The 56289-nt window shown below is 68.2% G+C and carries 54 protein-coding genes and 2 tRNA genes (2 of these 56 running past the window's edge); 45 read left to right on the top strand and 11 right to left on the bottom strand.

What is annotated here, in order from left to right; all coding sequences use genetic code 11:
• Nucleotides 1-327, top strand: partial view of a PHP domain-containing protein gene (locus tag ACTJKK_RS13890; protein WP_440748430.1) — the 3' end only. 660 nt of this gene lie to the left of the window's left edge; only the last 327 of its 987 coding nucleotides appear in the window; its start codon lies beyond the left edge, outside the window; the stop codon is at nt 325-327.
• A 3-nt stretch (nt 328-330) separates the two neighbouring features.
• On the opposite strand, the gene ACTJKK_RS13885 is transcribed toward ACTJKK_RS13890, so the two are convergent.
• Nucleotides 331-1266, bottom strand: a complete 936-nt coding sequence (locus tag ACTJKK_RS13885) for a 5'-3' exonuclease (RefSeq protein ID WP_247956394.1) — start codon at nt 1264-1266, stop codon at nt 331-333.
• A gap of 198 nt (nt 1267-1464) precedes the next feature.
• Between ACTJKK_RS13885 and rpsA the strand changes: the two genes are divergently transcribed.
• From rpsA to ACTJKK_RS13860, 5 genes are all read left to right on the top strand, one after another.
• Nucleotides 1465-2919 carry a 30S ribosomal protein S1 gene (gene rpsA, locus ACTJKK_RS13880; RefSeq protein ID WP_247622117.1) on the top strand — a complete coding sequence of 485 codons (1455 nt, stop codon included), beginning with the start codon at nt 1465-1467 and terminating at the stop codon, nt 2917-2919.
• A 79-nt stretch (nt 2920-2998) separates the two neighbouring features.
• Entirely contained in the window at nt 2999-3598 is a 600-nt protein-coding gene (gene coaE, locus ACTJKK_RS13875) for a dephospho-CoA kinase (protein ID WP_440748429.1), read from the top strand.
• Nucleotides 3595-4806: an MFS transporter gene (locus ACTJKK_RS13870; RefSeq protein WP_440748428.1), complete on the top strand. Its 1212-nt coding sequence runs from the start codon at nt 3595-3597 to the stop codon at nt 4804-4806. Before coaE ends, ACTJKK_RS13870 begins: the two co-directional genes overlap by 4 nt.
• A 61-nt stretch (nt 4807-4867) precedes the next feature.
• Nucleotides 4868-6940: an excinuclease ABC subunit UvrB gene (gene uvrB / locus ACTJKK_RS13865; RefSeq protein ID WP_247622120.1), complete on the top strand. Its 2073-nt coding sequence runs from the start codon at nt 4868-4870 to the stop codon at nt 6938-6940.
• Nucleotides 6941-6968: 28 nt separating this feature from the next.
• On the top strand, nt 6969-7292 hold the full coding sequence (locus ACTJKK_RS13860; RefSeq protein ID WP_247622121.1) for a TfoX/Sxy family protein: 324 nt from the start codon (nt 6969-6971) through the stop codon (nt 7290-7292).
• A 43-nt stretch (nt 7293-7335) separates the two neighbouring features.
• On the opposite strand, the gene ACTJKK_RS13855 is transcribed toward ACTJKK_RS13860, so the two are convergent.
• Nucleotides 7336-7578, bottom strand: a complete 243-nt coding sequence (locus ACTJKK_RS13855; protein ID WP_247622122.1) for a hypothetical protein — start codon at nt 7576-7578, stop codon at nt 7336-7338.
• Between the two features lie 45 nt (nt 7579-7623).
• On the opposite strand from ACTJKK_RS13855, the gene ACTJKK_RS13850 reads away from it, so the two are divergent.
• From ACTJKK_RS13850 to ACTJKK_RS13800, 11 genes are all read left to right on the top strand, one after another.
• Nucleotides 7624-8067, top strand: a complete 444-nt coding sequence (locus tag ACTJKK_RS13850) for a MarR family winged helix-turn-helix transcriptional regulator (RefSeq protein ID WP_440748427.1) — start codon at nt 7624-7626, stop codon at nt 8065-8067.
• Between the two features lie 51 nt (nt 8068-8118).
• The gene (gene uvrA / locus ACTJKK_RS13845) at nt 8119-11007 is read left to right on the top strand and encodes an excinuclease ABC subunit UvrA (RefSeq protein ID WP_440748426.1); all 2889 of its coding nucleotides are present in this window, start codon (nt 8119-8121) and stop codon (nt 11005-11007) included.
• Nucleotides 11007-12908: an excinuclease ABC subunit UvrC gene (gene uvrC, locus ACTJKK_RS13840; RefSeq protein WP_336640129.1), complete on the top strand. Its 1902-nt coding sequence runs from the start codon at nt 11007-11009 to the stop codon at nt 12906-12908. The genes uvrA and uvrC overlap by 1 nt, the downstream gene beginning before the upstream one ends.
• Nucleotides 12909-12941: 33 nt before the next feature.
• The gene (gene rapZ / locus ACTJKK_RS13835; protein WP_440748425.1) at nt 12942-13814 is read left to right on the top strand and encodes an RNase adapter RapZ; all 873 of its coding nucleotides are present in this window, start codon (nt 12942-12944) and stop codon (nt 13812-13814) included.
• 67 nt (nt 13815-13881) lie between these two features.
• Complete coding sequence (gene whiA, locus ACTJKK_RS13830) at nt 13882-14859, top strand: DNA-binding protein WhiA (RefSeq protein ID WP_247622127.1); 978 nt, start codon at nt 13882-13884, stop codon at nt 14857-14859.
• A 186-nt stretch (nt 14860-15045) separates the two neighbouring features.
• Nucleotides 15046-15672 carry a superoxide dismutase gene (locus ACTJKK_RS13825; RefSeq protein WP_247622128.1) on the top strand — a complete coding sequence of 209 codons (627 nt, stop codon included), beginning with the start codon at nt 15046-15048 and terminating at the stop codon, nt 15670-15672.
• A gap of 103 nt (nt 15673-15775) precedes the next feature.
• On the top strand, nt 15776-16780 hold the full coding sequence (gene gap, locus ACTJKK_RS13820) for a type I glyceraldehyde-3-phosphate dehydrogenase (protein ID WP_247622129.1): 1005 nt from the start codon (nt 15776-15778) through the stop codon (nt 16778-16780).
• A gap of 10 nt (nt 16781-16790) precedes the next feature.
• On the top strand, nt 16791-18005 hold the full coding sequence (locus ACTJKK_RS13815) for a phosphoglycerate kinase (RefSeq protein WP_440748424.1): 1215 nt from the start codon (nt 16791-16793) through the stop codon (nt 18003-18005).
• The gene (gene tpiA / locus ACTJKK_RS13810; RefSeq protein WP_247622131.1) at nt 17996-18787 is read left to right on the top strand and encodes a triose-phosphate isomerase; all 792 of its coding nucleotides are present in this window, start codon (nt 17996-17998) and stop codon (nt 18785-18787) included. Before ACTJKK_RS13815 ends, tpiA begins: the two co-directional genes overlap by 10 nt.
• Nucleotides 18788-18868: 81 nt before the next feature.
• Complete coding sequence (secG, locus tag ACTJKK_RS13805; protein WP_247622132.1) at nt 18869-19117, top strand: preprotein translocase subunit SecG; 249 nt, start codon at nt 18869-18871, stop codon at nt 19115-19117.
• Nucleotides 19117-19470, top strand: coding sequence for an RNA polymerase-binding protein RbpA (locus ACTJKK_RS13800; protein ID WP_247622133.1), 354 nt, complete (start codon nt 19117-19119; stop codon nt 19468-19470). Before secG ends, ACTJKK_RS13800 begins: the two co-directional genes overlap by 1 nt.
• Before the next feature lie 76 nt (nt 19471-19546).
• Here the strand turns inward: ACTJKK_RS13800 and ACTJKK_RS13795 are convergent, their stop codons facing one another.
• Nucleotides 19547-20764, bottom strand: coding sequence for a hypothetical protein (locus tag ACTJKK_RS13795; RefSeq protein WP_440748423.1), 1218 nt, complete (start codon nt 20762-20764; stop codon nt 19547-19549).
• Between the two features lie 100 nt (nt 20765-20864).
• Nucleotides 20865-20938: transfer RNA gene (locus tag ACTJKK_RS13790), tRNA-Gly, on the bottom strand.
• A 107-nt stretch (nt 20939-21045) separates the two neighbouring features.
• Here ACTJKK_RS13790 and ACTJKK_RS13785 point away from each other — a divergent pair.
• From ACTJKK_RS13785 to clpX, 10 genes are all read left to right on the top strand, one after another.
• Nucleotides 21046-21119: transfer RNA gene (locus ACTJKK_RS13785), tRNA-Pro, on the top strand.
• Nucleotides 21120-21179: 60 nt separating this feature from the next.
• A complete protein-coding gene (gene tig, locus ACTJKK_RS13780) occupies nt 21180-22646 on the top strand; it encodes a trigger factor (RefSeq protein WP_440748422.1) in 1467 nt (488 codons plus the stop codon).
• 70 nt (nt 22647-22716) lie between these two features.
• Nucleotides 22717-23199, top strand: a complete 483-nt coding sequence (locus tag ACTJKK_RS13775; RefSeq protein WP_440748421.1) for a tetratricopeptide repeat protein — start codon at nt 22717-22719, stop codon at nt 23197-23199.
• Between the two features lie 80 nt (nt 23200-23279).
• Complete coding sequence (locus tag ACTJKK_RS13770) at nt 23280-23876, top strand: ATP-dependent Clp protease proteolytic subunit (protein ID WP_247622137.1); 597 nt, start codon at nt 23280-23282, stop codon at nt 23874-23876.
• A 20-nt stretch (nt 23877-23896) separates the two neighbouring features.
• Nucleotides 23897-24538 (top strand): ATP-dependent Clp protease proteolytic subunit, encoded by a 642-nt coding sequence (locus ACTJKK_RS13765; protein WP_247622138.1) that lies wholly within the window; start codon nt 23897-23899, stop codon nt 24536-24538.
• Nucleotides 24539-24690: 152 nt separating this feature from the next.
• A complete protein-coding gene (locus ACTJKK_RS13760; protein WP_247956387.1) occupies nt 24691-25626 on the top strand; it encodes a sugar-binding transcriptional regulator in 936 nt (311 codons plus the stop codon).
• The gene (deoC, locus tag ACTJKK_RS13755) at nt 25623-26624 is read left to right on the top strand and encodes a deoxyribose-phosphate aldolase (RefSeq protein ID WP_247631984.1); all 1002 of its coding nucleotides are present in this window, start codon (nt 25623-25625) and stop codon (nt 26622-26624) included. The genes ACTJKK_RS13760 and deoC overlap by 4 nt, the downstream gene beginning before the upstream one ends.
• A gap of 14 nt (nt 26625-26638) precedes the next feature.
• Nucleotides 26639-28081, top strand: coding sequence for an aldehyde dehydrogenase family protein (locus ACTJKK_RS13750; RefSeq protein WP_440748420.1), 1443 nt, complete (start codon nt 26639-26641; stop codon nt 28079-28081).
• Entirely contained in the window at nt 28078-28929 is an 852-nt protein-coding gene (locus tag ACTJKK_RS13745; RefSeq protein ID WP_247631986.1) for an aldehyde dehydrogenase family protein, read from the top strand. The genes ACTJKK_RS13750 and ACTJKK_RS13745 overlap by 4 nt, the downstream gene beginning before the upstream one ends.
• Nucleotides 28930-29112: 183 nt before the next feature.
• Nucleotides 29113-30381 carry an ATP-dependent Clp protease ATP-binding subunit ClpX gene (gene clpX, locus ACTJKK_RS13740; RefSeq protein WP_440748419.1) on the top strand — a complete coding sequence of 423 codons (1269 nt, stop codon included), beginning with the start codon at nt 29113-29115 and terminating at the stop codon, nt 30379-30381.
• 18 nt (nt 30382-30399) lie between these two features.
• Here clpX and ACTJKK_RS13735 read toward each other — a convergent pair whose 3' ends face one another.
• From ACTJKK_RS13735 to valS, 3 genes are all read right to left on the bottom strand, one after another.
• Entirely contained in the window at nt 30400-30897 is a 498-nt protein-coding gene (locus ACTJKK_RS13735; protein ID WP_440748418.1) for a GyrI-like domain-containing protein, read from the bottom strand.
• 86 nt (nt 30898-30983) lie between these two features.
• Nucleotides 30984-31199, bottom strand: a complete 216-nt coding sequence (locus tag ACTJKK_RS13730) for a hypothetical protein (RefSeq protein WP_247622146.1) — start codon at nt 31197-31199, stop codon at nt 30984-30986.
• Nucleotides 31199-33814 carry a valine--tRNA ligase gene (valS, locus tag ACTJKK_RS13725; protein ID WP_440748417.1) on the bottom strand — a complete coding sequence of 872 codons (2616 nt, stop codon included), beginning with the start codon at nt 33812-33814 and terminating at the stop codon, nt 31199-31201. The genes ACTJKK_RS13730 and valS overlap by 1 nt, the downstream gene beginning before the upstream one ends.
• Before the next feature lie 168 nt (nt 33815-33982).
• Here valS and ACTJKK_RS13720 point away from each other — a divergent pair, with 168 nt between their 5' ends.
• From ACTJKK_RS13720 to ACTJKK_RS13705, 4 genes are read left to right on the top strand one after another with little or no spacing between them, the layout of a single operon-like run.
• Nucleotides 33983-35593 carry an ABC transporter substrate-binding protein gene (locus ACTJKK_RS13720; protein ID WP_440748416.1) on the top strand — a complete coding sequence of 537 codons (1611 nt, stop codon included), beginning with the start codon at nt 33983-33985 and terminating at the stop codon, nt 35591-35593.
• A 33-nt stretch (nt 35594-35626) separates the two neighbouring features.
• Nucleotides 35627-36571, top strand: coding sequence for an ABC transporter permease (locus tag ACTJKK_RS13715; RefSeq protein WP_440748415.1), 945 nt, complete (start codon nt 35627-35629; stop codon nt 36569-36571).
• Entirely contained in the window at nt 36568-37380 is an 813-nt protein-coding gene (locus ACTJKK_RS13710; RefSeq protein ID WP_440748414.1) for an ABC transporter permease, read from the top strand. The genes ACTJKK_RS13715 and ACTJKK_RS13710 overlap by 4 nt, the downstream gene beginning before the upstream one ends.
• A complete protein-coding gene (locus ACTJKK_RS13705) occupies nt 37377-38891 on the top strand; it encodes an ATP-binding cassette domain-containing protein (protein ID WP_440748413.1) in 1515 nt (504 codons plus the stop codon). Before ACTJKK_RS13710 ends, ACTJKK_RS13705 begins: the two co-directional genes overlap by 4 nt.
• A 9-nt stretch (nt 38892-38900) precedes the next feature.
• Here the strand turns inward: ACTJKK_RS13705 and ACTJKK_RS13700 are convergent, their stop codons facing one another.
• Nucleotides 38901-39551, bottom strand: a complete 651-nt coding sequence (locus ACTJKK_RS13700) for a pentapeptide repeat-containing protein (protein ID WP_440748412.1) — start codon at nt 39549-39551, stop codon at nt 38901-38903.
• Between the two features lie 280 nt (nt 39552-39831).
• Here ACTJKK_RS13700 and ileS point away from each other — a divergent pair, with 280 nt between their 5' ends.
• The 4 genes from ileS to ndk are packed head-to-tail and all read left to right on the top strand — an operon-like array spanning nt 39832 to nt 45368.
• On the top strand, nt 39832-43182 hold the full coding sequence (gene ileS / locus ACTJKK_RS13695) for an isoleucine--tRNA ligase (RefSeq protein ID WP_440748411.1): 3351 nt from the start codon (nt 39832-39834) through the stop codon (nt 43180-43182).
• Nucleotides 43179-44531: a bifunctional folylpolyglutamate synthase/dihydrofolate synthase gene (locus ACTJKK_RS13690; RefSeq protein WP_440748410.1), complete on the top strand. Its 1353-nt coding sequence runs from the start codon at nt 43179-43181 to the stop codon at nt 44529-44531. Before ileS ends, ACTJKK_RS13690 begins: the two co-directional genes overlap by 4 nt.
• A gap of 56 nt (nt 44532-44587) precedes the next feature.
• Nucleotides 44588-44950: a DUF4233 domain-containing protein gene (locus ACTJKK_RS13685; protein ID WP_440748409.1), complete on the top strand. Its 363-nt coding sequence runs from the start codon at nt 44588-44590 to the stop codon at nt 44948-44950.
• 1 nt (nt 44951) lies between these two features.
• Entirely contained in the window at nt 44952-45368 is a 417-nt protein-coding gene (ndk, locus tag ACTJKK_RS13680; RefSeq protein ID WP_067120383.1) for a nucleoside-diphosphate kinase, read from the top strand.
• A gap of 63 nt (nt 45369-45431) precedes the next feature.
• Here the strand turns inward: ndk and ACTJKK_RS13675 are convergent, their stop codons facing one another.
• Nucleotides 45432-46049: a vitamin K epoxide reductase family protein gene (locus ACTJKK_RS13675; RefSeq protein ID WP_247631995.1), complete on the bottom strand. Its 618-nt coding sequence runs from the start codon at nt 46047-46049 to the stop codon at nt 45432-45434.
• 281 nt (nt 46050-46330) lie between these two features.
• Here ACTJKK_RS13675 and ACTJKK_RS13670 point away from each other — a divergent pair, with 281 nt between their 5' ends.
• Entirely contained in the window at nt 46331-48760 is a 2430-nt protein-coding gene (locus ACTJKK_RS13670) for an Rne/Rng family ribonuclease (RefSeq protein ID WP_440748408.1), read from the top strand.
• On the opposite strand, the gene ACTJKK_RS13665 is transcribed toward ACTJKK_RS13670, so the two are convergent.
• Complete coding sequence (locus ACTJKK_RS13665; protein ID WP_247622158.1) at nt 48725-48991, bottom strand: DUF4031 domain-containing protein; 267 nt, start codon at nt 48989-48991, stop codon at nt 48725-48727. The genes ACTJKK_RS13670 and ACTJKK_RS13665 overlap by 36 nt on opposite strands.
• 212 nt (nt 48992-49203) lie before the next feature.
• Between ACTJKK_RS13665 and rplU the strand changes: the two genes are divergently transcribed.
• The 9 genes from rplU (at nt 49204) to rsfS (ending at nt 55966) form a co-directional block, all read left to right on the top strand.
• A complete protein-coding gene (rplU, locus tag ACTJKK_RS13660) occupies nt 49204-49512 on the top strand; it encodes a 50S ribosomal protein L21 (protein WP_247622159.1) in 309 nt (102 codons plus the stop codon).
• A gap of 18 nt (nt 49513-49530) precedes the next feature.
• Nucleotides 49531-49788 carry a 50S ribosomal protein L27 gene (rpmA, locus tag ACTJKK_RS13655; RefSeq protein WP_247622160.1) on the top strand — a complete coding sequence of 86 codons (258 nt, stop codon included), beginning with the start codon at nt 49531-49533 and terminating at the stop codon, nt 49786-49788.
• Between the two features lie 110 nt (nt 49789-49898).
• Nucleotides 49899-51401, top strand: coding sequence for a GTPase ObgE (obgE, locus tag ACTJKK_RS13650; RefSeq protein ID WP_247622161.1), 1503 nt, complete (start codon nt 49899-49901; stop codon nt 51399-51401).
• Nucleotides 51398-52180 (top strand): glutamate 5-kinase, encoded by a 783-nt coding sequence (proB, locus tag ACTJKK_RS13645; RefSeq protein WP_247631998.1) that lies wholly within the window; start codon nt 51398-51400, stop codon nt 52178-52180. The genes obgE and proB overlap by 4 nt, the downstream gene beginning before the upstream one ends.
• A gap of 29 nt (nt 52181-52209) precedes the next feature.
• Complete coding sequence (locus ACTJKK_RS13640; protein ID WP_440748407.1) at nt 52210-53463, top strand: glutamate-5-semialdehyde dehydrogenase; 1254 nt, start codon at nt 52210-52212, stop codon at nt 53461-53463.
• 51 nt (nt 53464-53514) lie between these two features.
• On the top strand, nt 53515-53739 hold the full coding sequence (locus tag ACTJKK_RS13635; RefSeq protein WP_247632000.1) for a hypothetical protein: 225 nt from the start codon (nt 53515-53517) through the stop codon (nt 53737-53739).
• 6 nt (nt 53740-53745) lie between these two features.
• Nucleotides 53746-54348, top strand: coding sequence for a nicotinate-nucleotide adenylyltransferase (gene nadD, locus ACTJKK_RS13630; RefSeq protein WP_247622165.1), 603 nt, complete (start codon nt 53746-53748; stop codon nt 54346-54348).
• Nucleotides 54345-55589 carry a hypothetical protein gene (locus ACTJKK_RS13625; protein WP_440748406.1) on the top strand — a complete coding sequence of 415 codons (1245 nt, stop codon included), beginning with the start codon at nt 54345-54347 and terminating at the stop codon, nt 55587-55589. The genes nadD and ACTJKK_RS13625 overlap by 4 nt, the downstream gene beginning before the upstream one ends.
• A complete protein-coding gene (gene rsfS, locus ACTJKK_RS13620; protein WP_336640150.1) occupies nt 55589-55966 on the top strand; it encodes a ribosome silencing factor in 378 nt (125 codons plus the stop codon). The genes ACTJKK_RS13625 and rsfS overlap by 1 nt, the downstream gene beginning before the upstream one ends.
• Before the next feature lie 24 nt (nt 55967-55990).
• On the opposite strand, the gene ACTJKK_RS13615 is transcribed toward rsfS, so the two are convergent.
• Nucleotides 55991-56289, bottom strand: the 3' end of a protein-coding gene (locus ACTJKK_RS13615; protein WP_440748405.1) for a dipeptide ABC transporter ATP-binding protein. The gene runs 1357 nt beyond the window's last position; 299 of the gene's 1656 nt are visible here — the last part of the coding sequence; its start codon lies beyond the right edge, outside the window — the gene reads right to left on this strand; the stop codon is at nt 55991-55993.

Genomic DNA, 56289 nt, shown 5'->3' with positions numbered 1-56289 from the left:
GGCCACTGCACGGGACGCCTGGTGCAGGGTGAGCGCGGCACGCGCCCGCCGTCGGAGTTCGACGCGGCCGCCGTGTTCGCGGCCTGCGCCGAGAACGGCGTCGCCGTCGAGATCAACTCCCGCCCGGAGCGTCAGGATCCTCCGGACGAGCTGATCGCGCTCGCTCTCGAAGCCGGATGCCTCTTCTCGATCGACTCGGATGCGCACGCCCCCGGTCAGCTGTCGCTTCTCGACCACGGCGCCGAGCGAGCGGAGCGCGCGGGGGTGCCGGCATCCCGGATCGTGACGACCTGGGGGCTCGAGCGTCTGCTCGCGTGGGCGGAATGAGGGTCAGGCGGAACCGGTGACCTTCTCGATCGCGGCGATCGCGCGGTTCATCGAGGAGGTCAGATTCCACTTCGCGGCGAGAGAATCGGCCGCGTCGCGGGCGACGTCGTCGAGCGGGTGCAGCGGCGTGCCCGGCGCGGATATGTCGAGTCCGGTGGCCACCGCGACGACCGTGGGGGCGACATCGAGGTAATCGCTCGCCGCGAGGATCTTCGCGCGGACGCCGGCGCTCATCCCCTCGCCCGCGGCGGCCGCCGCACGGATGCCGTCGAGATCGGCATGGGTCTGGAGGAGCGTCGCCGCGGTCTTCTCGCCGACGCCGGCGACGCCGGGAAGGCCGTCCGAGGCGTCGCCGCGCATCGTCGCGAAGTCGGCGTACTGGCTGGGGAGTACTCCGTACTTGGCGACGACGGTCGCGTCGGTCACGATCTCGAGGTTGCTCATGCCGCGGGCGGTGTAGATCACGCGGACGTCGCTCGCGTCGTCGACGAGTTGGAAGAGGTCGCGATCCCCGGTGACGATGTCGACCGGAAGCGCGGATGCCGTGGCGAGCGTGCCGATCACGTCATCGGCCTCGTGCGCCGCGACGCCGATGATGGGGATGTCGAGAGCCGCGAGCGTCTGACGGATGAGAGGGATCTGCGCCTCGAGCGGATCGGGCACCTCTTCGACGTCCGGGGCGTCCGCGACGACCTCGACGACGCGGTGGCCCTTGTAGCTGGGAATGAGGTCGACGCGCCACTGCGGACGCCAGTCGTCGTCCCAGCAGGCGATGACCTGGGTGGGCTCGTACAGCGTGACGAGCTTCGCGACGATGTCGAGCAACCCACGGGCGGCGTTGATGGGGGAGCCGTCCGGTGCGGTGACCTTGTCGGGCACCCCGTAGAACGCGCGGAAGTAGAGGCTGGCGGTATCGAGCAGCATCAGGCGATCGGTCACGGGGACAGTCTCGCACGGGCATCCCGCACCCGAGCCCCCGCAGCATCCCGAGATCTGGTAATCTGAAGCGTCACTCGTGGCGTGCATACGCATGCTCTCGTGACGATCAATCCAATCCAATCGCTGTGAAGCAGGATATCGGCCGTGCGCGGTCGCTGTTCACGGCCTGAGTTTCCATTCACAAGGACAACCCACTACATGACTACCGCAACGACCGCCCCGGCCACCAAGCAGGTCGCCATCAACGACATCGGATCTGCTGAGGACTTCCTGGCCGCGGTCGAGAAGACCCTGAAGTTCTTCAACGATGGCGACATCATCGAGGGCACGATCGTCAAGATCGACCGCGACGAGGTCCTCCTCGATGTGGGCTACAAGACCGAGGGTGTCATCCCCTCGCGCGAGCTCTCCATCAAGCACGACGTCGACCCCAACGAGGTCGTCGCCGTCGGCGACCTGGTCGAGGCCCTCGTCCTCCAGAAGGAGGACAAGGAAGGCCGTCTGATCCTCTCCAAGAAGCGTGCGCAGTACGAGCGCGCCTGGGGAGACGTCGAGAAGATCAAGGAGAACGACGGCGTCGTCACCGGCACCGTCATCGAGGTCGTCAAGGGTGGCCTCATCGTCGACATCGGCCTCCGTGGCTTCCTCCCGGCTTCGCTCATCGAGCTCCGCCGCGTCCGCGACCTCACGCCGTACCTCGGCCAGGAGATCGAGGCCAAGATCCTCGAGCTCGACAAGAACCGCAACAACGTCGTGCTCAGCCGCCGCGCGCTGCTCGAGCAGACGCAGTCGGAGTCGCGCACCACGTTCCTGAACAACCTCCACAAGGGCCAGGTCCGCAAGGGTGTCGTCTCGTCGATCGTCAACTTCGGTGCGTTCGTCGACCTGGGCGGCGTGGACGGCCTCGTGCACGTCTCCGAGCTGTCCTGGAAGCACATCGAGCACGCCTCCGAGGTCGTCGAGGTCGGCCAGGAGGTCACCGTCGAGATCCTCGAGGTCGACCTCGACCGCGAGCGCGTCTCCCTGTCGCTGAAGGCGACGCAGGAGGACCCGTGGCAGGTCTTCGCCCGTACCCACGCGATCGGTCAGGTCACCCCGGGTAAGGTCACGAAGCTCGTTCCGTTCGGTGCGTTCGTTCGCGTCGCAGACGGCATCGAGGGCCTCGTCCACATCTCCGAGCTCTCCAGCAAGCACGTCGAGCTGGCCGAGCAGGTCGTCTCCGTCGGCGAAGAGGTGTTCGTCAAGGTCATCGACATCGACCTCGAGCGTCGTCGCATCTCGCTGTCGCTGAAGCAGGCCAACGAGTCGGTCGACCCCAACGGCACCGAGTTCGACCCGGCCCTCTACGGAATGGTCGCCGAGTACGACGAGAACGGCGAGTACAAGTACCCGGAGGGCTTCGACGCCGAGACCGGTGCGTGGAAGGAAGGCTTCGACGCCCAGCGCGAGGCATGGGAGCAGGAGTACGCTGCTGCCCAGGCTCGCTGGGAGGCGCACAAGGCTCAGGTCACCAAGGCGGCCGAGGCCGAGGCGGCGGCCGGCGAGGACTTCGGCGGACAGTCGTTCTCGAGCGAGACCGCTGGTGCGGGCACGCTTGCCGACGACGAGGCTCTCGCGGCTCTCCGCGAGAAGCTCTCGGGTGGCAACGCCTAAGCAGCATCACGTCAGGAACGGGCCGTCACCTTCGGGTGGCGGCCCGTTCCGCGTTCTCCCGCGTGACAGGATGGAGACCATGCCCCTCATCGCGCTCACCGGCGGCATCGCGTCCGGGAAGTCGACCATCGCCCGACGACTCGCCTCGCACGGTGCGATCCTCGTCGATGCGGATCAGATCGTGCGTGACGTCCAGGCGCCCGGGAGCCCCGTGCTCCGTCGGATCGCCGCGGAGTTCGGTGACGGCGTCATCGCCGACGACGGGTCGCTGGACCGCCCGGCGTTGGGTGCGCAGGTCTTCGGAGACCCCGAGCGGCTCCTCGCCCTGAACGCGATCGTGCACCCGGCCGTCCGCGCCGAGTCCCAGCGGCGCTTCGAAGAGGCTTTCGCAGCCGATGAGGACGCGGTCGTCGTCTACGACGTCCCGCTCCTGGTGGAGGCGCGCGTCGACGACCCCTGGGACCTCATCGTCGTGGCGCACGCTCCCGAGACGGAGAGGCTGCGTCGCCTCGTCGAGATCCGCGGAATGGACCCGAAGTCGGCGAAGGAGCGCATCGACGCCCAGGTGTCCGACGATCAGCGTCTCGCGATCGCCGACGCGGTGATCGACACGTCCGGATCTCTCGACGAGACCGAAGCCCGCACCGACGCCCTATGGGAGCGGATCCGCGCGCGGTGAGCGAACCGTTCACCGGCCATGCTCCGGGATCACGGGAGTATCGCCGACTGATCATCGGGCTCTTCTTCGCCGGCGTCGCGACATTCGCCCAGCTCTACGCCACCCAGGCCGTCCTTCCGCAGATCGCCTCCGACCTCCGGATCGGACCGGCATCGGCGGCCCTGAGCGTGTCCGCCGCAACGCTCGGGCTGGCGGCGGCCGTCGTCCCCTGGTCGATGGTCGCCGATCGGATCGGACGGATCCCCGCGATGGCGACGGGGGTGATCATCGCCACCGTGCTCGGCATCTGCGCGCCGCTGAGCGACGGCATCCTCCCGCTGCTGATCCTGCGGCTGGGGGAGGGCATCGCGCTGGGCGCCGTGCCCGCCGTCGCCCTCGCCTACCTGAGTGAAGAGGTCCGCTCCTCGCACGCGGCGGCGGCCGCGGGCAGCTACATCGCGGGCACGACGCTCGGCGGGCTGACGGGGCGCCTCGTGGCCGGCGGCATCGGAGAGGCGGGCGGATGGCGTGCGGGGGTCTGGGGTGTCGCCGCAGTCTGCATCGTCTGCGCCGTTCTGTTCCTCTGGCTCACGCCGCGCGCCCGCGGCTTCCTTCCTGCGGCGCGAGGCGGCGGCCCGGGGATCCTCGCGCGACTTCTGCGTCCGCTGCGTTCCGCGCCACAGCTCGCCGTCTACGCGCAGGGTTTCCTGCTGATGGGCGCCTTCGTCGCGGTCTACAACTATCTCGGCTTCCATCTCGCGGCTCCACCGTTCCTGCTTCCGGCCTGGCTGGTGACCCTGCTGTTCGTGGCCTACCTCGCCGGCACGGTCTCCTCGCCCTGGGCGGGATCGCTCGCCAGCAGGTTCGGACGCTTCCCCGTGCTGCTGGTCTCGATCGGCGTCACCGCGTCGGGCGCGGTACTCCTGGCGATGCCGACCACGGGACTGGTGCTCACCGGACTCGTGCTGTTCACCGCCGGGTTCTTCGGTGCCCATGCGATCGCCTCCGGGTGGGTGCCGACGGATGCCGATCCGGCGGTGCGCGCGCAGGCGTCGTCGCTCTACTATTTCGGCTACTACGCCGGATCGAGCCTGTTCGGATGGATCCTCGGTCTCGTCTTCGGAGGGCTGGGATGGGAGTGGTTCATCGCCGGCATCCTCACGATGTGCGCCGCATCGGCGGTGATCGCGGCGATCGCTCTGCGCGCGTCTCCTTCCGGAAGAGTGTGAGAGCCGTTCGCCCGAAGGGGAAGCGGGCCCCGATGTCGGTGGCCCCGCCTACGCTGGACGTATGGAACCCACCCGTAGCGTTCGCCCGTTCGAGGTCATCAGCGAATACGCGCCCGCCGGTGATCAGCCCCAGGCCATCGCCGAGCTCGCCGCGCGCATCAACGCCGGGGAGACGGACGTCGTGCTGTTGGGGGCCACGGGTACGGGAAAATCGGCGACGACCGCATGGCTCGTCGAGCAGGTGCAGCGCCCCACTCTCGTCCTCGCGCACAACAAGACGCTCGCGGCTCAGCTCGCGAACGAGTTCCGCGAGCTCATGCCGAACAACGCGGTCGAGTACTTCGTCTCCTACTACGACTACTACCAGCCCGAAGCGTACGTCCCGCAGACCGACACCTTCATCGAGAAGGACTCGTCCATCAACGCCGAGGTCGAACGGCTGCGGCACTCGACGACGAACTCGTTGCTCAGCCGCCGCGACGTCGTGGTGGTCTCGACCGTTTCCTGCATCTACGGACTCGGTGCTCCCGAGGAGTACCTCCGTGCGATGGTTGCCCTGCAGGTGGGGGAGCGGTACGACCGGGACGCGCTCATCCGTCAGTTCATCGCGATGCAGTACAACCGCAACGACGTCGACTTCTCGCGGGGCAACTTCCGCGTGCGGGGCGACACGATCGAGATCATCCCCGTCTACGAGGAGCACGCGATCCGCATCGAACTCTTCGGTGACGAGATCGAAGCGTTGTACTCCCTCCACCCGCTCACCGGCGAGGTGATCGAGAAGCTCGACGCCGTGCCGATCTTCCCCGCGTCGCACTACGTCGCGGGAACCGATGTGATCCAGCGCTCGATCGGCACGATCGAGACAGAGCTGGAAGAGCGCCTGGCCGAGTTCGAGAAGCAGGGGAAGCTGCTCGAGGCTCAGCGGTTGCGCATGCGCACGACCTTCGATCTCGAGATGCTGCAGCAGCTCGGATTCTGCTCGGGCATCGAGAACTACTCGCGCCACATGGACGGTCGCGCTCCGGGGGAGCCGCCGCACACGCTGCTCGACTTCTTCCCGGACGACTTCCTCCTCGTCATCGACGAGTCGCACGTCACCGTGCCCCAGATCGGTGCGATGTACGAGGGCGACGCCTCGCGCAAGCGCACGCTCGTCGACCACGGATTCCGTCTGCCGAGTGCGATGGACAACCGTCCGCTCCGATGGGACGAGTTCAAGAACCGCATCGGGCAGACCGTCTACCTCTCCGCGACGCCCGGGAAGTACGAGATGGGGATCGCCGACGGGATCGTCGAGCAGATCATCCGCCCGACGGGCCTGGTCGATCCCGAGATCATCGTGAAGCCCTCGAAGGGGCAGATCGACGACCTGCTCGAAGAGATCCGTCTGCGCGTGGAGCGCGATGAGCGCATCCTCGTCACGACCCTCACGAAGAAGATGGCCGAGGAGCTGACGGACTTCCTCGGCGAGCACGGAGTTCGCGTCCGCTACCTGCACTCCGATGTCGATACCCTGCGTCGTGTCGAGCTGCTGAGCGAGCTGCGTTCCGGGGTGTACGACGTGCTGGTCGGAATCAACCTCCTGCGTGAGGGCCTCGATCTCCCCGAGGTCTCGCTCGTGGCGATCCTCGATGCCGACAAGGAGGGCTTCCTGCGCTCCGGGACGTCGCTCATCCAGACGATCGGGCGTGCGGCGCGAAACGTGTCGGGCGAGGTCCACATGTACGCCGACAAGATGACCGACTCGATGGCGAAGGCGATCGAGGAGACCGATCGTCGTCGCGAGAAGCAGGTCGCGTACAACAAGGAGCACGGGATCGACCCGCAGCCGCTGCGGAAGAAGATCGCCGACATCACCGCCGTTCTGGCACGCGAGGGGGCGGACACCGCCGAGCTGATGTCGGGGAGGGGGCGTGCGACGGGCAAGGGAAAGTCGCCCACCCCGAACCTCCGACGTACGGGGATCGCCGCGGAGGGAGCGCAGCAGCTGGAGGCGACGATCCAAGACCTCTCGGACCAGATGCTGGCGGCTGCTGCCGAGCTCAAGTTTGAGCTGGCAGGGCGACTTCGCGACGAGGTGCAGGACCTCAAGAAGGAACTGCGTGCCATGGAGCGGGCCGGTCACGCCTGAGGGCGTTCGGAAGGTGAAGGCGGCGCGGATGGATGCTGCGGGCGAAGAACTCGCCGACCGGATTCGTGCGATCGTCGCGCCCGCATCCGGTATCGAGGAGCGGAGGATGTTCGGGACCCGAGCATTCCTGCTCGATGGCCGGATCCTCGCCGGGGCCCGGCCGGGAGGCGTGCTGCTAATCAAGGTCGCAGCCGAAGACGAGGCAGTGTTGCTCCTGCGCGAGGGAGCCGAGCGCGCCGTGATGGGCCCGCGGACCATGAGTGCGCGATGGATCGACGTCGCCCCATCCGCGATCGCCGACGATGACGGACTGCTGTTCTGGATCGATGCCGCGCGCGCCGGAGCCGACTAGGCGCGTCGACCGTTCGCGTGCCGGTCGCAGGCGCTTCCTCGGCTCAGGGGCAGTGGATGAGGGGCTTGGGTCCGGACCGGTCGATCTCGTGCGCCGTCATCGGCGCTCCGCACAAGGGGCACGCGCGCTCGGCGCGCTCTGCGGCGCTCGGCGGGGGTGTCTTCTCGTAGGGGCCGACGGACGCCGGTCCGGCGAAGCGGATGAGGTTGGTGTTCACCCAGGCGTACAGCCCTCCCGCCTCGCGAATGCGCGTGCGCAGGGGAGCCCGTTCCGGATCATGTGCCATGTTGATTAGTGTACTAACGATTAGGGCAGTTGTATAGTTGGCCGGATGAAGGCATCCGACGAACTCCTTCGGCTCGAGAACCAGCTGTGCTTCGCGCTGGTGACCGCGGCGCGCAACGTCGTGGCGATCTACCGCCCGATCCTCGAGCCGCTGGGGCTGACCCACCCGCAGTACCTGGTGATGCTGGCGCTCTGGGAACGATCGCCTCGCACCCTGAACGATCTCGCCGCCGATCTCGCGATGGAGCCGGCCACGGCGTCGCCGCTGGTCAAGCGACTGGAGTCCGACGGGCTCGTCGCGCGGGAGCGCAGCGCGGAGGACGAGCGGCGTCTCGACATCACCCTCACCGATGCGGGGCGCGCTCTGCGCGAGCGGGCGCTGGAGGTGCCGGCGCAGGTGATGTCCGCGGTCGGGATGGACGTGCACGAAGTGTCGGCGCTCCGTGACGGGCTGGGGCCGTTCGCGGGGCGGCGCCTCGGAGGCGCCTGAGCATCCAGGCCCTGCGGAGCCAATGTCGGTGGCCCCTCGTAGACTTGTCCGGTGCCTATCGTCCCCGTCGCCACCCCCGGAAAACTCAGTGTTCGCGGTTCCCGCGTGCACAATCTCAAGAACGTCGACATCGACATTCCCCGTGACTCGCTTGTCGTGTTCACCGGCCTGTCCGGGTCCGGCAAGTCCAGTCTCGCGTTCGACACGATCTTCGCAGAGGGGCAGCGCCGTTATGTCGAGTCGTTGAGCGCCTACGCGCGCCAGTTCCTCGGTCAGGTCGACAGGCCCGACGTCGATTTCATTGAGGGGCTGAGTCCGGCGGTGTCGATCGACCAGAAGTCGACCAACCGGAACCCGCGCTCGACGGTCGGCACGATCACCGAGATCTACGACTACATGCGGCTGCTCTGGGCGCGCATCGGCATTCCTCACTGCCCCGAGTGCGGCGAGAGGATCCAGCGGCAGACCGTGCAGCAGATCGCCGATCAGCTCATGGAGTTGCCCGAGCGTACCCGCTACCAGATCGTCGCTCCGATCGTGTCACAGAAGAAGGGCGAGTTCGTCGACCTCTTCCGCGAGCTCGGCGCCAAGGGATACTCCCGTGCGATCGTCGACGGCGATCTCATCCAGCTCGCCGAGCCGCCCACCCTCAAGAAGAGCTACAAGCACGACATCGCCGTGGTCGTCGACCGCCTCGTCGCGTCGGATGACATCCTCGGGCGCGTGACGGATTCCGTCGAGACGGCTCTGGGCCTTGCCGGAGGCGTCGTCCAGGTCAATTTCGTCGATGAAGAGGGCGACGACGCGTGGCAGTCCTTCTCCGAGAAACTCGCCTGCCCGAACGGGCACCCGCTCAGCCTGACCGAGATCGAGCCCCGCACCTTCTCGTTCAACGCACCGTTCGGGGCCTGCCCCGCGTGCTCCGGTCTGGGCACGCGTATGTCGGTCGATGTCGACCTGATGCTCGGCGACGAGGATCTCTCGATCCGCGAAGGCGTCATCATCCCCTGGACGACGCAGGGCAAGGGTCTCTTCCAGTACTACGAGCGCCTGCTCGAAGGTCTGTCCCGCGATCTCGACTTCTCGCTCGACACCCCCTGGCGCGAGCTCCACTCCGACATCCAGGACGCGGTGCTGCGCGGCGAGAACTACAAGGTCACCGTCAAGTGGAAGAACCGGTACGGGCGCGAGATGCGGTACGCCTCCGGGTTCGAGGGCGTCGTCCCTTACATCGAGCGGCAGTACCTGCAGGCCGAGTCCGACACGCAGCGCGGTCGGTGGGGCGAGTACCTCCGCGAGGTGCCGTGCCCCGTCTGCGACGGCGATCGCTTGAAGCCGGAGGTCCTCGCGGTCCAGGTGCAGGGCCACTCCATCGCCGAGGTCTCGCACCTCAGCCTGAGCGATGCGCAGTCCTTCATGCAGACGCTGACCCTCACGGAGCGAGAGGCGAAGATCGCCGCTCAGGTCCTGCGCGAGATCCGTCTGCGACTCGATTTCCTGCTTCAGGTGGGGCTCTCGTACCTCAACCTGAGCAGGTCCGCCGGCTCTCTCTCCGGCGGTGAGGCGCAGCGCATCCGGCTGGCGACGCAGATCGGATCGGGTCTGACCGGTGTGCTCTATGTCCTCGACGAGCCGTCCATCGGTCTCCACCAGCGCGACAACCGGCGTCTGATCAACACGCTGCTCAAGCTGCGCGACCTGGGCAACACGCTCATCGTGGTGGAGCACGATGAGGAGACGATCGAGGCGGCCGACTGGGTGGTCGACATCGGCCCTGGGGCCGGTGTCAACGGTGGCGAGGTCGTGCACTCGGGTCCCTATAAGTCTCTGCTCGACGACCGGTCTTCGATGACGGGGGAGTACCTCTCCGGTCGTCGTGAGATCCCGACACCGACCAAGCGGCGCAAACTCGACCGCAAGCGCATGCTCAACGTGATCGGGGCTCGCGAGAACAACCTCAAGAACGTCGATGCGAGCTTCCCGCTGGGTGTACTCACGGCTGTCACCGGCGTCAGCGGCTCGGGCAAGTCGTCGCTGGTCAACGACATCCTCTACCAGGTGCTCGCGTCCCGGCTGAACGGTGCCCGCACCGTGCCCGGCAAGCACACCCGCGTGACCGGTCTCGACAATCTCGACAAGGTGGTGCACGTCGATCAGGCGCCGATCGGCCGCACGCCGCGCTCGAACCCGGCGACCTACACGGGTGTCTTCGACCGCATCCGTTCGCTCTTCAGCGAGACCCCCGAGGCCAAGGTGCGCGGCTACCAGCCGGGTCGCTTCAGCTTCAACGTCAAGGGCGGCCGCTGCGAGGCGTGCTCGGGTGACGGCACGATCAAGATCGAGATGAACTTCCTCCCCGACGTGTACGTGGACTGCGAGGTCTGCCACGGCAAGCGGTACAACCGCGACACGCTCGCCGTGCACTACAAGGGGAAGAACATCGCCGAGGTCCTCGAGATGCCGATCGAAGAGGCCGCGGAGTTCTTCGAGCCCATCCAGGCGATCCACCGCTACATGAAGACCTTGGTCGACGTGGGACTCGGATACGTGCGCCTGGGCCAGTCGGCCACGACGCTCTCGGGCGGAGAGGCGCAGCGCGTGAAACTCGCCACCGAGCTCCAGCGCCGCAGCAACGGTCGAAGCATCTACGTGCTCGACGAGCCGACCACCGGTCTGCACTTCGAGGACGTGCGCAAGCTCCTCGAAGTGCTGAACGGACTCGTCGACAAGGGCAACACCGTGATCGTCATCGAGCACAACCTCGACGTCATCAAGTCCGCCGACTGGGTCATCGACCTCGGTCCCGAGGGTGGTTCCGGCGGTGGCGAGATCCTGGCGACGGGCACCCCGGAGCAGATCGCCCGGGTGGAGGAGAGTCACACCGGGCAGTTCCTCGCCGAGATCCTCGGGGATGGGCGCGCCGCGCGCAAGGCCAGCTGATGGCCGATGTGCTTCCGTACAAGCCGCGGCCGGGAGAGATCCCGACCGATCCCGGTGTGTACCGTTTCCGTGACGCCGATGGGCGGGTGCTCTACGTCGGGAAGGCGAAGAACCTCCGCCAGCGACTCTCGAACTACTTCGCCCCGTTGCGCACGCTCCATGAGCGCACGCGGCGCATGGTCACGACCGCCTCCTCGGTCGAATGGACCGTCGTCTCGACCGATGTCGATTCACTGCAGCTCGAGTACATGTGGATCAAGGAGTTCGATCCGCCGTTCAACGTCCGCTACAAGGACGACAAGTCCTACCCCTTCATGGCGGTGACCCTCGGCGACGAAGCGCCGCGCGTGCTCGTCACCCGAAATCGCAGGATTCCGGGGGCGCGGTACTTCGGCCCGTACCCGAAGGTCTGGGCGGTGCACGAGACGATCGACCTGATGATCAAGGCGTTTCCGATCCGCACCTGCAGCGACGCGAGTTACAAGCGAGCCATGCAGACGGGACGCCCCTGTTTCCCCGGGCAGATCGGCAAGTGCGGCGGTCCGTGCTCGATGACGGTGACCATCGAGGAGCACCGCGCGATGGTGAACGACTTCGTCGCGTTCATGGCCGGAGGCGACGAGCGATTCACTCGCGACCTCCGCAAGCGGATGCTCGATGCCTCTGCGGCCATGGACTACGAAGCGGCGGCCAAGTACCGCGACAAGCTCTCCGCGATCGAGGCGGTGCTCGGGAAGAGCGCCCTCGTGCTGGCATCCGATGAGGACGCCGACCTCTTCGGCATCGCCGAGGACGAGCTCGCCGCGGCGGTTCAGCACTTCGTGATCCGTGGGGGTCGTGTGCGCGGCGTCCGGGCGATGACGATCGAGAAGGAGATCGACATCTCGGGTGCCGAGTTGGTCGATCAGGTGCTCCAGCGTGCCTACGGCGATGCCGCCGACGTGCCACGGCGGATCCTGGTGCCCTCGCTGCCGGACGACGCTCCCGAGATGGAGGAGTGGCTCCGCGAGCGTCGCGGCAAGAAGGTCGAGATCGCCGTCGCCCAGCGTGGCCAGCGCGCGGATCTCATGCGCACCGCGACGCTGAACGCGCAGCAAGCCCTCATCCGCTACAAGACGCGGCGCACCAGCGACTACGTCGCCCGAACGCAGGCGCTCACCGACCTGCAGGAAGCTCTCGGCATGGACGAGGCTCCGCTGCGCATCGAGTGCTTCGACATCTCGCATCTGGGCGGCACGAACGTCGTAGCCTCGATGGTGGTCTTCGAAGACGGCCTCCCGCGCAAGGACCAGTACCGCTCGTTCGGCATCGCCGAGACCACGGATGACACCGACTCGATGTACCAGGTCCTGCGCCGTCGGCTGGCGTATCTCGACCGCCCGGACCCGGTCGTCGTGAGCGACCCGCTGCTCGACGGCGTCGAGGGAGAGGTCGAGGGCGAGCCCGGTCGCAAGAAGCCTCGCTTCGCCTATCGTCCCCAGTTGCTCCTCGTCGACGGCGGCAAGCCCCAGGTCGAAGCGGCCGCGCGTGCCCTGCGCGACGCGGGGCACCCGGAGATCAGCGTGTGCGGCATCGCGAAGCGCCTCGAGGAGGTCTGGCTTCCCGGCGAGGATTTCCCCGTGATCCTCCCGCGCACGAGCGAGGCGCTCTACCTGCTCCAGCGCCTGCGCGACGAGGCGCATCGGTTCGCGATCGTCCATCAGCGCAAGAAGCGCCGCAACGACATCACCACGGTGCTCGCCGAGGTCCCCGGGCTCGGCGCCGCTCGCATCAAGGTTCTGCTCAAGCACTTCGGATCCGTGACGGCCCTGCGGGCGGCCGAGCCGGGACAGATCGAGGAGGTGCAGGGCATCGGACCGGTGCTGGCGCAGAACATCCACACGCACCTCGCCACTCGATAGGCTGGTGTCCCAGGCGAAAGGGATGAGCGAGAGATGACCGAGTCCGAGAAGGGCGAGTTCCTCATCGTCACAGGTATGTCCGGTGCAGGCCGGACGACGGTGGCGAACGTCCTCGAAGACCTCGGCTGGTATGTCGTCGACAATCTCCCGCCGCAGATCCTCCGACCGCTGATCGACCTCACCGACATGGGTGGGGATGCCCTGCCCAAGGTCGCAGCCGTCGTCGACGTGCGCGGACGCAGCCTCTTCGACGACTTTCCGGAGGTCGCGCGCCTGCTCCGGTCGCGCGGCTCCGTGCGGGTGCTGTTCCTCGAAGCGTCCGATGACGTGCTCGTCCGCCGCTTCGAAGCCGTCCGCCGGCCGCACCCGCTGCAGAACGACGGCACGCTCCTCGACGGCATCCGGCGCGAACGCGCCCGGCTCGCGCCGATCCACGAGTCCGCCGACATGGTGATCGACACCTCGACACTGAACATCCACCAGTTGGCGACACAGGTCTCCGAGTTGTTCTCCGAAGAGGGGCAGGCGCGTCATCGCGTGACGCTGCTCAGCTTCGGGTTCAAGTACGGCCTGCCGACCGACGTCGATCTCGTGGCCGATATGCGATTCCTGCCGAACCCGTTCTGGAACGAGGAGTTACGCGGTCTCACCGGGCAGGACGAGCCCGTGCGCGAGTACGTGCTGTCTCGCGAGGGGGCGGGGGAGTTCCTCGAGGCCTACGCTGCGGCTCTCACTCCGGTGCTCGAGGGGTATCAGCGCGAGAACAAGAGCCACTCCACCATCGCGATCGGATGCACCGGAGGCAAGCACCGCTCCGTCGCCATGTCGGAGGAGCTCGCTCGGCGTCTCGCGGCGATCCCCGGGGTGGCCGTCAACGTCCGTCATCGCGACCTCGGGCGCGAGTAGGGGAGCGCCCAGCCGGTAAGCTGGACGTTTGCGTCGCGACCCGGCGCGTGAACGTAGAAGGAGTCCCGTGGCACTCACCACCGACGTCAAGGCCGAGCTGGTCAGCATCCGAAATGCACCCCCGACGGTGCGAGTCGCGGAGGTGACCGCCATCCTGCGGTTCGCCGGCGGCCTGCACTCGATCGCCGGCCGAGTGGCCGTCGAAGCGGAAGTGGATGCCGAGACCCTCGCGCGTCGCGTGGCCCGGGATCTCGCCGAGATCTACGGTGTTCGTCCCGAGATCGCCCAGGTGCAGTCCAGCACCGCCAATGAAGGCGCGCGATGGGCCGTTCGCGTCATCGACTCGGGGGAGACCCTCGCCCGTCAGACCGGTCTCCTGGATCAGCGTCGTCGTCCGGTGCGCGGACTTCCGAACCGCCTGACGACCGGTTCGCGCTCGGAGCTCGCCGGTCTCTGGCGCGGAGCGTTCCTCGCTGCCGGCTCGCTCAGCGAACCCGGTCGCTCCGCCATGCTCGAAGTCGTCTGCCCGTCGTCGGAGGCCGCGATGGCGCTCGTCGGTGCCGCGCATCGCCTGGGCGTCGCCGCGAAGGCCCGTGAAGTCCGCGGAATGCCGCGCGTGGTCGTGCGCGAGGGTGAGGCGATCCGTGCCATCCTCAGCGAGATGGGTGCCCACCGCACCGCCGTGGCCTGGGAGGAACTGCGCCAGCGCCGCGAGGTGCGCGCCGGCGTCAACCGTCTCGTCAACTTCGACGACGCGAACCTGCGTCGTTCGGCGCAGGCCGCCGTCGCCGCCTGCGCGCGCGTCGAGCGCGCGCTCCAGATCCTCGCCGACGAGGTCCCCGACCACCTCCGCGTGGCGGGGGAGCTGCGTCTCGCACACCGCGATGCGAGTCTCGACGAACTCGGACACCATGCCGATCCGCCGCTGACGAAGGATGCCGTCGCCGGTCGCATCCGTCGTCTTCTGGCAATGGCCGACAAGAAGGCACAGCACGACGGGATCCCCGGGACCGAGGCGGCGGTGCCCGCCGGGCTCGACGTCTGATCCCGTTCCTTGCACACACGAGAGCCGGCCCTGTCAAGGGCCGGCTCTCTTCGTCATTCAGCGGAAGGATCCGATGCCGTCGGGCGTTGGCGTCAGTAGGATGAGTTACGTCCGCTCCTCGCCGCATCTCGGCGGCGCGGAGGATCGGCAAGCGCCGCGGCGCGGCGCGGATTGGATGAAAGCGATATGGCGACCTACACGCTCCCCGACCTCCCCTACGACTTCGCAGCTCTCGAGCCGCACATCAGTGGAAAGATCATGGAGCTGCACCATGACAAGCACCACCAGGCGTACGTGACCGGTGCGAACACCGCGCTCGAGCAGCTCGCCGAGGCGCGCGACAGCGGAAACCTCGCGAACGTCAACAAGCTCGAGAAGGACCTCGCGTTCAACCTCGGTGGGCACGTCAACCACTCGATCTTCTGGACCAACCTCTCGCCGAACGGTGGCGGCCAGCCCGAGGGCGAGCTGAAGGCTGCGATCGACGAGTACTTCGGTTCGTTCGAGAAGTTCCAGGCTCACTTCACGGCGGCGGCCACCGGCATCCAGGGTTCCGGCTGGGCCGTGCTGAGCTGGGACCCGATCGGCGCCCGCCTCATCATCCAGCAGCTGTTCGACCAGCAGGCGAACACCGCGCAGGGCACCGTGCCGCTGTTCCAGCTCGACATGTGGGAGCACGCCTTCTACCTCGACTACCTCAACGTGAAGGCCGACTACGTCAAGGCCGCGTGGAACATCGCCAACTGGGAGAACGTCGCCCAGCGCTTCGAGGTGGCCCGCGAGAAGACCGCTGGCCTGCTGGTACTGTCGTAAACAAGACGGGCGTCCCGACGGACGATTCGCCCGTCGGGACGCCGTTGTCCACGCTTCTCTAGTAGAAACCGCGCGCAAGCGCACGAGAAATCAGGAGACCTGAGTGTCTGTCAAGATCGGTATCAACGGCTTCGGCCGTATCGGACGCAACTACTTCCGCGCGGCTCTCGCGCAGGGAGCAGACATCGAAATCGTCGCGGTCAACGACCTCACCGACAACAAGACCCTGGCGCACCTGCTGAAGTACGACTCGATCACCGGTCGCCTCGACGCCGAGGTGAGCTACGACGAGAACAGCATCACCGTCAACGGCAACGTCATCAAGGCTTTCGCCGAGCGCGACCCCGCCAACCTCCCGTGGGGCGAGCTGGGTGTCGACATCGTCATCGAGTCGACCGGCTTCTTCACCAAGGCGGAGCTCGCGAAGAAGCACATCGACGCCGGCGCCAAGAAGGTTCTCATCTCGGCTCCCGCCACGGGTGACGACGCGACCATCGTGATGGGCGTGAACGAGGACACCTACAACCCGGCGACCGACCACATCATCTCGAACGCCTCCTGCACCACGAACTGCCTCGCGCCGCTCGCCAAGGTGTTCAACGACGCGTTCGGCATCGAGACCGGCCTCATGACGACGGTCCACGCCTACACGGCCGACCAGAACCTGCAGGACGGCCCGCACAGCGACCTGCGCCGTGCTCGCGCGGCAGCGATCAACATCGTCCCGACCTCCACGGGTGCGGCGAAGGCCATCGGCCTGGTCCTCCCGGAGCTGAAGGGCAAGCTCGACGGCTTCGCGCTGCGCGTGCCGGTGCCGACCGGCTCGATCACCGACCTCACGATCACGACCAAGACCCCGGTCACGGTCGACGAGATCAAGGCCGCGTACAAGGCTGCCGCCGAGGGCCCCCTCAAGGGCATCCTCAAGTACACGGAGGACGAGATCGTCTCGAGCGACATCGTCACCGACCCGCACTCGTCGATCTTCGACGCCGGTCTGCTCCGCGTCATCGGCAACCAGGTCAAGCTCTCCAGCTGGTACGACAACGAGTGGGGCTACTCCAACCGTCTCGTCGACCTGACCGAGTACGTGGCAGAGCGTCTCTGAGCATCGCCCCATGACTCTGCGCACCCTGGACTCACTGGGTTCGCTCGAGGGCAAGCGCGTCATCGTCCGTTGTGACCTGAACGTCCCCCTGCGGGACGGGGTCATAACGGACGATGGCCGTGTACGCGCCTCGTTGCCGACCCTCAACGCCCTCATCAACGCCGGCGCCCGCGTCGTCGTGTGCTCGCACCTCGGACGCCCCGACGGCGCGCCCGACCCCCAGTACAGCCTCGAGCCGGTCGCTCAGCGACTGTCCGAGCTGCTCGGCAATCCGGTCGCCTTCGCGCGTGACACGGTCGGCGAGTCCGCGAAGGATGCCGTGGAGTCGCTCGAGAACGGCGACGTCGTCGTGATCGAGAACCTGCGTTTCAACCCGGGGGAGACCTCGAAGGACGACGCGACCCGTGCTGCGTTCGCGGCCGAGCTGGCGGAGCTGGGCGACGTCCTGGTATCCGACGGCTTCGGTGTCGTGCACCGCAAGCAGGCGAGCGTCTACGACCTCGCAGAGATCCTGCCCTCGGCCGCCGGTCTGCTGATCGCGACCGAGCTCGACGTGCTCGATCGCCTCACCGAGAACCCCGAGCGCCCGTACGCGGTCGTGCTCGGCGGGTCGAAGGTCAGCGACAAGCTGGGCGTCATCTCGCACCTGCTTCCGCGCGTCGATCGGATCCTCGTCGGTGGCGGCATGCTGTTCACCTTCCTCAAGGCGCAGGGCCACGACGTGGCCTCGAGTCTTCTGGAAGAGGATCAGCTCGACACCGTGCGCGGCTACATCGCCGAGGCCGAGAAGCGCGGTGTGGAGCTCGTGCTCCCGACCGACGTGGTCGTGGCTGCCTCGTTCTCCGCAGACGCAGCGCACGAGATCACGGCCGCCGATGCGATCGAGTCGACGGCGTTCGGTTCGTCGGGCATCGGCCTCGACATCGGTCCCGAGACCGCCGCACGGTTCGCGGAGGTCATCCGGGGATCGAAGACGGTGTTCTGGAACGGCCCGATGGGCGTGTTCGAGTTCCCCGCTTTCGCGAACGGTACGAAGACCGTCGCGCAGGCGTTGACCGAGGTCGACGGACTCAGCGTGGTCGGTGGGGGAGACTCCGCCGCGGCCGTGCGGCAGCTCGGATTCGCCGATGACCGCTTCGGCCACATCTCGACCGGCGGCGGCGCCAGCCTCGAGTTCCTCGAGGGAAAGAAACTACCCGGCCTGGAGGTGCTCGGATGGGCCTGAACGCCCGTACCCCGCTGATCGCGGGAAACTGGAAGATGAACCTCGACCACCTGCAGGCGGTCGCGTTCGTGCAGAAGCTGCACTGGACGCTGAAGGATGCCAAGCACGAGGACGGCTCCGTGGAGGTGGCGGTGTTCCCGCCCTTCACCGACATCCGCAGCGTGCAGACGCTGATCGACGCCGACAAGATCCCGTTCGCCCTGGGCGCGCAGGACGTCTCGGCGCACGACTCGGGTGCGTACACCGGTGAGATCTCCGGTGCGTTCCTCGCCAAGCTGGATGCGAAGTACGTCATCCTCGGCCACTCGGAGCGTCGTGAGTACCACGCGGAGACCGACGAGGTCGTCGCGGCCAAGGTGCAGGCGACGCTCAAGCACGGTCTCGTGCCGGTGATCTGCGTCGGCGAGACCGCGGAGGACCTCGAGAAGTTCGGGGCCAGCGCCGTTCCGGCCGGTCAGCTCGAGGTCGCGCTGCAGAACGTGCCGGCATCCGCCGACATCGTCGTGGCATATGAGCCCGTCTGGGCCATCGGCTCCGGACAGGCCGCGACGCCGCAGCAGGCGCAGGATGTCTGCGCCGCGCTGCGCGGTGTCATCGCGAAGGTCCTCGGCGACGATGCGGCCGCCCGCACGCGCATCCTCTACGGCGGTTCGGTGAAGTCCGCGAACATCGCGAGCTTCATGCGCGAGCCCGACGTCGATGGTGCGCTGGTCGGCGGCGCGAGCCTCGTCGTGGACGAGTTCGCTGCGATCATCCGCTTCGAGAAGCACGTCGGAGTGTGAGTGCAGCGGGGCTTCGGCCCCGCTGCACCGTATACTTGACCGTTACGGGGGCACTCCTGCCCCAGCGAAAGGCTCTTTCTCGTGGCAATTCTCGAGTTCGTCCTGCAGGTCGTGCTGGGCATCACCAGCGTTCTGCTGACCCTTCTCATCCTTCTTCACAAGGGTCGCGGTGGCGGCCTCTCCGACATGTTCGGTGGAGGGATGTCCTCGGCCGTCGGCTCGTCCGGTCTCGCCGAGCGCAACCTGAACCGCTTCACGGTCGTTCTGGCACTGGCCTGGTTCGTGGCGATCGTCGCGCTGGGACTCATCACGAAGTTCGAGGTGATCTGATGGCTACCGGTGGCAACGCCATTCGTGGCACCCGCGTCGGCTCCGGCCCCATGGGTGAGCAGGACCACGGTTACCACGCCGACCGCATCGCGGTCTCGTACTGGGACGGCCTCGGCAACGAGACGGTTCGCTACTTCGCGGCTGGTCTGCCCGAAGAGGAGATTCCCGACACGATCGATCACCCGCAGTCCGGTCTGCCGGCCGGTCGCGATCGTGAGAACCCGCCTGCGCTGGCGAAGACGGAGCCGTACAAGACGCACCTCGCCTACGTGAAGGAGCGTCGCACCGACGAGGAGGCCGTCCAGCTCCTCGACGATGCGCTCACTCAGCTGCGCGAGCGTCGCGGGCAGTAGCTCCGCAGACAGACATCACGAAGCCCCCGCGATCGAATCGCGGGGGCTTCGTCGTCTCTCGCCCCGCGCCGCAGCGTCAGCGGCAACCGGCGGCCGCGGCGATGTAGCTCTCCGGAGGGTATCCGTAGGCCCAGACGCCGTTCGCATCATCGGAGAATCCCATGCTGATCGCCCAGGCGGTCGCCCACTTCTCGATGCTGTCCTGGGTGGAGGAGTCGTACATGTCCTCGCACTTCACGCTGATCGCGTGGCCGACCTCATGCGCGACGAGCGCCTTGCTCCGATCGGCAGGCCACTGCTCGGCGACCGAGTTCGACAGCAGGATCACGGAGCGGTCGGGCTCGTCCCACCACCAGGTCGTGTAGCCGCCCATGCTCCCGTTGTCGCCCGCACCGTTCACGATCGGGGCCCAGTCGAACTCGAGCAGCACGCCCGGGGCGAGCGAACGAGCGAACGCCTCGATCTCGAGCCGGGCGCCGAGCAGCGGGCCGGCCTTCTCCGCCATCTCCGCATCCTGAGAGACGACGACCTGGGCGGCGGACGCCTGGAGTGCGGTGAAGCGAGCCACGGCATCCTCGTCGAGCGTCGTGAGCGGAGCGATGTCCTCGGCGGCCGTGCGCATCGAGATGATGTCGAGGTTCTTCGCGGAGAGGTGCGCGGCTTCGAAAGCCGGAACGGCGGCGGCGGCACCGGTGACGATCGTGCTGGCGGCGTCGACCATCGCGGCGTCGGCCTGTTCCACCACGGGGAGCTGCGCGTCGAGGTCGGTCCGGAGCGCGTCGGCGTCGTCGGCCTGCGCATCGAGAAGATCCGCGGTGCCGAACAGCTCCCAGAACCAACCCGGCTTCTCACCGAGTCGTGGCGGCTCCTGCGCCGTCAGCTTCTGGGCGGTCGCGGTCTCATCCTTCGCGTCGGTGATCGCCGTGGTGAGATCGTCGATCGGGATGCCGTCCATCAACACGCCGGTGTCGGCAGCGAGCAGCTGTTCGGCGGAGATCGTGGTCGCGGTCAGACCGTCGACACCGGAGTCGAGCGCCGTGCGGGCGGAGACCGCGTCGGTGCGGATCGCCTGGTACGAATCGGCCGCATCATCAAAGCGGAGATTGGCGCCGATGTGAACCGTCGTGAACGCCCCGACGGCGAGGGTTGCTCCGACGATTCCGAAGACGAGGGCCTTCGGTGCGGAGCGGCGGCGACGGACGACCGCCTCGGTTCCGCCGGAGAACCGGAACGGGAGATGGTGGTGGCCGTTCAGGGGGACAAGCCCGTTCGGAGGTCGATTCCCGTCGCTCACCGGCATCCCCCTCGTTGTGGCACCACGTGGATATGCCTCGAGTCTAGGAGATGCCGCAGACGACGAAGGCCCCCGTCTCGTGACGAGGGCCTTCGTGATGTGGAGGGGCTGACGGGAATCGAACCCGCATCATTAGTTTGGAAGACTAAGGCTTTACCACTAAGCTACAGCCCCGGAAAACGAGCCCGGGAGCTCGGTTGCCGACTCATCGACTATACCGGACTCTGAGGCATGCTCCTGTCCGTTAGACTCGGTGGGGCTGAATCTGCGTGCGGATTCCCCGGGGCGTAGCTCAGTTTGGTAGAGCGCCCGCTTTGGGAGCGGGAGGTCGCAGGTTCAACTCCTGTCGCCCCGACACGGCCCCCAAGGCTCACGGCCGCGGTGCACCGCGGAAATCACAAGGAGACACACAAGCATGGCGAACAGCACCGTCGAGAAGCTGACCCCGACCCGGGTCAAGCTCACCATCACGGTCACCCCGGACGACCTCAAGCCGAGCATCGCTCACGCCTACGAGCACATCGCTCAGGACGTCCAGATCCCCGGCTTCCGCAAGGGCAAGGTCCCTGCTCCCATCATCGACCAGCGCGTCGGACGCGGTGCCGTCATCGAGCACGCGGTCAACGAGGGTCTCGACAAGTTCTTCCGCGAGGCGAGCGCCGAGCACAAGCTGCGCATCGTCGGTCGTCCGTCGGCCGACATCACCCAGTGGCCGAGCGAGAAGGACTTCTCCGGCGACCTGCTCGTCGACGTCGAGGTCGACGTGCGCCCCGAGATCGAGCTCCCCTCCTACGAGGGCATCACCCTCACGGTCGACGCCGTCGAGGCGGATGACGCCGCTCTCGATGCCGAGCTCGAGAACATGCGCGCGCGCTTCGGCACGCTGGTCCCCGTGGACCGCCCCGCAGCGAAGGGCGACTTCGTCGAGCTCGACCTGGTCGCGACCATCGACGGCGCCGAGATCGACCGCGCCGAGGGCGTGTCCTACGAGGTCGGCTCGGGCGAGCTGCTCGAGGGCATCGATGACGCGATCGAATCGCTCACCGCCGGTGAGGACACCACCTTCCGTTCGGCTCTCGTGGGCGGCGACCACGCCGGTTCCGAGGCAGAGGTCGCCGTGACCGTCAAGGCCGTCAAGGAGCGCGAGCTCCCCGAGGCCGACGACGACTTCGCGCAGATCGCGAGCGAGTTCGACACGATCGCCGAGCTGCGTGCCAGCCTCGCCGAGCGCGTGTCGCAGCAGGGCGTCTTCACCCAGGGGTCGGCCGCGCGCGACAAGCTCGTCGAGACGCTGCTCGAGCAGATCGAGATCCCGGTTCCGCCGCAGCTCATCGAGGATGAGGTGCACAACCACCTCGAGGGCGAGAACCGCCTCGAGGACGACGTCCACCGTGCCGAGGTCACCGAGGCGAGCGAGAAGCAGTTCCGCACGCAGGTGCTGCTCGACACGATCGCCGAGCAGGCCGACGTGCAGGTCTCGCAGGAGGAGCTCAGCCAGTACCTCGTGCAGTCCGCTGCGCAGTACGGCATGGCCCCGCAGGAGTTCGTCGAGGCTCTGCAGTCGTCGAACCAGCTCCCCGCCCTCGTCGGAGAGGTCGCGCGCAACAAGGCGCTGGCCGTCGCCCTGGGCAAGGTCAAGGTCGTCGACACCAACGGCAAGCCGGTCGATCTGTCGGACTTCATCGTGACCGATGACGAGGCAGAGGCTGCGGAGTCCGACGAGGCTCCCGCCGAGAAGAAGGCTCCGGCGAAGAAGGCTCCGGCGAAGAAGAAGGCTCCCGCCAAGAAGGCGGCCGACGCCGACGCCGACGAGAAGCCGGCTGCGAAGAAGCCCGCCGCCAAGAAGGCTCCGGCCAAGAAGGCGGCCGACAAGGCCGAGTGATCTCACGATCACGATGAAAGGGGCGGATGCTGCGGCATCCGCCCCTTTCTCATCAGCGAAGGAGTAACCGATGGATGACTGGGACACGCGGATCGATGCCGTGTGGGCGGACGACGCCCTGACCGATGCGGAGCGAATCACGCGTATCGACGCTCTCGCGGCGGAGCGGAGCGACGACGATGCCCGTGCTCTGTTCGAGCGGGCGGGGGCCCGTGACTCCGCCGGTATCGAGGCGGAGGCCGAGGTGCTCTACCGACGTGCTCTCGCCGAAGGTCTCGACGAAGAGCATCGGCCCCAGGCCGTCATCCAGCTCGCGAGCACGCTGCGGAACCTCGGGCGCACCGACGAGGCGCTGGAGATGCTCCGAGCCGAGCGGGAGCGAGGCGGCGCGTTCGGCGATGCGGCGTCGGCCTTCTACGCCCTCGCACTGGTGTCGAGCGGCGATCCCGTGCGCGGCGCCGCCATCGCGCTGGAGGCGCTCGCGCCGCACCTGCCGCGGTACACGCGCTCGGTCACCGGATACGCCCGCGAACTGGTCGATCCGCCACGCTGATATGCCGACGGCGAACAACGGCCTGGAGGCTGCGCGGTCGCCGGTAGATTCGAAGCACGAACACGGAAACAGGAGCTGAAATGGCTGCAGAACCCCTTGTCGCGACGAGCGTCTTCGACAGGCTGCTGAAGGATCGCATCATCTGGCTGGGCTCAGAGGTGCGTGACCAGAACGCCAACGAGATCTGCGCGAAGATCCTTCTTCTCGCCGCAGAGGACTCGGAAAAGGACATCTACCTCTACATCAACTCGCCCGGTGGCTCGATCACCGCGGGAATGGCGATCTACGACACGATGCAGTTCGTGCCGAACGACATCGTCACCGTCGGCATCGGCATGGCCGCTTCCATGGGGCAGCTGCTGCTCACCAGCGGCACCAAGGGCAAGCGCTACATCACCCCGAACGCACGTGTGCTGCTGCACCAGCCGCACGGCGGCTTCGGCGGAACCTCGAGCGACATCCAGACCCAGGCGCAGCTCATCCTCTCGATGAAGAAGCGCCTCGCCGAGATCACCGCCGGCCAGACGGGCAAGTCGGTCGAGCAGATCAACGCCGATGGCGACCGGGACCGCTGGTTCACGGCCGAGGAGGCGCTCGAGTACGGCTTCGTCGATCACATCCGCGAGCACGCCAGCGACGTCACCGGTGGCGGCGGCACGGCCGACGACGCCGCGTAATCCGGATTCGAAAGGACACCATGTACACGCCCACTTTCCAATCCGCAGGCAACCTGCCTTCCAGCCGCTACGTGCTCCCGCAGTTCGAGGAGCGCACGGCCTACGGCTTCAAGCGCCAGGACCCGTACAACAAGCTGTTCGAAGATCGCGTGATCTTCCTCGGCGTGCAGGTCGACGACGCATCCGCCGATGACGTGATGGCCCAGCTCCTCGTGCTCGAGAGCCAGGACTCGGAGCGCGACATCACGATGTACATCAACTCGCCCGGTGGCTCGTTCACCGCGATGACGGCGATCTACGACACGATGCAGTACGTCGCGCCGCAGATCCAGACCGTCGTCCTGGGCCAGGCGGCTTCCGCGGCATCCGTGCTGCTCGCGGCCGGCGCGCCGGGCAAGCGTCTCGCGCTTCCGAACGCTCGCGTTCTGATCCACCAGCCCGCGATGGGCGAGGCGGGCCAGGGGCAGGCGTCCGACATCGAGATCCAGGCGGCGGAGATCCTCCGCATGCGCACCTGGCTCGAGGAGACCATGGCGAAGCACACCGGCAAGCCGGTCGAGCAGATCAACCGCGACATCGATCGCGACAACATCCTCTCGGCCGAGCAGGCTCGCGAGTACGGGATCGTCGACCAGGTGCTCACCTCGCGCAAGCGCGCCTGAGTCACTCTCTTCGAAGGGGTGTCGGTCATCTGACCGACACCCCTTCGTCGTACCCGGCAGATGTGCGGACGGATGCTTCTCACTGCTCATATGAGCATGAGCATGCACCAACGCGGGAAGCGTCGTACGCTGGATCACGGAAGGAGGATGCCGTGGAAGACGAACTGCTCATGGTCCGGGTCGCCGAGCTGTACTACGACGAGGACAAGACGCAAGACGAGATCGGCGGACTCCTCAAGATCTCGCGCTGGAAGGTCGGCCGTCTGCTGACCCAGGCGCGCGAGCGCGGCATCGTCCGCATCGAGATCATCCACCCGCGCGCCCGGCGTCTCGGCCTCGAGCGGGAACTCGTCGAGCGCTTCGGATTGAGCGACGCGGTCGTGGTGCCCGCCCCCGAGGGCGATGACGGCACGCTGGAACGCGTCGCCCAAGCAGCGGCAGACTTCCTCACCGCGCTCCGTCCCGTGCCCCGCACACTCGGAGTGAGCTGGGGGCGCACTCTCCGCGCGGTGGCCGAAGCTCTTCCCGACGGGTGGGCGAACGGCGTCACCGTGGTCCAGCTCAACGGGGGAGTGAGCCTGAACCGCCGCTCGGGCGGGGCCGCGGGGCTCGCCGTGACGATCGCGCAGCGCGCGAACGGGCAGGTGTCGTTGCTGCCGAGCCCCGCGATCCTCGAGCGCGTCGAGACCAAGCAGGCGATCGAGTCCGATCGCACCGTCGCCGGCATCCTCGAGGAGGCCGCCGACGCGCAGGCCTTCCTGTTCACGGCCGGTCCGTGCGACGCCTCGTCGGCGCACGTCGAGAACGGCTACCTCAGCGCCGAGGACGTCGATGAACTCGCCCGACGCGGAGCCGTCGGAGACGTGCTCGGCCGCTACGTCGATGCCGAGGGCAACATCGTCGACGCGCAGCTCGACGCCCGCACGGTCGGCGTGAGCCTCGACCGCCTGCGCGGAGCGAAGAAGGCGATCTTCGTCACCGCCGGCCCCGCGAAGCATGACATCGCCCGCACCGTCGTCACCAGCGGCCTGTGCGGGGTACTGGTGACAGATGAGACCACAGCACGAGCATTGTTGGAGGAACGATGACGACCAATGAACTGACCCGCAGAACGGCGGTGGACGTGCTCGGCGGAGATCCCGACGACGCGACGCTCCGGCGCTTCCTGCACGGCCTTCCCGGCGTCGATGCCGTCGGCCTCGAGCAGCGCGCCGCGGGCCTGGGCACGCGATCGATCAAGACGACGTCGAAGGCCTGGGCTCTCGACACCATCATCAAGCTGATCGACCTCACCACTCTCGAGGGGGCCGATACCCCCGGCAAGGTGCGTTCTCTGGTCGCCAAGGCCAAGAACCCGGATGCTGCGGACCCCACGACCCCGAAGGTCGCCGCGGTGTGCGTCTACGGCGACATGGTCGGGGATGCGGTGACCGCACTCGGTGCCCTGCACGGTGATCCCGACGAGGGACTGATCTCGGTCGCCGCCGTCGCGACGGCGTTCCCGAGCGGCCGGTCGTCGCTCGAGATCAAGCTCGCCGACACGGCCGAGGCCGTCGCCGCCGGAGCCGACGAGATCGACATGGTCATCGACCGGGGAGCATTCCTCTCCGGGCGCTACGGGCTCGTGTTCGACCAGATCGCGCGTGTGAAGGAAGCCTGCCGCCGCGAGGACGGCAGCTACGCCTCGCTCAAGGTCATCCTCGAGACGGGTGAGCTGAACACCTACGACAACATCAAGCGGGCGTCGTGGCTCGGCATCCTCGCCGGAGGCGACTTCATCAAGACCTCGACCGGAAAGGTGCAGCCGGCGGCGACTCTCCCGACGACGCTGCTCATGCTCGAGACGGTGCGCGATTGGCACCGCGCGACCGGCGAGAAGATCGGTGTGAAGCCGGCCGGCGGCATCCGCTCCTCGAAGGACGCGATCAAGTATCTCGTCACCGTCGCCGAGACCGTGGGGGAGGAGTGGCTCCAGCCGCACCTGTTCCGCTTCGGCGCCTCGAGCCTCCTCAACGACGTGCTGCTGCAGCGTCAGAAGCTCACCACCGGCCACTACTCCGGCCCCGACTACGTCACGATCGACTGACTGGGATACGCAAAATGTCATTTCTGGAATACGCCCCCGCGCCGGAATCCACGGCGCTGCTGAACCTCAAGGACAGCTACGGCCTCTTCATCGACGGTGAGTTCGTCGAGGGATCCGGCAACAGCTTCACCACCATCTCGCCCGCGACCGAGAAGCGCATCGCCGAGATCGCGACCGCGAGCGATGACGACGTCGACCGCGCCGTCGCCGCTGCACGCCGTGCCTACGAGAAGACGTGGTCGCGGATGAGTGGTCGCGACCGCGGCAAGTACCTCTTCCGCATTGCCCGCCTCGTGCAGGAGCGCGCCCGCGAACTCGCCGTGGCCGAGAGCCTCGACAACGGCAAGCCGATCAAGGAGAGCCGCGACGTCGACGTCCCCCTGGTCGCCGCCTGGTTCTTCTACTACGCCGGATGGGCCGACAAGCTCGATCACGCCGGCCTCGGTGCGAACCCGCGTGCGCTCGGCGTGGCCGGACAGGTCATCCCGTGGAACTTCCCGCTGCTGATGCTCGCGTGGAAGCTCGCCCCTGCCCTTGCGGCCGGGAACACGGTCGTGCTGAAGCCCGCCGAGACGACGCCGCTCACCGCGCTGATCTTCGCGGAGATCCTGCAGCAGGCGGATCTGCCCGCCGGTGTCGTCAACATCATCACCGGTGCCGGGCCGACGGGCGCGGCTATCGTGCGTCACCCCGACGTCGACAAGGTCGCCTTCACCGGCTCGACCGGCGTCGGCCGCGACATCGCGAAGGCGGTGGCCGGCACGAACAAGAAGCTCACGCTCGAGCTCGGCGGCAAGGCCGCGAACATCGTGTTCGACGACGCGCCGATCGACCAGGCGGTCGAGGGGATCGTCAACGGCATCTTCTTCAACCAGGGGCACGTGTGCTGCGCCGGGAGCCGCCTGCTCGTGCAGGAGTCGATCCACGACGAAGTCATCGATCGGCTCAAGACGCGCCTGTCGACGCTGCGTCTGGGCGACCCGCTCGACAAGAACACCGACATCGGCGCCATCAACTCCGCAGCCCAGCTGGCGCGCATCCGCGAGCTCAGCGACATCGGCGAGGCGGAGGGCGCCGAGCGCTGGACCGCGGACTGCGCGATCCCGGAGAAGGGCTTCTGGTTCGCCCCGACGATCTTCACCGGCGTCGAGGCCTCGCACCGCATCGCGCGTGACGAGGTGTTCGGCCCGGTGCTCTCGGTGCTGACCTTCCGCACGCCGGCCGAGGCGATCGCCAAGGCCAACAACACCCCCTACGGCCTCTCGGCGGGCATCTGGTCGGACAAGGGATCGCGCATTCTCGCCGTCGCCGACCGCCTGCGCGCGGGCGTGGTGTGGGCGAACACGTTCAACCGTTTCGACCCGTCGAGCCCGTTCGGCGGATACAAGGAGTCCGGTTACGGCCGCGAGGGCGGCCGCCAGGGTCTCACCGCCTACCTGAAGGGATCGGCAGCATGAGCAAGCGACTGACCGTGCCGAAGACGTACAAGCTGGCGATCGGCGGTGCCTTCCCGCGCAGCGAGTCGGGACGCACCTACGAGGTCGTTTCGCCCAAGGGAGCCTTCCTCGCGAACGCGGCGCAGGGTTCGCGCAAGGACGCCAGGGATGCCGTCGTCGCGGCGCGTTCCGCGGTGAAGGGCTGGTCGGGCGCCACCGCGTACAACCGCGGCCAGGTGCTCTACCGCGTCGCCGAGGTGCTCGAGGGCCGTCGCGCGCAGTTCATCGACGAGATCGTCGCCCAGGAAGGGCTGTCGGCATCGGCCGCAGCCTCGCAGGTCGACGAAGCGATCGACCTCTGGGTCTGGTACGCGGGATGGTGCGACAAGTACGCGCAGGTCGCCGGCAACGCCAACCCCGTGGCGGGTCCCTACTTCAACATCACCGTTCCCGAGCCGACGGGTGTCGTCGCGATCGTCGCACCGCAGGACTCGGCACTGCTCGGTCTCGTCTCGGTCGTGGCACCGGCGCTCGTCGCGGGCAACACGGTCGTCGTGATCGCGAGTGAGCGGCATCCGCTCTCGGCCATCAGCCTCGCCGAGGTGCTCGCGACCAGCGACGTGCCCGGCGGCGTGGTGAACGTGCTCACCGGTTCGCCGGCCGAGATCGCGCCGTGGCTCGCCTCGCATCAGGACGTGAACGCGCTCGACCTCGCGGGTGCCGGTGCGCTCGAGTGGGTCGATCTGCAGATCGCGGCCGCCGAGACGCTCAAGCGCGTGATCGCGCCGGGTGAGGTCGTCGCCTCGCCCGAGCGCATCGCGGCATTCACCGAGGTCAAGACCGTGTGGCACACGAAGAGCATGATCTGATCCGACCTGATCCGATCGCTCGACGAAGGGCCGGTTCGCAGGATGCTGCGGGCCGGCCCTTCGTCGTGTCGAGCGCTCCGAACCGAGGCTCTCTGACACGGCCCCTGTCCCAATGCGTCCCGGTGTCCGATGCAGAGGTTAGGCTCGAAGCACGATCTCTGGATCCCCCATAGGAGGACGCGCATGGCCCGTATCGGTGAAAGCGCTGACCTGTTCAAGTGCTCGTTCTGCGGAAAGAGCCAGAAGCAGGTGCAGCAGCTCATCGCTGGCCCCGGTGTGTACATCTGCGACGAGTGCGTCGAGCTGTGCAACGAGATCATCGAGGAGCGGATGGCCGAGTCCTCCGCCGAGGGAGTGACGGACTTCGATCTGCCCAAGCCCCGCGAGATCTTCTCGTTCCTCGAGGAGTACGTCGTCGGTCAGGAGCCCGCCAAGAAGGCGCTCGCCGTCGCCGTCTACAACCACTACAAGCGCACCCGCGCGCACAGCACGCTGCAGCCGGCGGAGCAGAAGGCCGACGAGGTCGAGATCGCGAAGAGCAACATCATGCTCATCGGGCCGACCGGGTGCGGCAAGACCTATCTCGCCCAGACGCTCGCCAAGCGCCTCAACGTGCCGTTCGCCGTCGCCGATGCGACCGCGTTGACCGAGGCCGGCTACGTCGGTGAAGACGTCGAGAACATCCTCCTCAAGCTCATCCAGGCGGCGGACTACGACGTCAAGCGTGCCGAGCAGGGCATCATCTACATCGACGAGATCGACAAGGTGGCCCGCAAGGCCGAGAACCCGTCGATCACCCGGGACGTCTCGGGCGAGGGCGTGCAGCAGGCGCTGCTCAAGATCCTCGAGGGCACGGTCGCCTCGGTGCCGCCTCAGGGTGGACGCAAGCATCCGCACCAGGAGTTCCTGCAGATCGACACCACGAACGTCCTGTTCATCGTCGCCGGAGCGTTCGCGGGTCTCGAAGACATCGTCTCGGCACGCGTCGGCAAGCACGGCATCGGCTTCGGCGCCCCGCTGCACGATAAGGGCAAGGACCTCGATCTCTTCAGCGAGGTGCTGCCCGACGACCTGCACAAGTTCGGTCTGATCCCCGAGTTCATCGGCCGTCTGCCCGTGATCGCCTCGGTTTCTCCGCTCGATCAGGATGCCCTGATCGACATCCTCACCGGCCCGCGCAACGCGCTCGTGAAGCAGTACCAGCGCATGTTCGAGCTCGACGGCGTGCAGCTTGAGTTCGAAGAAGACGCGCTCCGCTCGATCGCCGATCTCGCCGTCGAGCGCAAGACCGGCGCTCGGGGCCTGCGCGCGATCCTCGAAGACGTGCTCGGTCCGATCATGTTCGAGATCCCCTCGGCCGAAGACGTCGCCAAGGTGATCGTGACCCGTGCCGCCGTCGACGAAGGCGCGCCTCCCACCATCGTGATGGAGCGCAAGCGCAAGAGCGCGTGACCTCCGGACGACGGGACCTCAGGCGACCGGCAGGATGAGGTCGGTGCGCAGCTCTTCGGGATCCTCGGTCGGGTCGGAGACGTAGACCTCGATCCAGATCCCCCGGTGGTGCAGGCCCTCCACGCCGGCTCTCTCGGCGAGACCCATCCACGCCCGCCCGAGACCGTCGTACGATCCGATGTGCGTGGTCGCGGCGGCGTCGCCGGATGGAAGGATGGACGCCTGCACCGACGCGCCGCTCGCGGTGATCAGTGGATCCGTCGGCGCCGTGGCGACGGGGAAGCCGAGCTCCAGGTCGAAGACGCCCATCGGGTCTCCGTAGTAAATCGCCACGGCGGGCCCCGCCGGCACGAGCGTGCCGTCGTGGAAGTAGGCGGCGATCGCGCCGTAGCCGGTGTCGAAGGCGTCGCGAAGGTCTGCGATGCGGATGCCCTCGTGCCGGATCACCGCCAGAGGAGCGGGATCGAGGGTGAGGCGCTCCACCGCGCCGAACGGACTGTCAGGAAAGGCGGTCATGCCCACATCGTCGGGGCTTCCCGCGGAAACCGCAAGAGGCCCCTCCGCCGGTGGGCGGAGGGGCCTCTCACGATGACTGCAGGGCGTCAGTCCTCGAACGGGCGGGCGATGACCTCACCCGTTGCCGACTGCAGAACCTCCCAGCCGGCGTCGAGCTCGGCGATCGCACGCCCCTCGAGCCAGGTGAGTGTCCAGTGACCGGTGACTCCGCGCGACTCGACCTCGGCGATCGCGGGACGGAGAGCCGCGGGAACCGATGCGGGAGCCTCGGAACCGGTCGCCCAGCGCGTGCCCAGCTGCATCAGGAGGCCTCGGTCGGTGCGAGCTCGATGGCGGTGACGGCGAAAGCATCCGCCTCCACGAACTCCAGCTCGGCGATCCGGCCCACGGCCCGCAGATCGTCGGCGGCGGCTTCGAGAGCGACGAGCTTCGCGGCAGGCGCCGCGATCACCGCACGCGACACCGGAGTCTTCTGCGACGCCTTGGCCTCGGTCTTCGCACGGCGGATACCGATCAGCGCCTCGCTCGCGGCCGACAATACGGCGGTGTCGCCCTCGATGCCGAGAGCCTCGGGCCAGGCTGCGGTGTGCACCGAGCCCTCCTCGAACCACGACCACGCCTCTTCGGTCGCGAACGACAGCACGGGCGCGAGCAGCCGCAGCAGGGTCGACAGGGCGAGGCGCAGCGCGAGGGCGGCGGATGCCTGTCCCACGTCGTTCTGGTTGTAGGCGCGCTCCTTCACCAGCTCGAGGTAGTCGTCGCAGAACGTCCAGAAGAACGCCTCGGTGATCTCGAGCGCACGGGCCTGATCGTAGTTCTCGAACGCGGCGGTGGCCTCGGCGATCACTCCGTCGAGCGCGCTGAGCATCGAAGCGTCGAGGGCGTGCGTGACCTGAGCGCCTTCGGGCACCGGGAACGACAGCACGAACTTCGCCGCGTTCAGCACCTTGATCGCGAGGCGACGACCGATCTTCACCTGCGTCGGGCTCTGCGGGTCGAAGGCGGCATCCGCGCCGAGGCGGCTCGATGCGGACCAGTAGCGCACGGCATCCGATCCGTGCGTCTCGAGGATGTCGGCGGGCGTGACCACATTGCCCTTGGACTTCGACATCTTCTTGCGGTCGGGGTCGACGATGAAACCGCTGATCGCGGCGTTGCGCCACGGCGAGCGGCCGTCTTCGAGCACGGATCGCAGCATGGTCGAGAAGAGCCAGGTGCGGATGATGTCCTGACCCTGCGGTCGCAGATCGAACGGGGCCGTGAGGTTCCACAGCTCCTCGTCGCGCTGCCAGCCGCCGGCGAGCTGCGGGGTGAGCGAGGAGGTCGCCCAGGTGTCGAAGATGTCGGCCTCGGCGTCGAAGCCCCCCGCGACGCCGCGCTGGTCCTCGGTGTAACCGTCGGGCACGTCGGTGGTCGGGTCGATCGGAAGCGACGCGGCATCCGGCACGATCACGCGCTCGTAGTCGCGTTCGCCGTTCTCGTCGAGTCCGTACCAGAGCGGGATCGGCACGCCGAAGAAGCGCTGACGCGACACGAGCCAGTCGCCCGTGAGCCCGCCGACCCAGTTCTCGTAGCGCACGCGCATGAAGTCGGGGTACCAGTTCAGCTCGGTGCCGTGCGAGAGCAGCTGCTCGCGCAGGTCGCCGTCGCGGGCGCCGTTGCGGATGTACCACTGGCGCGTCGACACGATCTCGAGCGGGCGGTCGCCCTTCTCGAAGAACTTCACCGCGTGGCTGAACGGCTTGCCGACCGCGGTCATGTCGCCGGTCTCCTGCAGCTTCTCGACGATCGCCTTGCGGGCGCTGAAGACCGTCTTGCCGGCGACCTCCTCGGTGTACCAGGCGCGGGCGTCGGCGTCGGCGACGGTCGAGGGCGCCTCCGGCAGGAAGCGACCGTCCAGGCCGATCGTGGTCATGTTCGGCAGCGACTCGCCGGCGGCGGTGCGCAGTTCGCGCCACCAGATGATGTCGGTCACGTCGCCGAAGGTGCAGACCATCGCGGCTCCCGTGCCCTTGTCGGGCTGAGCGAGGTGGTGACCGTGGATCTCGATCTCGGCGCCGAAGAAGGGCGTGCGCACCTTCGTGCCGATCAGGTGCTTGTGCGGGCCCTCGGGGTGCGTCACGATCGCGATGCATGCGGGGAGCAGTTCCGGGCGGGTGGTGTCGATGGCGATCGACCCCGATCCGTCCGCGAAGGGGAACTCGATCGTGTGATAGGCGGCCTGCTGCTCGCGGTCCTCGAGCTCGGCCTGCGCGATCGCGGATCGGAAGTCGATGTCCCAGAGCGTCGGCGCGAGGGCCTGATACGCCTCACCGCGCTCGATGTTGCGCAGGAAGGCGAGCTGGCTCTGGCGGATCGTGTCGTCCGAGATCGTGCGGTACGTCTGCGTCCAGTCCACGCTCAGGCCGAGCTGGCGGAACAGCGCCTCGAACTGCTTCTCGTCCTCGAGGGTGAGGCGCTCGCACAGCTCGATGAAGTTGCGGCGGCTGATCGGCAGCTGGTCGGCGGCACGGCTCGACTTGTTGTCGCCGCCCTCGAACGGGGGAGTGAAGTCGGGGGTGTACGGCAGGGACGGGTCGCAGCGCACGCCGTAGTAGTTCTGCACGCGGCGCTCGGTCGGGAGGCCGTTGTCGTCCCAGCCCATCGGGTAGAACACCGTCTTGCCGCGCATGCGCTCGAAGCGCGCCTTGACGTCGGTGTGCGTGTACGAGAACACGTGACCGATGTGCAGGCTGCCGGATGCGGTCGGCGGCGGGGTGTCGATCGAGTACACGCCGTCGCGGCCGGACTGCGCCGCCCGCAGGCGGTCGAACAGGTAGGTGCCCTGCTCCGCCCAGGCGGCATCCCACTTCGCTTCGAGACCTTCGAGTGCGGGCTTGTCGGGAATCTGGTTCTGCGCGATTTCGGAAGCAGGCATGAAGGGTCTCCTCGAGCGATGTATGCGGCACTGTGTGAGCGTGCCTGAGTGTGGGTGTGCCCACCAGTCTAGCGAGGGCGCACGCGAGCGGATGCCGTCGCAAATCGACCCAGTCCAAGAATCGGTCCTAGACTGATGTCACCCCATTTTTCGTTCTGAGGAATCGTCATGCCCGCAGCATCCGTGCGCCGTCTTCTCCCCGCCGCGGCGATCGTCGCCGTGACCGCCCTGGCGCTCAGCGCCTGCGCCACCCCCGGTGGACAGGACGGTGACGGCGAGGTGGTGTGGTCGATCGAGGGTGCGAACCTCTCCGCCGGTCACATGGACCCGCAGGTCAGCCAGCTCGACGTGTCGGGCACGGTGCAGCGCGCGGTGCTCGACTCCCTCGTCTTCCAGGAGGAGGACGGCACGTTCTCCCCGTGGCTCGCGACCGACTGGACCGTGTCGGACGACAGCACGGAGTACACCTTCACGCTGCGCGACGACGTCACCTTCACCGACGGCGAGCCCTTCGACGCGGCGGCGGTCAAGGCGAACTTCGACCGCATCGTCGACCCGGAGACCGCATCCGCGCAGGCGGCGAGCATGCTCGGCGCCGACTTCTACGCGGGTACCGAGGTCGTCGACGACCACACGGTGACGGTGAGCTTCACCCAGCCCTACGCTCCCTTCCTGCAGGCGGCCAGCACGCCCCAGCTCGGGTTCTACTCGCCGGCCGTCCTCGCCGACTCCGCCGATCAGCTCAAGGCCGGTGGTCCCGGGATCACCGTCGGCACCGGGCCGTTCGAGCTCACCGAGTACACGCCCGACCAGGAGCTCGTGTACACGCGCAACGACGACTACGCCTGGGGTCCGCACGGCGAGGGGGCCCCGAAGTTCGAGACGCTGCGCGTCGAGATCCAGCCCGAGGCATCCGTCCGTGCGGGCGTCGTGACCAGCGGCGAGGCCGACCTCGCGAGCAACATCCCGCCGAACCTCGCCGGAGACCTCGGCGACGGTGTGAGCGTCGACTCCGTCGAGTACCCGGGCCTCCCGTACTCGCTCTACCTCAACGAGAAGTACGGCGTGTTCGCCGACGACAAGGTGCGCCAGGCGTTCGCCCGCGGCATCGACATCGACCCCGCGGTCGAGGAGATCTTCTTCGGCCAGTTCCCCCGCGCCTGGAGCGTGTTGAGCTCGACGACGCCGGGTTACGACGCGGCTCTCGAGGGCACCTGGGCGTTCGACCCCGACGAGGCGAACCGCCTCCTCGACGCAGCCGGCTGGACCGAGCGCGACACCGACGGCATCCGCATGAAGGACGGCGCGCGTCTCTCGGCACGCTGGATCGCGTGGACGCCGGTGCCCGACGACCGCGCGGCCCTCGCGAACGCGATCCAGTCCGACCTGAAGAAGATCGGCTTCGAGGTCGAGCGCGAGGTGCTCGAGCCGGGCGCCTACAACGAGCAGTACGGACCGAAGACGTTCGACCTGACCGACTGGGGCTTCTCGGGCGTCGACCCCGACTTCCTGCGCGCGCACCTGCACACCGACGGATTCCAGAACGCCTCGCAGGTCACCGATCCCGAGGTCGACGGGCTGCTCGAGCAGGCCGTGGCCACCAGCGACCAGGACCAGCGCAATGCGATCTACACGCAGCTGCAGGAATGGAACGCGACCTACACGGCGATCGTGCCGCTCTACAGCCCGTCAGCGATCACCGCGGTCGGCGAGCGCATCGACGGACTCTCGTACGACCTCTACGGTCGGCCGCTGTTCTACGATGTGACGGTCGGCTGACCCGGGTCGACGCACGGCGGTGAGAGGAGAGCGGTGAAGGCTGCGCTCGCGAAGATCGCCGGTCTCGTCGCATCCGTGGTGGTCGTGCTGTGGGGCGCCGCGACGGTGGCGTTCCTGGCCTTCCGCGTGATCCCCGGTGATCCGGTCTCGGTGATGCTCGGCCCCCAGGCGCAGGTCAGCGAAGCGGTGAAGGACGGCATCCGGGAAGACCTCGGTCTGAATCGTCCACCGCTCGAGCAGTACGTCGACTATCTCGGCCGGCTGGTGCGCGGGGACCTGGGGGAGTCGTATCAGTTGCGGATGCCGGTGGCGGAGGTCATCGGTCGGCAGCTCGGGGCGACCCTGCAGCTGTCGGCGCTCGCGTTGCTCATCGCCGTCGTGATCGCCCTCTCCGTCGCGCTGCTCGTGCGCGGGGAGACAGCGCGTGCGGTCGCGACGGGTGTCGAGCTGGTCGTGCTCTCGTCGCCGGTCTTCTGGATCGGGCTGGTGCTGTTGAGCGTGTTCGCGTTCGGGCTCGGTTGGTTCCCCGTGTCGGGCGCGCGCAACCCCGCCACGATCGTGCTTCCGGCGATCACGCTCGCCCTGCCCGTCGCGGCACTGCTCGGGCAGGTGCTGCGCGACGGCCTCGTGCAGGCCGAGCGGATGCCGTTCGCCGAGACCGTGCGCGCTCGGGGTGCGAGTGCGGGGTGGTTCACGCTGCGGCACGGTCTGCGCCACGGGGCAGCGGGAGCCGTGACGCTGACCGCCTACCTCACCGGATCGGTGCTCGGCGGGGCGGTGCTGGTCGAGACCGTCTTCGCGCGGCCGGGGCTCGGACGGGTGACGCTCGCCGCGATCAGCGACCGCGACCTCCCCGTGATCTCGGGCATCATCCTGCTCAGTGCGCTCGTGTTCGTGATCGTGAACGTCATCGTGGAGCTGGTGCATCCGCTCATCGACCCGCGCGTGCGCGCGGTCGACCGTGGGGCGAGCCGATGAACCGCGCGCAGCGGGTGCTGCTGTGGACGGCCGTCGGGGTGCTGTGCCTCATCGCGTTCGCCGCCGCCTTTCCCGGAGTCCTCGCGACGCACGACCCCGTGCTCACCGATGTGCGGGGAGCATTGCTCCCGCCGAGTGCGGACCACCTCTTCGGCACGGACCAGAGCGGCCGCGACGTGTACTCCCGGGTCGTGTTCGGCGCCGCGCGTTCGGTCGGTATCGGGCTGCTCGCCACGGCGATCGCGCTCGTGGCCGGGCTCGCCATCGGAGCGGTCGCCGGTCTCGCACCCCGTTGGGTCGACGTGTCGCTGATGCGGGTGAACGACGTGCTCATGGCATTTCCCGAGTTCCTGGTCGCGCTCGTCGTGATCGCCGTGCTCGGGCCGGGGCCGGTGAACGTCGCGATCGCCGTCACGCTCGCCGCGGTACCGGTGTACATCCGACTCTCCCGCGTGCAGACGCGCACCCTCCGCGTCGCCGAGCACGTGGAGGCCGCCCGCATCCTCGGCGTGCCGCGTCTGGTGGCGTTCTGGCGGCATGTCCTCCCCGGCGTGCTCGGATCGCTGAGCGTGCTGGCGACGATCGGCATCGGGTCGAGCATCCTCGCCGCCTCCGGACTCAGCTTCCTCGGGCTCGGCCCGGCGGAGCCGACACCGGAGTGGGGCCTCATGCTCGCGGGCGGTCGGAACGTGCTCGGCCAGGCCTGGTGGATCTCCGTGTTCCCCGGTATCGCCATCACCGTCACGGTGGTCGCGGCGACGATCGTCGGTCGTGTGCTGCGGGCGCGCGCGGAGGGGAACGGGCGATGAGCGAGAACAGCGTGCCGGTCATCGAGGTGGACAGCCTGCGCATCACGATCGACGGTGCCGCGGTCGTGGACGGGGTGTCGCTCACGGTGGCACCCGGCGAGTGCGTCGCGATCGTGGGTGAGTCCGGAGCGGGGAAGTCCCTCACCGCCCGGGCGCTTCTCGGGCTCGCTCCCCGCCGAGCCGCCGTCACTGCCGACGTGATGCGCGTCGGCGGCACGGACGTGCGCGGCCTCGACGAGCGCGGATGGCGAAGCGTGCGCGGGGCGCGCGTCGCCCTGGTGGCGCAGGACGCCCTCGTGGCCCTCGACCCGCTGCAGCGCATCGGATCGGAGATCGCGGAGCCTCTGCGCCTGCACGCGCGGGCGGGCGGCGCCCTGCGGGATCGGGTGCTCGCGCTGCTGCACCGGGTCTGGATGCCGGACCCCGAGCGTCGCGTGCGCCAGTATCCGCACGAACTCTCGGGCGGTCTGCGCCAGCGAGCGCTCATCGCCTCGGCGCTCGCCGCCGGGCCCGCCGCACTCATCGCCGATGAGCCGACCACGGCGCTCGACGCCACCGTGCAGGCGAAGATCCTCGGTCTGCTGAGGGAGATCGCGGATGCCGGTACCGCCGTTCTCTTCATCAGCCACGACTTCGCCGCCGTGCGCCTGCTCGCGGACCGCGTGCTGGTGATGCGCGACGGAGAGATCGTGGAGGAGGGCGCCGTCGCCGAGGTGCTCGAGGAGCCGCAGCATCCGTACACGCGGCAACTCATCGCCGCGACCCTGCACGAGCCCCGTGAGGCGGGCGATGCCGGCGGTGAAACGGTCGCCTCGGCCGAGCGGGTCTCGGTGGCGTTCGCAGGGGTTCCCGCCGTCGTCGATGTCTCGTTCGACGTGCGCCAGGGAACGACACTCGGGATCGTCGGGGAATCCGGATCGGGCAAGACCACGCTCGCACGGGTGCTGTTGGGGGTGCAGGCGCCGGATACCGGGAGCATCCGCTGGAACGGGGCGCACCGGGTGCAGTTCGTTCACCAGAATCCGCTCGGCGCCTTCGATCCGCGCTGGAGCGTCGGCCGTTCCCTGCACGAGGCGCTCGCGGCGGGCGGCGTACCGCGTGCCGAACGTCGGGAGCGCGTCTCGGCCCTTCTCGGTGAAGTCGATCTCGATCCGTCCTTGGCCCGGCGTCGCCCGTCGGAGCTCTCCGGCGGGCAGAGGCAGCGCGCGGCGATCGCCCGCGCGCTCGCGGCGAATCCCGACGTGCTGGTGCTCGACGAGCCGGTCTCGGCGCTCGATCCCTCGGTGCGGGAGCGCGTGCTGCGTCTGCTCCACCGGCTGCAGCGCGAAAGGCGGTTGACGATGGTCTTCGTCTCCCACGACCTCGACGTCGTGGCAGCGGTCGCCGACGACGTCCTGGTGATGCAGGGCGGCCGGATCGTGGAGCAGGGGGCGGTCGCCGAGGTGTTCGCGGCTCCGCAGCATCCGTTCACCCGGGAGCTGCTCGCGGCGAGCGGCGTCCGCCGACCCTGATCGGGTCGCTCAGTCGGTGACGTGGATGCCGAGCCCCGCGGCGAACACAGGGGCGAGGTGCTGCACCTGGAAAGCCGTGAGCGTCGTGCCGCGCAGGCTGTTCGCGTCGAGGAAGGCGAGGGCGTCGAGTCCGCGCAGATCGACATCGGTCGCCCGCATGCCGCGGGTGTCGACCTCGTCGCTCGCCGAATCCGTGAAGCGCACCCGGGTGAGCTCCGCCTGGGGCATGTCGAGAGCGCGGATGCGGCATCCGATCACGTCGAGGTCTTCGACGCGGGCCGCTCCCAGGTTGAGGTAGTCGATGCGGAGATCGCGGAGTTCGAGCTCGGACACCCGGGTGGTGCTGAGATCGAGCGTGCCGATGCGGCCGCCGGTCACCCGCAGGCGGCGGATGCCGGCGCCGCGGAGCTTGACCGACGCGGCGCGGATGCCGGTGACGTCGACGTCGAGCACGGTGGCCCCCGTGAGGTCGATCGTGTCGGCATCCGCGGTCACGACGCACTGCTCGAGCGAGGCGTAGGCGAGGTCGGCGTCGCCTGCGAGCTCGATACGTGCGGCGATGAGGTCGGCGTTGCGCGCGGCGACGGCGGCGTCGAGGTGATCGGGGAGGTCGGGAGGCGAGACGCGAGGTGCGACGGGGGTCTCGGGGGAGCGGGCCATTCCTCGAGCGTAGGGCGGAGCGCCGACACTCACGGGATCCCGCAGGCCCGCCGGGACGCGTACACTGGAAGTACGAGCATCGATCCGGCATCACCGGGGAGCTCTCGGAAGAACGGCCCGGCGACGGGCTCAGTAGAACCGAGCGGGGCAGGCCCGTCACAGCCGCAGTGAGAGTGGCGTGAACGCACCGAGAGGGGCGGGAACGCACGCGAGGTGGTACCGCGGCCCGGCAGGGTCGTCCTCGCAGGAGCATCCGCCACGACGACCACTGCGAGACACGATGACCTACCCGCGTTCCTCCTTCGGCCCCGCCGCCGACGCCTCCGTCGCGCCCAGCCCCCGCTTCCCCCGGATCGAGGAGGAGGTGCTCGAGTTCTGGAAGACGGACGACACCTTCCGCGCCTCGATCGAGCAGCGTGAGGGCTCGCCCGAGTGGGTGTTCTACGACGGCCCTCCGTTCGCCAACGGCCTGCCGCACTACGGCCACCTGCTCACCGGCTACGCCAAGGACGTGTTCCCGCGCTTCCAGACGATGACCGGTCACAAGGTCGACCGCGTGTTCGGGTGGGACACCCACGGGCTCCCCGCCGAGCTCGAGGCGATGAAGCAGCTCGGCATCACCGAGAAGAGCGAGATCGAGTCGATGGGCATCGACGTCTTCAACGACAAGGCGAAGAGCTCGGTGCTCGCCTACACGCGCGAGTGGCAGGACTACGTCACCCGCCAGGCCCGCTGGGTCGACTTCGACCGTGGGTACAAGACGCTCGACCTCGGGTACATGGAGAGCGTGCTCTGGGCGTTCAAGACCCTGTACGACAAGGGCCTCGCCTACGAGGGCTATCGCGTGCTCCCGTACTGCTGGCGTGACGAGACGCCGCTCAGCGCCCACGAGCTGCGTATGGACGACGACGTGTACCAGATGCGTCAGGACCCGTCCGTCACCGTCACGTTCCCGCTCGCGGGCGCGAAGGCGGAAGCACTCGGCCTCACCGCCGTGCGCGCCCTCGCGTGGACGACCACGCCGTGGACCCTCCCGACCAACCTCGCGCTCGCCGTGGGTCCCGACATCGAGTACGTCGTCGTGCCGGCAGGCCCGAACGGAGCGGCCGACGTGCACCAGGTCGCAGGATCCGCGGATGCCGCGGTCGAGGCCTCCGCCCACCGCTACCTTCTCGCCCGCGAACTGCTCGGCGGCTACGCGAAGGATCTCGGCTACGAGAGCGCCGAGGAGGCGCTCGCCGCGGTCGAGGCATCCGTTCGCGGATCCGAGCTGCAGGACGTCAGGTACGACCGGCTCTTCGACTACTACGCGGATGCCGAGGTCTGGGGCACCGAGAACTCCTGGCGCATCCTGGTCGACGACTACGTCACGACGAGCGACGGCACCGGCATCGTCCACCAGGCCCCGGCCTACGGTGAGGACGACCAGCGGGTCGCGGGTGCCGCCGGCATCCCCACGATCCTGTCGCTCGACGACGGCGGGCGCTTCCTGCCGAGCGTGACCGACGTCGCCGGTGAGCTCTGGATGGACGCGAACACCCCGCTCGTGCGTGTGGTGCGCGAGAACGGCCGCCTCGTGCGTCTGCAGAGCTACGAGCACTCCTACCCGCACTGCTGGCGCTGCCGGAACCCCCTAATCTACAAGGCCGTGTCGAGCTGGTTCATCCGTGTGACGGACATCAAGGACGACATGCTCGCGAACAACGAGCAGATCACCTGGGTGCCCGAGAACGTCAAGCAGGGCCAGTTCGGCAAGTGGCTCGAGGGCGCGCGCGACTGGTCGATCAGCCGCAACCGCTACTGGGGATCGCCGATCCCGATCTGGAAGAGCGACGACCCCGAGTACCCGCGCGTCGACGCCTACGGTTCGCTCGAGGACCTCGAGCGCGACTTCGGTACGCTGCCGCGCAATCCCGAGGGTGAGATCGACCTGCACCGCCCGTACATCGACGACCTGACGCGTCCGAACCCCGACGACCCCACCGGCAAGAGCACGATGCGCCGCATCGAGGACGTGTTCGACGTGTGGTTCGACTCGGGCTCGATGCCGTACGCCCAGGTGCATTACCCGTTCGAGAACCAGGAGTGGTTCGACACGCACGCACCCGCCGACTTCATCGTCGAGTACATCGGGCAGACCCGCGGGTGGTTCTACGTGATGCACGTGCTGTCGACCGCGCTGTTCGACCGCCCGGCCTTCACCGGCGTCAGCTGCCACGGCATCGTGCTCGGCAGCGACGGCTACAAGATGTCGAAGTCGCTGCGCAACTACCCCGACGTCTCCGAGGTGCTCGATCGAGACGGTTCCGATGCGATGCGCTGGTTCCTCATGTCGAGCTCGGTGCTGCGCGGTGGCAACCTCGCGGTGACGGAGGAGGGCATCCGCTCGGGCGTGCGGGAGTTCCTGCTGCCGCTGTGGAACTCGTGGTACTTCTTCGCCACCTACGCGAATGCATCGGGTGACGGGTATGAGGCGTCGTGGCGCACCGATTCGACCGACGTGCTCGACCGATACATCCTCGCGCGCCTCGGTGACCTCGTGCGCGAGGTGCGCGCCGACCTCGAAGGGCTCGACTCGACCACCGCAGCCGGTCGCCTGCGCGACTTCGCCGAGGTGCTGACGAACTGGTACATCCGCCGCTCGCGCGACCGCTTCTGGGTGGGTGTGGGCGAGGACCCGAAGAGCCGCGAGGCCTTCGACACGCTTTACACCGTGCTCGAGACGCTCACCCGCGTCGCCGCGCCCCTCGTGCCGCTCATCAGCGAGCGCGTCTGGCAGGGACTCACGGGCGGGCGCAGCGTGCACCTGCAGGACTGGCCGGATGCCGCGGCGTTCCCCGCCGCCGACGAGATCCGCGACGCGATGGATGCCGTCCGCGAACTCTCGAGCGTCGGCAACGCGCTGCGCAAGAAGGAGAAGCTGCGTGTGCGTCTTCCGCTCGCGCGCCTCACCGTCGTGTCGCCGCTCGCCTCGACGCTGGGGCAGTTCGAGGACATCCTGCGCGAGGAGCTGAACGTGAAGTCGGTCGAGCTCGTGGCACTCGCCGACACCACCGCCCACGACTACGGCATCGACCACCGCCTCAGCGTGAACGCGCGAGCGGCCGGACCGCGCCTCGGCAAAGAGGTGCAGAAGGCCATCCAGGCCGCGCGCTCCGGCGACTGGTCGGAGGTCGACGGTGTGGTCACGGCCGGAGGCATCGCCCTGGAACCGGCCGAGTACGAGCTGGTGCTCGAGACGACGGGTCGCCCCGAGGGCGAGGCCCTCGCGATCGTGCCCACCGGAGGCTTCGTGCTGCTCGACACGCGGACGACCCCGGAGCTCGAGGCCGAGGGGTTGGCGCGCGATGTGATCCGCGCCGTGCAGGAGACGCGCAAGAACGCCGGCTTCGACGTGAGCGACCGCATCCGCCTGGACCTGCGGTTCGCGAGCGAGGAGGACGCGGATGCCGTCGCCTCCGCGTTCGAGATCGCGGATGTGGCGGGGGAGACGCTGGCCGTCGAGCACTCGCTGCACCGGGAGGACCGCCCCGTCGCAGGGGCCGAGTTCATCGCCGACATCGCGAAGGGCACGTACGCGAACCGTGCGGCCTTCACGATCGCCGTGTCCCGGATCGGCGGTGCCGCATGAGTGCTCGCGAACGGGCGGATGCCGTCTACGAGACCCTTCTGGGGCGCGCGGGGGAGCGCTGGGTGCAGCCGCGCAAGGAGCGCACCGCGCGCATCCTCGCCTTCCTCGACGACCCGCAGCGCACCTACCGCGTCGTGCACATCACCGGGACGAACGGCAAGACGTCGACCGCCCGGATGATCGAGAGTCTGCTGCGCGCGCACGGTCTGCGCACGGGACTCTTCACGAGCCCGCATCTGGAGCGTTTCACCGAGCGCATCATGATCGACGGCGAGCCGATCGACGACGCCGCCGTGGCCGACGCCTGGGACGAGATCGCCCCGTTCGTCGAGATCGTCGACGCCGAGCTCGAGGCGGCGGGCGACGCGCCGCTGACGTTCTTCGAGCTGCTGACGGTGCTCGCCTTCGTCGCCGTGGCGGATGCTCCGGTCGACGTGCTCGTGCTCGAAGTGGGCATGGGTGGCGAATGGGATTCGACCAACACGGCCGACGGCGACGTCGCCGTGTTCTCGCCCATCGACATCGATCACGCGGACCGCCTCGGCGACACGATCGCGAAGATCGCCGAGGTCAAGGCCGGCATCATCAAGGACGGCGCAGCCGTCGTCTCGGCGCAGCAGCCGGCCGAGGCAGCCGAGGTGCTGCGCCGAGTCACCGCCGAGCGGGGAGCGACGATCGCCTTCGAAGGCGACGACTTCGGCCTCGCCGAGCAGAAGCTGGCGGTCGGCGGGCAGCTGCTCACGATCCGCGGCCTGGCCGGCGATTACGTCGAGGAGTACCTGCCGATCTACGGCGCCCACCAGGGCCACAACGCCGCCCTCGCCGTCGCGGCGGTCGAGTCGCTCATCGGTGGAGCGGCGCAGCGGATCGCCGACGACATCATGTCGGAGGGTCTGCAGGGCGCCACGTCGCCCGGCCGCCTGCAGCTGCTGGGTGTCGCCCCGACCGTCGTCGTCGACGCCGCCCATAACCCGCACGGCGCGAAAGCGCTCGTGCAGGCGCTGGACGACAGCTTCGACTTCGACGAGTGGGGTGTGGTGCTCGGGGTTCTGGCCGACAAGGATGCCGCGGGCATCGTCGCGCAGCTCGCTCCTGCGGCGGCGCATGTCTTCGCCACGGCCCCCGACTCCGATCGCGCGTCGGACGCCGATGTGATCGCCGACCTCGTCGAGCAGACGGGTCAGCGCGCCACCGTGCATCCGACCCTCGCCGATGCGGCCGATGCCGCGCGGGAGTGGGCCGCGTCCAACGACCGCCGAGCGGTGGTCATCGCCGGATCGGTCGTGCTCGCGGGCGAGGCGATCGCCCTCGCGGAGGAAGAGGACTGGAAGTCCGGGTGGCGCGCATGACCTCCAGTGCCGCCGGCGGACGCGCTCCACGGCCGCCACGGCCACCTCGTACCCTCGTGCAGAAGCTCGCGCCGGTCGTGCTCGGCTTCGAGTCGATCGTCGTGTTCCTCGTCGGACTCACGATCTTCGGACTGCGCTCGCTCCCGCCGGCCATCCCGCAGTGGTGGGGGATCGTGGGCGGCATCGTGATGGCGCTCGTCTGCATCGCCATCGCCGGGATGATCACCCGGCCCTGGGCCATCACCGCAGGGTGGATCGTGCAGGTCATCATCGCCCTGTCCGCGATCCTGGTTCCGTCCATCCTGTTCGTCGTCCTGATTTTCGGCGGCATGTGGGCGTATGCGACCATCAAGGGGGCGCGGGTGGATGCACAACGCCCGACCGAGCCCTCGACCGAGACTCAGACAGAGAGTGAATGACATGGCCACCGAAGAAACCCTCGTCCTCGTCAAGCCCGACGGCGTCGCTCGCGGCCTCACCGGCGCGATCCTCGCCCGCATCGAGGCGAAGGGCTATGCGCTCGTCGACATCCGCCTCGTCGAGCCCGACCGCGACCTGCTCGCCGCGCACTATGCCGAGCACGAGGGAAAGCCGTTCTACGAGCCGCTCCTCGAGTTCATGCTGTCGGGGCCGTCGGTCGCGATCCGCCTCGCCGGCAACCGCGTGATCGAGGGATTCCGTTCCCTCGCCGGCACGACAGACCCGACGACCGCAGCCCCCGGCACGATCCGCGGCGACTTCGGCCGAGACTGGGGCCTCAAGGTCCAGCAGAACCTCGTGCACGGCTCGGACAGCCCCGAGAGCGCCGCACGCGAGCTCGGCATCTGGTTCGACTGAGTCGCACTCCATGAGAAAGGCCCGTCCGCTGCGGAAGCGGACGGGCCTTTCTCATGTGCGGAGTCAGCCGCCGGTGATGATGCGCACCATCTCGCCGAGGAAGTCGATGCCCTTGGTCTGCGCCATCAGCACGATGATCGCGTAGGCGATGACCGTAGCCAGCGGCACCCACGCCATGAGCTTGTCGGCCCGCTGCTGCGCCCCTTCGTGGCGGGTGAAGGTGCCGTTGCGGGTGAGATGCAGCATGGTGGCGAAGAACGTCGGGATCGTCACGGCCCACGTGACCATGCACCACGGGCACAGGACGATGAGGTCGTAGATGCTCTGCGAGATGAGCCAGCAGACGAAGCCGAAGGCGAAGGTGATGCCGACGCCGAAGAGGGCCCAGAACCAGCGCGGGAAGCGGGCGCCGGCGAGGATCGCGACACCGACGACGAGGGGTGCCATCCACCCGGTGAGGCCGAGGATCGGGTTCGGGAAGCCGAACACCGATCCCTGCCAGGACTCGAGGTTCTTGCCGCACTGGATGAAGGCGCTCAGGTCGCACGACAGCGCGGCGTCCGGGTCGGCGAGGAGCACGAACTTCTCGACCGTGAGCTGGAAGGCGGCGAACCAGCCGATCACGCTCGCGATGATCAGCCAGACGGCGAAGATGACGGGGCGGGTGCGCTGCTCGCTCATCTGAGGATTATCTCAGCGACGGCTATGGATCGGGCGAGAACGGGGCCGGAGAAAATCTCCGGACGTGCACGGATGCCGCATTCTGCGGAACTTGGTGCGATAATGGCCTGTGACGCGATGAGCGGCCCAGCCGTGACACGTGTCGACGCAGACTTCGGGGCCCATGCCCCACGCGACCAGAGCTACGAGCCGGTCGCAGATCGAGTGAGTTCGCGGCACCCGCGGGTGCCGCATGAGTTTCGCGGAACACTCCGGTGATCCGCGCAGGGAGCAAGCCAGAGATGGCCGATGAGAACAATGACAACAACACCCCTACCCTCGACTTCCCGGCTGACGCCGCGGAAGAGCTGACGGAGTCCCCGACTCCCGAGGGCGAGACTCCGGAAGACGAAGCCCCGGCCGAGTCGGATGCTCCCGCAGAGGTCGCACAGGTCGAGGAGACCCTCGTGGCCGAGGACGAGTCCGCGGCCGAGGAAGAGCCCGGCGCCGAGGAAGAGTCCGCGGCAGAGGAGCCCTCGGCTGAGGAGAAGTCCGCCGCCGAGGAGCCTTCGGTCGAGGAGCCCACCGCTCCCGAGGCACCCGCCGCTCCCGAGGCACCTGCCACTCCCGAGGAGCCCGCCGCGGTCACCGCCGTGTCGCTGGGTCTGCTCCCCGAGGTGTTCGTGTCGCAGGTCTCCACCCAGCTGCACTTCTACGCCCCCGAGATCGTGCCGCTGCCGGCACGCCCCGGTCGTGGCCCGGCTCCCGAGCGCGAGCTCGACGATGCCGACGGCGGTCGTCGCGGACGCCGCCGTCGTGGCGGATCCGAGGGCGACGACCAGCGCGATGCTCCCCGTCAGCGCCAGCGCGTCGTCGAGTACATCACCGAGCCGAAGGCGATCAAGGGCTCCACGCGTCTCGAGGCCAAGAAGCAGCGCCGCCGTGACGGACGAGACGCCGGTCGCCGTCGTCCGGTCGTCACCGAGGCCGAGTTCCTCGCCCGCCGCGAATCCGTCGACCGCAAGATGGTCGTCCGATCGAAGAACGGCCGCACGCAGATCGGCGTCCTCGAGGACGGGGTCCTCGTCGAGCACTACGTCGCGCGCAACCAGGACGCCTCCCTCATCGGCAACGTCTACCTCGGTCGTGTGCAGAACGTGCTCCCGAGCATGGAGGCCGCCTTCGTCGACATCGGCCGTGGCCGCAACGCCGTGCTCTACTCCGGCGAGGTCGACTGGGACGGCGTCGAGACCGGCAACCAGCCCCGTCGCATCGAGCTCGCCCTCAAGCCGGGCGACCGCGTGCTCGTGCAGGTCACCAAGGACCCGGTCGGCCACAAGGGCGCCCGCCTGACCAGCCAGATCTCGCTCCCCGGCCGCTACCTCGTGTACGTCCCCGGCGGTTCGATGAACGGCATCAGCCGCAAGCTGCCCGACAACGAGCGCGCGCGTCTCAAGCGCATCCTCAAGGAGGTGCTGCCGGAGTCGTCCGGCGTCATCGTGCGCACGGCCGCCGAGGGCGCGACGGAGGACCAGCTCACGCGCGACGTGCAGCGTCTGACCTCGCAGTGGGAGCACATCCAGAAGCAGGTCGAGAGCCAGCAGGCTCCCGCGCTGCTGCACGCCGAACCCGACCTGCTCGTCAAGATCGTCCGCGACGTCTTCAACGAGGACTTCACGAAGATGCTCATCCAGGGCGAGGAGTCACAGCGCACGATCCGCTCCTACCTCGAGAGCGTCGCCCCCGACCTCCTCGAGCGCGTCGAGTCGTACGAAGACGCCGCCGACCCCTTCGACGCGTTCCGGATCACGGAGCAGATCGAGAAGGCGCTCGACCGCAAGGTCTGGCTGCCGTCGGGCGGTTCGCTCGTGATCGACCGCACCGAGGCCATGACCGTCGTCGACGTCAACACCGGGAAGTTCGTCGGCTCCGGCGGCAACCTCGAGGAGACGGTCACCAAGAACAACCTCGAGGCCGCCGAGGAGATCGTCCGCCAGCTGCGCCTGCGCGACATCGGCGGCATCATCGTGGTCGACTTCATCGACATGGTGCTCGAGTCCAACCGCGACCTCGTGCTGCGCCGTCTCATCGAGTGCCTCAGCCGCGACCGCACCAAGCACCAGGTCGCCGAGGTCACCTCGCTCGGTCTCGTGCAGATGACCCGCAAGAAGCTCGGCCTCGGCCTCCTCGAGACCTTCAGCGAGGCGTGCGAGGTCTGCGCCGGCCGCGGTGTGATCGTGCACCACGACCCCGTCGTCAAGCACCGCTCCAACGGAAACGGTGGCAACGGCAACGGGGGCAACGGCAACAACCAGAGCGGCCGCCGTCAGCGCGGTGGCAACGGTGGCGGACAGAGCCAGAGCGCCCCGCCCGCTGCGAACGTGACGCACAGCATCCCCGAGGGTGCGAAGTCGGCCCTCGCGCAGATCGCGGCATCCACGAAGGCTCCCGCCGAGGGTGCCGGCGACGCGGTCGTCGTCGACGAGGCGCCGGTCGAGGCGCCGGAGCGCGCGAAGAAGCCCCGCAAGAAGCGTGGGGCGGATCGCAAGCCCGCGCCGCGCAGCCAGGCCGAGCAGCTGCTCGACTCGGTGCTCGACGCCCTCCCGGAGCCGAAGGCACCGGGACAGGGTCGTGGACGCCGTCGGGTCAGCACCGCGGCGCTCACCGGAACCCCCGTATCGGTGAACGGCGAGGCGTCAGCGCCGGTCGCGAGCGGGGATCCTGAGGCCTGAGGCGATCAGGCGCCGGACGAGCTCCTTGCCGCCGACGTGCTGGGCGCCGCCGGCGACGAGCCGGGGGATGCTCTCCTCCGGCACGTCGTAGTGGTCCAGATCGAAGGCGCGCGGGGGGAGATCGTGGCTGAGCGCGAACGCGTGCAGCTCGTCGAGGCTCTCGTCGCTGACGAGGTGCGCCCACAGGCGTCCGTGCGCGGGCCAGAGCGGGTCGTCGACGAGAACGGTCATCCCGCAAGCCTATGACCGGACACACCCCTCGGCTCACTTTGCGAGTGGCTCCGGCATCCGGTAAAGTAGTCCCTTGGTGCGTATGCCGCGTCGTCCTCGTCGGTCGAAGCGGAGAGTCTTGCATTCGCACCCGTCGCCCCGCGGCGCATGCAAGCAACAGTCTTCCCGTGAGATTCTCGGAGCCGCGAGCTCCCCAACGAAACAGGTATGAAGTGGTTTACGCAGTAGTGCGCGCCGGTGGGCGGCAGGAGAAGGTCGAGGTCGGCACGATCGTTCAGCTCGACCGTGTGCAGGCTGCCCAGGGCGAGAAGATCGAGCTTGCCGCTGTGCTGCTCGTCGACGGCGCTACGGTGACCACCGACGCCGACAAGCTGGCCAAGGTCAAGGTCACCGCCGAGGTCATCGGCAACCTCCGCGGCCCGAAGATCATCATCCAGAAGTACAAGAACAAGACCGGCTACAAGAAGCGCCAGGGCCACCGTCAGGAGCTCACGCGCGTCAAGATCACCGGCATCAAGTAAGACCGAGGAGACCAGGACATGGCACACAAAAAGGGCGCAAGCTCCACCCGTAACGGTCGTGATTCCAACGCTCAGCGCCTCGGCGTCAAGCGCTTCGGCGGCCAGCAGGTCAACGCCGGCGAGATCATCGTCCGTCAGCGCGGCACCCACTTCCACCCCGGCGTGAACGTCGGCCGTGGCGGCGACGACACGCTGTTCGCGCTGTCCGCCGGTGCGGTGCAGTTCGGCGCGAAGGGCGGCCGCAAGGTCGTCAACATCGTCGCTGCAGGCGAGTAATCGCCGCACAGCAACAGACATCCGGTTCGGGGCGGGCTTCGGCTCGCCCCGTCCGTGTATCTGCCCACCGATTCCGATGGGCAACAGCTACCACCTGAGGAGACCGACACATGGTCACGTTCGTCGATACCGTGACGCTGCACCTGCGCGCGGGTAAGGGCGGCAACGGCTGTGTCTCGGTGCACCGCGAGAAGTTCAAGCCTCTCGGTGGCCCGGACGGCGGCAACGGCGGAGACGGCGGCGACATCGTCCTCGTCGCCGACCCGCAGACCGGCACGCTGCTCTCGTACCACCACTCTCCGCACCGCTCGTCGCCCAACGGCGGATTCGGCATGGGCGATCACCGTGCCGGGTTCATGGGGGAGGACCTCGAGCTTCCGGTGCCCGTCGGAACCGTCGTGAAGAACACCGACGGCGACGTGCTGATCGACATGATCATCCCGGGCGAGCGTTTCGTGGTGGCGAAGGGCGGCCTGGGCGGCCTGGGCAACGCTGCTCTCTCGTCGCCCAAGCGCAAGGCTCCGGGCTTCGCGCTGCTGGGTACGCCGGGGTACGAGGGCGATGTCGTCCTCGAGCTCAAGACCGTCGCCGACGTGGCACTCGTGGGATACCCCTCGGCCGGCAAGTCGAGCCTGATCGGCGCGATCTCGGCCGCACGGCCGAAGATCGCGGACTACCCGTTCACGACGCTGCACCCGAATCTCGGTGTCGTGCAGGCCGGCGACGCGCGCTACACCGTCGCCGATGTGCCCGGGTTGATCGAGGGTGCCAGCGAGGGGCGCGGTCTCGGGCTGGAGTTCCTGCGCCACGTCGAGCGCTGCTCCGCGCTGCTGCACGTGCTCGATTGCGCCACGCTCGAGCCGGGGCGCGACCCGCTCTCCGATCTCGACGTCATCCTCGCCGAACTGGCCGCCTACGAGGTGCCCGAGGGGCAGACCCCTCTGCTGGAGCGCCCGCAGTTCGTCGCCCTGAACAAGATCGACGTGCCCGAGGCGCGTGATCTCGCCGAGCTCGTCCGCCCCGATCTCGAGGAGCGCGGATTCCGCGTCTTCGAGATCTCCACCGTCTCGCACGAGGGTCTGCGTCCGCTGACCTTCGCTCTCGGTGAGCTCGTCGAGAAGGTGCGCGCCGAGCAGGCCGCTGTCGAGGTGCCCCGTGAGCGCGTCGTCATCCGTCCGCGCGGCTCCAAGAAGGAGTTCACGATCCGGGTCGAGGGCGGCACCTACGGCAACGTCTACCGCATCATCGGCGAGAAGCCCGTGCGGTGGGTGCAGCAGACCGACTTCCAGAACGAGGAGGCCGTCGGTTACCTCGCGGACCGGCTCGAGAAGCTGGGCGTCGAGGACGAGCTCTTCCGCCTCGGCGCGGTGCAGGGATCGACCGTCGTCATCGGCGAGGGCGACAGTATCGTCTTCGACTGGGAGCCGACGATGACCTCGGCCGCCGAACTCATGACGGCCCCGCGAGGGACCGACCCGCGTCTCGCGCCGAATGCGCGACGCACGACGTCGGAGCGTCGTGAGAACTACTACGAGCGAATGGATGCCAAGGCCGCGGCGCGCGCGGAGGTCGAGGCCCAGCGCCTCGCCGCCTATCGCGAAGAGGGCGAGTGACCGCACGCTCGCGTGCAGACCTCGCCACGGCTGCGCGCATCGTCGTCAAGGTCGGATCGTCGTCGATCAGCGGTGAGGCGTCCTGGCGCATCCCCGTTCTCGTCGAGGCCCTCGCGGCCGCGCACGGGCGGGGCACCGAGGTCGTCCTCGTCTCGTCCGGTGCGATCGCGTCCGGCATCCCGTTCCTGCGTCTCGACGCCCGCCCCACCGATCTCGCGACCCAGCAGGCGGCCGCGGCCGTCGGTCAGAACATCCTCGTCTATCGGTACCAGGAGGCGCTGCGTCCGTTCGACATCGTCGCGGGCCAGGTGCTGCTGACGACCGGTGATCTCGAGAACCCCACCTCGCGCAGCAACGCCCGTCGCGCGATGGAGCGCCTTCTCGGGCTGCGCGTGCTCCCGATCGTCAACGAGAACGACACGGTGGCGACCCAGGAGATCCGTTTCGGCGACAACGACCGCCTGGGAGCCCTCGTCGCTCAGCTGATCGAAGCCGACGCTCTCGTGCTGCTCAGCGACATCGAGTCGCTCTACACGCGCCCGCCCTCCGATCCCGGCGCCGAGCCGATCGACGTGATCGCCGCGGATGCCGATCTGAGCGGACTCGAGTTCGGGGCGACGGTCGTGAACAGCGTCGGCACCGGGGGAGCGGCCACCAAGGTCTCCGCCGCCCGGCTCGCGGCCGCGTCGGGGATCGGCGTGCTGGTGACGAGTGCCGATCTGGTGGATCGGGCGCTCTCGGGCGCCGAGGTCGGCACCTGGTTCGAGCCCGCCGTCTGAGCGGGATCGGTGCGCCCTAGACTGGGCGGATGACCGATCAGACCCCGCAGGTGCGCCTCGAGCGCGCGAAGGAGGCGTCGCGCGCGACGGCCGCTCTGACCAGTGGCGACAAGGAGCGCGTTCTCGAGGAGATCGCCCTCGGACTCGAGCGTGACGCCGAGCGCATCATCGCCGCCAACGAGCTCGACATCTCGCGCGGAAACGAGAACGGGATCGGCGACTCGCTGATCGACCGTCTGCGCCTCGACGACAAGCGCGTCGCGGCTCTCGCCGCCGCCGTTCGCCAGGTCGCCGCGCTCCCGGACCCGGTGGGTCGCGTGGTGGGCGGGCATCGGATGCCGAACGGTGTCGCGCTCGAGCAGATCCGAGTGCCCTTCGGCGTGGTCGGCGCGATCTACGAAGCGCGGCCGAACGTCACGGTCGACATCGCCGCTCTCGCACTGCGTTCGGGAAACGCGGCCGTTCTCCGGGGCGGCAGCGCCGCGCGTGAGTCGAACACCGTTCTCGTCGAGGTCATGCGGGAGGCGCTGGTGCGATCCGGCGTCACCGCCGAGGCGATCCAGACCGTCGACGACTTCGGTCGGGACGGAGCCACGGCGCTCATGCACGGACGCGGCTACATCGACGTGCTCGTTCCGCGCGGGAGCGCAGGGCTGATCGAGACCGTCGTCACGGAATCGACCGTTCCGGTCATCGAGACGGGGGCCGGGAACGTGCACATCGTTCTCGACGAGTCGGCGCCGGACGACTGGGCCCGCGACATCGTCGTCAACGCGAAGGTGCAGAGGCCGAGCGTGTGCAACGCGGTCGAGACCGTTCTCGTGCATCGCCAGGCGGCACCGCGTCTGGTGCCCCTCGTGGCCAGTGCGCTGCAGAGCGAGGGCGTGGCGATCCACGGCGACGACATGGTCGCCGGGCTCGTGTCGAACGTCATCCCGGCCACGGAGGAGGACTGGGCGACCGAGTACCTCAGCCTGGACATCGCGATCAAGGTGGTCGACGACCTCGACGAGGCCCTCGCGCACATCCGCCGCTACAGCACGGGTCACACCGAGTCGATCATCACGACCGACACCCGCAACGCCGAGCGTTTCCTCGCCGAGGTCGATTCCGCGGTCGTCATGGTCAACACCTCGACCCGCTTCACCGACGGCGGCGAGTTCGGCTTCGGGGCAGAGGTGGGTATCTCGACGCAGAAGCTGCATGCGCGGGGCCCGATGGGTCTCGCCGAGCTCACGAGCACGAAATGGCTGGCGCGTGGGTCGGGGCAGACGCGCGGCTGAGGGATAGACTGGATGGCGCTGCACTGACTCAGGTCACGAAACGGAGAAACGATGAACCTCATCGCACAGGTCGCGATGGCCGCTGCGGAAACCGAGCACCACGGCAACGTTGCCCTCGAGACCGTGATCTTCGGTGTGATCGCCGCGATCATCTTCGCCTTCCTCGGTCTCGTGACGCTGTCGTACCGCAACGTCGCCAACCGTCACTCGGCCAAGGCCGAGGCCTGGGCTGCGAAGCACGGCAAGGACGGCCACGGGGCAGGGCACGGCCACTAAGGAACTATGAAGACCGTGACCTCGCGCGCTCCGCGCATCGGTGTGATGGGTGGAACGTTCGACCCGATCCACCACGGTCACCTCGTCGCCGCCAGTGAGGTCGCGCACTCCTTCGATCTCGACGAAGTGGTCTTCGTCCCGACCGGGCGCCCCTGGCAGAAGTCGGACGTCACCCCGAGTGAGCACCGCTACCTGATGACCGTGATCGCGACGGCATCGAACCCGCAGTTCACCGTCAGCCGCGTCGACGTCGATCGCGAAGGGCCGACGTACACGATCGACACCCTGCGGGATCTGAAACGGGACCGACCGGATGCGGAGCTCTTCTTCATCTCGGGAGCGGATGCCGTGGCGCAAATTCTCAGTTGGAGGGACCATGATGAGTTGTGGGAGTTGGCCCACTTCGTCGCGGTCTCCCGGCCAGGACACGTCCTGAGCACGGATGGCCTCCCGAGCGACAACGTCAGCCAGCTGGAGGTGCCGGCCCTGTCGATCTCGTCGACCGCCTGCCGAGAGCGGGTCCGGGACGACCAGCCGGTCTGGTATCTCGTTCCCGACGGGGTCGTCCAGTACATCGCGAAGCATCATCTGTATCGGAGCAAGTCATGACTACATCGGATCAGCACGGCCAGGGTCCGCTGACACGCAAGCAGTTGCGTGAGATCCGACTGACCGGATCGACGCCCGTCATCACCGACGAGGAGGCGGCTGCCGCGCCCGCGCAGACGCGGGAGCCCGACGCCGTCGTCGAGAAGCCCGCCGTCGAGAAGCCCGCCGCGCAGAAGCCTGCCGCGCAGAGGCCCGCCGCGCAGAAGCCTGCTGAGCAGAAGCCCGCGCCCGTCGCCGAGGCTCCCATTGCGGCGAAGCCCGCTCCCGTCGCCGAAGAAGCAGCCGCTCCCGCATCCGCGGCCGCCCCACTCACCCGCCGCCAGGCGCGTGACCAGGAGCGCGTGCGCACGGCATCCGTTCCCGTCGTCGAACCCGAAGACGCCACGCCGCTCGCTCCGGTGGAGCCGCCGGCACAGGAGCCGGAGCCGCAGGAGCAGCCCCCGGCCGATCAGACGCCGATCGTCTCCGCTGTGCCGGAGTTCTCGGCACCGGCCGCACCGGCCGTCTCGACCGACGACGACATCGATGAAGACGACGCGGAGGTCGCGATCACGCCCGTGAGCGCCGCCGGCGCGAGCGCATCCGTGGGTGAGATGCCTCTCGACGCGGCAGCCGAGGAGCCGCAGGAGGACGTCGACGACGTCGATGCCGTTCTGGGCCTCGACCAGGAACCCGCCCTCTCGGACACCGATGACGTGCTCGCCGATGTCGGAGACGACGACGAGGTCATCGCTCCCGATGAGCGCCCCACCGTGAACCCGGCGTTCGGGGCGTCCGTGATCGACAAGACGCAGAAGCCGTTCGCACCGTCGTTCGACGAGCTGCTCACGGTCGGCGATTCGAGCGGCTCTCAGCACACGTCTCCCAGCGCGCTGATCTTCACGCCCTCGCCGGGCGAGGGATCGCTCTCGGGACCGGTCGCATCGACCGGCGAAATCCTCGTCACCGGTTCCTACGAACTTCCGCGCGGCATCGGCTCCCAGGGTCACGCCCACGGCGTCGCCGACGGCAAGGACGTCGATGCCGTCCTCATCGACGGCGAACTGCCGCCCGCCTCTTCTCCCACGCCGATCGCCGCCAGCTCGGCGGTCAGCACCATCAAGCCCGCCGGCGAGGTCATCCGACCGCCCGCCCCCGAAAAGGGCAACAAACTCATGCTCATCCTTGCGATCGTTGCGGGTGGTCTCGCCCTCGCACTGGGCGTGGTCCTCGTCGTCGCCTTCACCACGAATGTGTTCTGATGCAATCACCTGAAACCGCTGAAGCCATGCTGCAGATCGCTGCCGCAGCCGCCGTCTCGAAGGGCGGTGAAGACCTCGTCGCGCTCAACGTCTCGGAGCCGCTTCCGCTCGTCGACATCTTCCTGCTCGTCACGGGAAACAGCGAGCGCAACGTCGCCGCGATCGCCGACGAGATCGAGGACCGTCTCATCGCGGAGGGCCACAAGCGTGTCCGGCGCGAGGGTCGCGCCGAGTCGCGCTGGGTCCTCATGGACTTCGGCGACCTGATCGTTCACGTCTTCCACCAGGAGGAGCGCGTGTACTACGGGCTCGAGCGCCTGTGGAAGGACTGCCCCGTCGTGCCGATCGACCTCCCGGAGCCCGTCGCGGGGGAGTGACCTCGGATACGGGCCCCGTGCGCCTCAGGCGCTGAGCGGGGTCCGTCGCTGCAGCATGCCTCTTTCGGCCCGCGTCTGAGGGGGGATGGCTGACAGCAGTGACCGCGTGTAGGCGTGGGACGGTTCGCGGTACACCTGATCGGTGTCACCGATCTCGACCATGTGACCGAGGTACATCACCGCGACACGATCGGCGATGTGGCGGACGAGCGACAGATCGTGCGCGATGAAGACGATCGACATGCCCAGGCGTTGCCGCAGATCGCAGAGAAGGTCGATGATCTGCGCGCGGATGGAGACGTCCAGCGCGGATACCGGTTCAT

The sequence above is a fragment of the Microbacterium sp. 22179 genome (genome assembly GCF_052045715.1).
Taxonomy (GTDB): domain Bacteria; phylum Actinomycetota; class Actinomycetes; order Actinomycetales; family Microbacteriaceae; genus Microbacterium; species Microbacterium galbinum.
This window is presented reverse-complemented; position numbering and strand designations above follow the sequence as displayed.

Bases quoted from the DNA above. Each gene is read 5' to 3' on its own strand.
- rpsA (WP_247622117.1), top strand. From the start codon at position 1,465: ATGACTACCGCAACGACCGCCCCGGCCACCAAGCAGGTCGCCATCAAC.
- coaE (WP_440748429.1), top strand. From the start codon at position 2,999: ATGCCCCTCATCGCGCTCACCGGCGGCATCGCGTCCGGGAAGTCGACC.
- uvrB (WP_247622120.1), top strand. From the start codon at position 4,868: ATGGAACCCACCCGTAGCGTTCGCCCGTTCGAGGTCATCAGCGAATAC.
- ACTJKK_RS13860 (WP_247622121.1), top strand. From the start codon at position 6,969: ATGGATGCTGCGGGCGAAGAACTCGCCGACCGGATTCGTGCGATCGTC.
- ACTJKK_RS13855 (WP_247622122.1), bottom strand. From the start codon at position 7,578: ATGGCACATGATCCGGAACGGGCTCCCCTGCGCACGCGCATTCGCGAG.
- ACTJKK_RS13850 (WP_440748427.1), top strand. From the start codon at position 7,624: ATGAAGGCATCCGACGAACTCCTTCGGCTCGAGAACCAGCTGTGCTTC.
- uvrC (WP_336640129.1), top strand. From the start codon at position 11,007: ATGGCCGATGTGCTTCCGTACAAGCCGCGGCCGGGAGAGATCCCGACC.
- rapZ (WP_440748425.1), top strand. From the start codon at position 12,942: ATGACCGAGTCCGAGAAGGGCGAGTTCCTCATCGTCACAGGTATGTCC.
- ACTJKK_RS13825 (WP_247622128.1), top strand. From the start codon at position 15,046: ATGGCGACCTACACGCTCCCCGACCTCCCCTACGACTTCGCAGCTCTC.
- ACTJKK_RS13815 (WP_440748424.1), top strand. From the start codon at position 16,791: ATGACTCTGCGCACCCTGGACTCACTGGGTTCGCTCGAGGGCAAGCGC.
- tpiA (WP_247622131.1), top strand. From the start codon at position 17,996: ATGGGCCTGAACGCCCGTACCCCGCTGATCGCGGGAAACTGGAAGATG.
- ACTJKK_RS13800 (WP_247622133.1), top strand. From the start codon at position 19,117: ATGGCTACCGGTGGCAACGCCATTCGTGGCACCCGCGTCGGCTCCGGC.
- tig (WP_440748422.1), top strand. From the start codon at position 21,180: ATGGCGAACAGCACCGTCGAGAAGCTGACCCCGACCCGGGTCAAGCTC.
- ACTJKK_RS13775 (WP_440748421.1), top strand. From the start codon at position 22,717: ATGGATGACTGGGACACGCGGATCGATGCCGTGTGGGCGGACGACGCC.
- ACTJKK_RS13770 (WP_247622137.1), top strand. From the start codon at position 23,280: ATGGCTGCAGAACCCCTTGTCGCGACGAGCGTCTTCGACAGGCTGCTG.
- ACTJKK_RS13765 (WP_247622138.1), top strand. From the start codon at position 23,897: ATGTACACGCCCACTTTCCAATCCGCAGGCAACCTGCCTTCCAGCCGC.
- deoC (WP_247631984.1), top strand. From the start codon at position 25,623: ATGACGACCAATGAACTGACCCGCAGAACGGCGGTGGACGTGCTCGGC.
- ACTJKK_RS13750 (WP_440748420.1), top strand. From the start codon at position 26,639: ATGTCATTTCTGGAATACGCCCCCGCGCCGGAATCCACGGCGCTGCTG.
- ACTJKK_RS13745 (WP_247631986.1), top strand. From the start codon at position 28,078: ATGAGCAAGCGACTGACCGTGCCGAAGACGTACAAGCTGGCGATCGGC.
- clpX (WP_440748419.1), top strand. From the start codon at position 29,113: ATGGCCCGTATCGGTGAAAGCGCTGACCTGTTCAAGTGCTCGTTCTGC.
- ACTJKK_RS13735 (WP_440748418.1), bottom strand. From the start codon at position 30,897: ATGACCGCCTTTCCTGACAGTCCGTTCGGCGCGGTGGAGCGCCTCACC.
- ACTJKK_RS13730 (WP_247622146.1), bottom strand. From the start codon at position 31,199: ATGCAGCTGGGCACGCGCTGGGCGACCGGTTCCGAGGCTCCCGCATCG.
- valS (WP_440748417.1), bottom strand. From the start codon at position 33,814: ATGCCTGCTTCCGAAATCGCGCAGAACCAGATTCCCGACAAGCCCGCA.
- ACTJKK_RS13720 (WP_440748416.1), top strand. From the start codon at position 33,983: ATGCCCGCAGCATCCGTGCGCCGTCTTCTCCCCGCCGCGGCGATCGTC.
- ACTJKK_RS13710 (WP_440748414.1), top strand. From the start codon at position 36,568: ATGAACCGCGCGCAGCGGGTGCTGCTGTGGACGGCCGTCGGGGTGCTG.
- ACTJKK_RS13705 (WP_440748413.1), top strand. From the start codon at position 37,377: ATGAGCGAGAACAGCGTGCCGGTCATCGAGGTGGACAGCCTGCGCATC.
- ACTJKK_RS13700 (WP_440748412.1), bottom strand. From the start codon at position 39,551: ATGGCCCGCTCCCCCGAGACCCCCGTCGCACCTCGCGTCTCGCCTCCC.
- ileS (WP_440748411.1), top strand. From the start codon at position 39,832: ATGACCTACCCGCGTTCCTCCTTCGGCCCCGCCGCCGACGCCTCCGTC.
- ACTJKK_RS13690 (WP_440748410.1), top strand. From the start codon at position 43,179: ATGAGTGCTCGCGAACGGGCGGATGCCGTCTACGAGACCCTTCTGGGG.
- ndk (WP_067120383.1), top strand. From the start codon at position 44,952: ATGGCCACCGAAGAAACCCTCGTCCTCGTCAAGCCCGACGGCGTCGCT.
- ACTJKK_RS13675 (WP_247631995.1), bottom strand. From the start codon at position 46,049: ATGAGCGAGCAGCGCACCCGCCCCGTCATCTTCGCCGTCTGGCTGATC.
- ACTJKK_RS13670 (WP_440748408.1), top strand. From the start codon at position 46,331: ATGGCCGATGAGAACAATGACAACAACACCCCTACCCTCGACTTCCCG.
- ACTJKK_RS13665 (WP_247622158.1), bottom strand. From the start codon at position 48,991: ATGACCGTTCTCGTCGACGACCCGCTCTGGCCCGCGCACGGACGCCTG.
- rpmA (WP_247622160.1), top strand. From the start codon at position 49,531: ATGGCACACAAAAAGGGCGCAAGCTCCACCCGTAACGGTCGTGATTCC.
- obgE (WP_247622161.1), top strand. From the start codon at position 49,899: ATGGTCACGTTCGTCGATACCGTGACGCTGCACCTGCGCGCGGGTAAG.
- ACTJKK_RS13640 (WP_440748407.1), top strand. From the start codon at position 52,210: ATGACCGATCAGACCCCGCAGGTGCGCCTCGAGCGCGCGAAGGAGGCG.
- ACTJKK_RS13635 (WP_247632000.1), top strand. From the start codon at position 53,515: ATGAACCTCATCGCACAGGTCGCGATGGCCGCTGCGGAAACCGAGCAC.
- nadD (WP_247622165.1), top strand. From the start codon at position 53,746: ATGAAGACCGTGACCTCGCGCGCTCCGCGCATCGGTGTGATGGGTGGA.
- ACTJKK_RS13625 (WP_440748406.1), top strand. From the start codon at position 54,345: ATGACTACATCGGATCAGCACGGCCAGGGTCCGCTGACACGCAAGCAG.
- rsfS (WP_336640150.1), top strand. From the start codon at position 55,589: ATGCAATCACCTGAAACCGCTGAAGCCATGCTGCAGATCGCTGCCGCA.